Consider the following 48,304-nt stretch of genomic DNA (forward strand, 5'->3'; position numbering starts at 1 on the left):
GAAGGGACCGATGAGGGCAGCGGCGATCGCGACGAAGGAGCCGAAGTGGTCGGCTCGGCGTTCGTGGCGGCGGTGCAACGTCTGCCAGGAGGCCTCGCATATCGGCGGAAGTTGGCGCCAGGTGCATCCGGTGGTGGCCACGAACACGATCGCCGCCAGGACCAGGCGGTCATCGACCCGTCTGCGTCCACCGCCCTGCGAGGCGTCGGCGAAGGCGGCGTCACCCGCTGAAACAGCTCCCACAACTCATCAGGAACCAACCGCCGCATGAACATTTCCACGCTGCATGCAACAAGCGATCATGAAGTGAGCTGTGGTCTTACGCGTTGAGCATGCGTGCCAGCCGTGCCGCGTACGCTCTCCAGTCCAGCCCTCTACCCTGCGCCCAGGCATCGTCGTGGCAGGTCCGCAGGTGACGCTCGCCGGCGTCACCGATCACGGTGACCACCTCGCCACGGATGTCCCGGTCCCGCATGCGGACGGCGAGCTCCAGCGCGCCCCACAGGTTCGTCCCGGTAGCGGCACCGACCGCCAGTCCGGTCACCTCCCGCACCCGCCGGGCAGCGGCCACGCTGGCGGCGTCGGGCACGGGAACGACCAGATCGACGAGGGAGGCAACGAAACCCGGCTCCATGCGCGGCCGGCCGATCCCCTCGATCCGGGACGGCATGCCGGTGGCGTAGTCGTCGGCACCGGTCGCCCAGCCGGGGAAGTAGGCGGAGTTCTCCGGATCGACCACGGCCAGCCGGCCGGGCAGGCGGTGATCGCGTAGGTGGCGGCCGACGGCGGCGGAGGTGGCACCGGTGCTCGCACCGACCACGATCCACGCCGGACACCGGTCCGCCTGGCCGAAAAGCTCCTCCGCCAGGCTCCCGCCACGCCAGTCGACGGTCGCGGCCGAGGCGTAGTAGTCCAGGTAACAGCCGCCCAGCTGCTCGGCCAGCCCTGCGGCCTCGTCGTAGACGGCCAGCGGTGGGTGGACGTATCGACAGGTCCCGCCCAACTGCTCGACGCCCTCCCCCCGGGAGCCCTCCGGCATGACAGCGGTGTACGGCAGGTCGAGCAGCCGGGCGAAGTACGCCTGGGCGATCGCCATCGCGCCCCCTGCGGCATCCACCACAGGGGTGCCCTCCATGATCCGGCCGGTGGCGATCGCGGCAGTGAACAGGGCCCGTGCCAGCCGGTGCTTCAGGCCTCCTGTCGGCTGGACCGACTCGTCCTTCAGCCAGAGCCGTACTCCCCAGTCGTCGGGCAGCGGGAACGACCGCAAGGGGGTGTGCCCGACCTGCGCCATCTCCTCATCCAGACGCTCGATCGCCTCCGTCGCCCATGCGCTGATCATGAGGAGAAACCTATCTGTATGAGACTCCGAAGATCGGCGAGAGCTACCGCCAGGTACGCTCCGTGGTGGTTGACAGTAGTCACGAACGCGATCGCCGTCAGGATCAGACGGTCATCGGCGCGCCTGCGTCCGCCACCCTGCGGTCGCGTTGGCGAGAGCGGCACTACCCGCTGAAACAGCCCCCACGACTCATCAGGAAACCAGCCGCTACGCGAACGTTTCCGCGTCTCATGCAACGAGCGATCACCGATCAAGACACGGTCTAAAGCGCTCCGACGTACACCCAGTCGCCCGCGTGCCGGGCGAAGCGGCTGTGCTCCTCCATGTGGCCCTCCTTGCCGCGTTCGACGTAGTGGGCGCGGAAGCGGACGGTGCCCTCGGTGTGGAAGGAACTGCCGCCGGTCGTCTCCAGCACCTCCAGGCGCGTCCACCGGACCGAGCGGTCGAGCTCGACGACCGGTGGACGCGTCGACGGATGCCAGCTGCGCAGGAGGTACTCGCCGTCACCGACGCTGAAGGCACTGAACCGCGACCGCATCAGCGCCTCGGCCGTCGTCGCGGACGCCTCGCCCCGGTGCAGCCGCCCGCAGCAGTCCCCGTACTCCGCGGGCAGACCGCACGGACAAGAGGCGGCGGGCGCGGAACGGGCTCGGGACCGTGGATCACGTCGTGGCACGTCCCCAGTATGCCCGCGCGCTCCTCCGGTCCGAGGTCGCTGTCCCTTTTCCGTTGGAACAGCGATGAGGCAGGGCGACGCCGGGCCACGCCGCGGCCTTCACCGTCGACACCCCGTTTCTCAGGTCTCGCTCCGATGGTCGGGCCAGAGCCCCGTGGCCGCCATCGCCTCCTCCGGAGACGAGACGTGCCTGACGCCGACGACCGGACGTCCCTCGTGGTCGAGGATCCGCCAGCCGCCGAGCTGGACCACGGGGACACGGCCGTGCCGCATCGCGAACGCCAGCTCGGAGAGGGTGCCCCACGACCCGCCCACGACGATCACGGCATCACCCGAATTGACGATGACGGTGTTCCGCGCCTCCCCGACACCTGTCGGGATCACGATGGAGAGATCCGGATTGGCCTCCTCCCTGTCCGCCCGGGACAGGATGCCGACCACCGTCCCGCCCGCCGACCGGGCACCGGCCGCCGCGGCGGCCATGACCCCGCCGTAGCCACCACAGATCACCACCGCACCGCGCTCCGCCAGCAACCGGCCGACCTCGCGGGCGTTGGACTCGTCCTCACCCGTACAGTCGCGCGGGCCGCACACCGACACCTGAATCGTCACGAGGGGATCCTGCCCGCGGGCGGCAACCACCGACCGGGAATCCTCGGTACCGGAATCCAAGGTAGATGTCGGCTGCCACGTCGCGAAGCCGGCGATCTCCTCGGCCGAGCGTCGGGAAAGCTCGTCGTCCAGGGGGCGTGATCGTGGCATCCACGAATGTCCCTGTACAGATCACGACCGTCCTCGTCCGCAGCGTGTGAGGTTCTCGCGGAACAGGGACGGAATAGAGCCTCTTCCAAGATCCACCCACCACATGCGAAACCCGGCCCGCGGGCGTGATCCGGACCGGGTTTCCGCTGGTCGACGACCTACTTCAGGAGCTGCCGCGCCATCACCATGCGCTGGATCTGGTTCGTGCCCTCGTAGATCTGGGTGATCTTCGCGTCGCGCATCATGCGCTCGACCGGGTAGTCGCTGGTGTAGCCGTACCCGCCCAGGAGCTGGACGGCGTCGGTGGTGATCTCCATGGCGGCGTCGGAGGCGGCGCACTTGGCGGCGCTGGAGAGGAAGGTGAGGTCCTTCTGCGGCTCGCCGTGCATGGCCAGCTCGGACCTGGCCGCGGCGGCGTAGGTGAGCTGGCGGGCGGCCTCCAGCTTCATGGCCATGTCGGCGACCATGAACTGGACGCCCTGGAACTCGGCGACGGCCTTGCCGAACTGCTTGCGCTCCTTGACGTAGCCGATCGCGTAGTCCAGCGCGCCCTGGGCGATGCCGAGGGCCTGGGCGGCGATGGTGATGCGGGTGTGGTCCAGGGTGGCCAGGGCGGTCTTGAAACCGGTGCCGGGCTCGCCGATCATCCGGGACGCGGGGATCCGCACGTTCTCCAGGATGACCTGGCGGGTCGGGGAGCCCTTGATGCCGAGCTTGCGCTCCTTGGCCCCGAAGCTGACGCCCTCGTCGCCCTTCTCCACGACGAACGCGGAGATGCCCCTCGCCCCGGCGCCCGGCTCGGTGACGGCCATCACCGTGTAGTACTCCGACACCCCGGCGTTGGTGATCCACATCTTGGCGCCGTCGAGCACGTAGTGGTCGCCGTCGAGGACCGCGCGGGTCTTCATGGCGGCGGCGTCGCTGCCCGCCTCGGCCTCCGAGAGGGCGTACGAGAACATCGCGTCGCCCCGCGCGACCGGCGTGAGATAGCGCTGCTTGAGCTCCTCGGAGGCCGAGAGCAGCAGCGGAACGGTGCCGAGCTTGTTGACGGCGGGGATCAGCGAGGACGAGGCGCAGGCCCGCGCCACCTCCTCGATGACGATCACCGCCGCGAGGGCGTCGGCTCCGGCGCCGCCGTACTCCTCGGGGATGTGCACGGCGTGCAGGTCCGCCGCGACGAGCGCCTTGTAGCTGTCCGCCGGGAACTCCGCCTTCTCGTCGGCCTCGGCGGCGCGAGGGGCGATTTTCTCGTCGGCGAGGGCCCGGACCGTCTCGCGGAGCATCTCGTGCTCCTCGGGCAGTGCGTAGAGAGGGTAGCTCATGGGCAAATACTAGGACGTCCAACAAAACCTGGAGCGCTCCACCCCATGTGATATGTACTCCGGCGTTTGCGCAGGTGGCAAAGTGGAAGCGCCAGATGCCGGTACCCTGTCGGCAAAGAATTGGGCAGAACCGAAAGGAGCACCAGTGGCCTACCGCCTGACGATGGTGGGAACCGGATACCTCGGTGCGACGACGTCCGCATGCATGGCCGAGCTGGGCTTCGAAGTCCTCAGTCTCGACGTGGACGCGGAGAAGATCGACCGCCTGCGGGCCGGCGATCTGCCCATCTACGAGCCGGGTCTGCAGGAGATCCTGCGGCGCAACCTGGCCAACGGCCGGTTGCGCTTCACCACCTCGTACGAGGAGGCCGCGGCCTTCGGTGACGTGCACTTCCTGTGCCTGGGCACCCCCCAGAAACCGGGAGAGTACGCGGCCGACGTGTCCTACCTGGACGCCGCGATCGAGTCGCTCGCCCCCCACCTGGACCGTGAGTGCCTGATCGTCGGCAAGTCGACCGTCCCGGTCGGCACCGCGCAGCGCCTCGCCGACAAGCTGGCCCGGCTGGCACCCATCGGCGCGGGCGCCGAGCTGGCCTGGAACCCGGAGTTCCTCCGGGAGGGCTTCGCGGTGAAGGACACCCTGCACCCCGACCGGATCGTGCTCGGTGTCGCCTCCGACAGGGCCGAGAAGATCATGCGGGAGGTGTACGCCTCCATGCTGGAGATGGGCACCCCGATGGTCATCACCGACTACCCCACGGCCGAGCTGGTCAAGGTGGCCGCCAACGCCTTCCTCGCCACGAAGATCTCCTTCATCAACGCGATGGCCGAGGTCTGCGAGGCCGCGCACGCCGACGTCAAGCAGCTGTCCCTGGCGCTGTCCTTCGACGACCGCATCGGCGGCAAGTTCCTGAACCCCGGCCTCGGCTTCGGCGGCGGCTGCCTGCCCAAGGACATCCGGGCCTTCATGGCCAGGGCCGGCGAGCTCGGCGCCGACCAGGCGCTGACCTTCCTGCGGGAGGTCGACGCGATCAACATGCGCCGCCGCGCCCGCATGGTCGACCTGGCCCGCGAGCTGGCCGGGGGCTCCTTCAGGGGCTGCACGGTCGCGGTGCTCGGCGCCGCGTTCAAGCCCAACTCCGACGACATCCGCGACTCGCCCGCCCTGGACGTAGCCGTCAAGATCAGCGAGCAGGGTGGCCGGGTCACCGTCTACGACCCCGTCGCCCAGGAGAACGCCCGCAAGGCCCATCCCGGGCTCTCCTACGGCGCCTCCGCCCTCGACGCAGCCAAGGACGCCCATGTCGTGCTGCTGCTGACCGAGTGGCAGGAGTTCATCGCCATGGATCCCGAGGAGCTGGGTTCCGTGGTGGCCTCCCGCAAGATCGTCGATGGTCGCAACGCCCTCGACGCCGAGACCTGGCGGGCCTCCGGCTGGCACTACCGCGCCCTGGGCCGCCCCTGAGCCCGGCCCGCCCTCGCGCCGAGCCTTTCGCGCACCGAGCCTTTCGCGCGTCCCCGGACATGACAACGGGTTCCCGGTCTATACCGGGAACCCGTCGGGTAAGCGTCGACTTCTCAGGGACCACATAGGTCACCATGGCCTTCTCGCGTCATTCAGTGCCAGACCTCACCAGTGGTCCCAGCGATACCAGCGACGCCAGTGGCGACGACGGCGACGACGGCGACGCCAGTACGGATCGTGGGCGGGCCAGCCCCCTCCCGGGAACATCGTGATACCCATGAGGACGCCCCCCTTTCGCAGTAATCTCGCGGATATGACAATTACTACGATATGGGACATATAGCCACAAAGCGGACTAATCGCTTCTAGGTTAGCTATAGAACGTTTTTGAGGGTTATTACGGTAAGACCGCTCCCGTTGTGGCGAATGTGAGTCACCTCGCGAAACCACTTCTTCCTGTGCGTTCGACAAAAGGACCTTTACCCTGGCGAGAAACCTGCGGCGGGGAGGGTGAGCCCCGTGGACACCGCGTCTTTCGCCAGGTCGGCCTGGTGCGCGACCCGATCGCGGCCGTCGGGGAAAGTCCCCGGAGACGCCCGGCGAGAAGGCCCCCGTACCCGAGGGAGGCCTTCTGCCCGTCCCGGTCCCGCCCGGTCAGTTGTCGAACTCGCCGAGCTTCACGCCCCCGACGAAGGCGTCCCACTCCGAGCGGGTGAAGAACAGCTTCGGCCCGTCGGGGTTCCTGGAATCGCGCAATACGTAAAGAGAGCCCGAACCGGCCTTGTGACCCTCCGCGGGGGCGTCGACCACGGCCACCTCGACGCAGTTGCCGCCGTCGTCCCCCTCCGGGGTCGCCCTGCGCCAGACGGCCTTGCTGAGGTCTGCTTCCACGTCGTCTCACCTTCGCTGTGTCGGCGGTCGCCCGGTGGGCGAAGTCTTCGAGGTCTTCGAGTGGATCGCCCCATGACGCCGGCATGCCCCCGCACGGCCCGGGGGTGACCCGTGAGATGCCCCCGGCGACGGATCCGCGGACGGCATCAGGCCCCACGGATGGCACCGGGGCTCCACGAACGGCACCGGCTCCATGGAAGGCGGCGGCTCCACGAAGACAGTATCCGGACCGCCCGCGACGTCCGCAACGACAAAAGCGCAGGACGCGTGCCCGGCACTGCGACCCGTCCGGCAGACCACGCGGGGTCAGCGGCGACCGAGCCCTACGAGGCCGGAGGCTGCCAGGCACCTCGTCCGGGCGTACGAGGCCGGAGACGCGGGGGTAGCGCCGAGGTCAAAGGTCCCAGGGGCTAACGCGCCGACACGGAACTCACCGCGGAGTCGACGGGCTTGCCGCCCTCACCCGCGCCCAGACTTCCCCACACCGCCAGCACCGCCATCGTGAGTCCGAGGATGGCGCGGATAGCGTTCCTCATGATTCTCAACCTCCAAGCTATTCGAAGATTTTCCCCTTCCCCTCGCGCCCTCATCTATCCGCGATGCCGTCAAGCCATCGGCCAAAAGTGGTGATATCAGGCGCCGAGCTGGGCGGCCTCGGCCCGAAGTCTCGCGCCCTTGGCGTGGGCTTGATCCTTGAGAGCGAGCTGGAACGCCTCCATCTTCCCTCGCAGCCCCTCGTCGGCGGCGGCGAGGATCCGCACGGCCAGCAGGCCCGCGTTGCGGGCACCCCCGACGGCGACGGTCGCGACCGGGACCCCCGCGGGCATCTGGACGATCGAGAGGAGAGAGTCGAGGCCGTCGAGATACTTCAGCGGGACGGGGACACCGATCACCGGCAGCGGGGTCACCGACGCGAGCATGCCCGGCAGGTGAGCGGCTCCCCCGGCACCCGCGATGATCACCTTCAGTCCACGCCCGGCCGCCTCCGCGCCGTACGCGATCATCTCCTCGGGCATGCGGTGCGCGGAGACCACGTCGGCCTCGAACGCCACCCCGAACTCGGCCAGCGCCTCGGCGGCGAGTTTCATCACCGGCCAGTCGGAGTCGCTGCCCATGACGATGCCGACGGTGGTCATCACTTCTCCTTGCCTCGCGGCCCAGGGGCCGCGCGCGTTCGCGGTGGTGCCGTGGTCCACGCCGGTGCGGGGATTCTCGGCGGTACGGTGCCTTCGAGGCACCGGAAGGGCGGACCGGCCGGTCCGCGGGCTCAGGTGTATCTTCCCTCTGTGAGGTAGACGGCGGCGTGCCGGGCACGCGCGCGGACCTCGTCCAGGTCGGTGCCCATGGCGGTGACGTGACCGATCTTGCGCCCCGGCCGCACCTCCTTGCCGTAGAAGTGGACCTTGATTCCCGGGTCGTGGGCCATCACGTGCTCGTACCGGGAGAAGATGTCCGGGTCGTCACCGCCCAGGAGGTTGGCCATCACCACCACGGGGGCGGTCGGCGCGGGCGATCCGAGAGGGAGGTCGAGGACCGCGCGCAGGTGCTGCTCGTACTGGGAGGTGCGGGCCCCGTCGATCGTCCAGTGGCCGCTGTTGTGCGGGCGCATGGCCAGCTCGTTCACCACCAGCCCTGAGGAGGTGGCGAACATCTCCACGGCCAGCAGCCCGGTCACGCCCAGCTCCTTGGCGATGGTCAGGGCGATCCGCTGGGCCACCGCGGCCCACTCCGGGTCGAGGCCGGGAGCGGGGGCGAGCACCTCGACGCAGATGCCGTCGCGCTGGACGGTCTCCACCACCGGGTAGCTGACGCCCTGCCCGTGCGGCGACCTGGCGACCAGCACGGCGAGCTCCCGCTCGAACGGCACGAACCCCTCGGCCATCAGCGGCACGCCGGAGGCCAGGACCTCGGTCGCGTCGTCCGCGGAGCGGCAGACCCAGACGCCGCGCCCGTCGTAGCCGCCCCGGACCGCCTTGAGCACGACCGGCCAGCCGTTCTCCGCGGCGAACTCCTCGACGTCGGCGGCCGTCTCGACCCGCCGCCAGGGCGGGCAGGGTACGCCGATCGCGGTCAGCCGCTCGCGCATCACGGCCTTGTCCTGGGCGTGGACGAGCGCGCCGGCCCCGGGGTGCACGGCGAAGCCGTCCTCGGCCAGGGCCCTGACGTGCTCGGTGGGCACGTGCTCGTGGTCGAAGGTGACCGCGTCACATCCCTTGGCGAGATCACGCAGGTCGGCCAGGGACCGGTAGTCGCCCAGACGCACGTCGGCGATCACGCGGGCGGCGCTCTCGTCGGGCGAGTTCGCCAGCACCCGCAGCTCGATGCCGAGGGCGATGGCCGCCTGCTGTGTCATCCGAGCCAGCTGGCCCGCTCCGATCACGCCGACGACGGGTCCGATGGGACTGGCCAAAGAAGGGCTGCTCACAGCGGTTAAGTTTACTGTCACGCGGTACGGGACCAGGCGGCGGGAGGATGGCAGACGGTCGGCGAGCGGCCTGCCGGGGCGCGCGAAGGGAGCTGTCTGGGCCCGAGGCGACCTGCCGAGAACCGCGAAGGGACCTGCCTGGGCCCGAGGGCGACCTGCCGGGACCCGCGAAGGGACCCGGCGGCGACCGGGAACGGCCGTCCGGAGGCGCTCAGTCCGCCGTGAGGGTGGCGAGGCCGCGGCGCAGGCCGGTCGTGGCGAGCGTGGAGCCGCTGCCGCCGATCGCGGTGGCGACGAGCACGACCTCGGTCCCGGTCAGCTTCGCCGTTCTGGTCCTGCCGGTGAAACCGCGCAGGTCGGCCCTGCCGTAGAGGGGACGGACCAGCGAGGAACGGCCCTGACGGGCTCTCTGCCGGTATTCGATCTCCAGGGCGTGGATGACCAGGGCACCCCCGGTGGGCAACAGCAGCGCGCGCTGAGGGCCGACGAGCAGGCGGACGTCGGCGGCGAGGCGGTCGGGCCGCACGCTCAGCGGCCGCCTGACCAGATCGTCGAAGAGATCCCGGACCGGGTCGCCCTTGGGAAAGGTCACCCCGCTCACCCCCACCGGGTCGGTCAGGTAGGTCAGGTAGCGCTGCGGCACGAGACGGGCCTTGACCCCCGCGTCGGGGTCGTCGGCGGGTACCGCGCCCTCGGTCGGCTCGCGGATCTCGCCCAGGATCGGGATGGGACCGGCACCGAGCCGCCACTCGCCGTCCTCCTGGAGGAACAGGAAGTAGGCCGGGTCGGGCTCGCGGGCCAGGGCGACGAACCAGCGGTCCTGGCCGTCGACGCCGGGCAGGTACAACTCCACGTCGGTGTAGGACTTCCTGGCGGGGGCTGGGCGGCCGTTCCGGGTCGCCTCGCAGGCACGACCGCCCAGCGCTCTCTCCGCCCAGGTGGTGAGCTTCTCGACGGTCGCGCAGTCCCGGTCGCGCCAGGCCTTGTCGAGCCTTCCCAGCAGCGCGAAGGCCTTGGACGCCTCGGCGAGCTCCACCCCGGCGGACGCCTCGCGCGACGGGCCGGTCTCGGGGAGGGTACCCGGCGTGTCGCTCCGCGCGCCGCAGCCGGTCATCATCGACAGACCGAGGATCAAGGCGAGGAGTCGGCGGCGCAAGGGTTGATCCCCGGGGTAGTGGCCATCGCGTACGGCAGTCCGTCTGGACCGATCACGGGAGGTGAAAGTTTCAGGGACTTCCCGTGGATCAGAGGGATCAGCGTAACGCCAATAACCCCTATTTATCCGGTGTTATGCGACATTTGCTGAAAAGGCACCAGCTGGTGTCTATGGACATCAACGGGTCAACCTCGCGCGGATCACGCCTCCTCACCGGTAGCCTGGCCCGAAGAGTGTTCGAGGTCATCCGACGCGGCGGATCAGCAGCCGACCCCCGAAAGGACCGTGCAGGAAACGTGGAGTTTCTCCGACACGCCTACCGGCGGCTCGCCGAGCTGGCGCGAGAGCTGGCGAAGTTCGGGACGATCGGCGCGGTCGCCTTCGTGATCGACACCGGCGGCACCAACCTGCTGAGGTTCGGCGTCGGCTTGGGACCGCTCAGCTCCAAGGTCTTCGCCACGATCGTCGCGGCCACCTTCGCCTACCTCGGCAACCGCTACTGGACGTTCAGGCACCGGGAGCAGAGCGGCCTGGCCCGCGAGTACTTCCTGTTCTTCGTCCTCAACGGCATCGGCCTGCTGATCTCGCTGCTGGTGATCGGTTTCGTGACCTACACCCTGGGTCTGCAGGACGCGCTGAGTTACAACATCGCCCTGCTCACCGGCACCGCCCTCGGGACCCTGTTCAGGTTCTGGTCGTACAAGAAGTGGGTCTTCCTGCCCGGCACGCCGCCGGACGAAGCCGCCGAAGCCGTCCCCGGCGCGCCACCGAGCCGACCGGCGACGCCGAACAGCAAGGTCAACGGCCACATGTATCTCCTGAGCAAGACCTCGGAGGAGAACGCGCCGCCCCCCGGCCCGCGTTAGCACGTACGCCCCCGGCCGGCGTCGGCACACCGCCCTCGGCCCCGGTCGGCGCGCCCCGCACGCGGCCGGAGGCCATCGTGCCCGGAGCCCCGGCGGGAACGCTCAGGCGGGCCCGCGTACGACGCGGTTCCTGCCCGGCTCGCCCACCTGGCGCAGGAAGAACGCGAACGTCGCCGGGCGCGCCCGTACGAGCTCCAGGCGTCCCCCGTCGGCGGCGGCCAGCGCCCTGGCGAGGGGCAGGCCGAGACCCGTGCTGCCGCGCCCGCTCACGTTCCGTTCGAAGACCCTGGGAGCCAGGTCGTCGGGAATGCCGCTCCCCTGGTCGGCGACCTCGATCACGATGGACCTGTCCCTGGCGCTGGTGGTCACCGTCACCGTGCCGCCGCCGTGCTCCAGCGAGTTCTCCAGCAGGGTGGAGATCACCTGGCCGATGCCGCCGCCGGTGCCCAGCGCCTGGAGGCCGCGCGTGCCGACCAGGCTCAGCCGCCGCCCGGCTCTGCGGAACGCCGGGCCCCACTCGATGAACTGCTGATCGAGCAGCACGTCGAGCTCGACGATCTCGGACTGCGCCTGACGCTGCCGTCTGGCGGTGGCCAGCAGCTCGTCGATCACAGCGGTGAGCCGCTCGGCCTGCACGATGGCGGCCTCGCCCTCCTCCTTGACGATCCCCGGCTCGTCGGCGGCGGCGACGATCTCCTCAAGTCTCATGGTCAGGCCGGTGAGCGGGGTACGGAGCTGATGGGAGGCGTCGGTCGCGAACTCCCGCTCCCTGGCCAGGAGGTCGGAGATGCGGGTCGCGCTGCGGTCGAGCACCTCGGCCACCCGATCGAGTTCCTGGATGCCGTAACGGTGCTTGCTCGGTCTGGCGTCACCGGAACCGAGCCGCTCAGCGATCATCGCAAGGTCGCTGAGCGGTAACGTCAGGCGGCGCGACTGCACGATGGCGAGCCCGACCGCGACCGCGAGGGCAGCGGCGGCGAGTCCCAGGATGAGGAACAACCACGCGCGGACCTCACGCTCCACTCCCGTCTTGTCCCGGCTGACCGCGACGTACACGCCGTTCTCCGACTGTGCGTCCTCGGTCATCTTCTGGCTCTCGGGGGGCTCGGTGCCCACCGTTATCACCTGGGGAGGAGTCCCCTTCGCGTAGATCTGAATGTAGAGATCGGAATACTTGCGTTCCAGCTGTTGCTCGTCGACGGGCTGGTCCTGGATCCGGGCGTACTCGACCTCCCCGAGCAGGCTTTTGGCATGGGAGGAGAGTTCCTGGGTCGCCTCCTCCTCGATGAGCCGGTTGACCGCCACACCGAGGGGAATGCCGAGCAGCAATACCCCGATGACCGCGACGAGGAGAGTTGAGGAGAGCAGACGGCGGCGCATCTCCTACTCGCGCTCGAACCTGAAGCCGACTCCTCGAACGGTGGTGATGTATCGGGGCTTGGCGGCGTCGTCACCGAGTTTCCGGCGTAGCCACGAGATGTGCATGTCCAGGGTCTTGGTCGACCCCCACCAGTTGGTGTCCCACACCTCGCGCATGATCTGCTCTCGGGTAACCACCTTTCCGGCGTCGCGGACCAGGACCCTCAGCAGGTCGAACTCCTTTGTGGTCAGATGCAGCTCCTTGTCCCCCATCCACGCGCGACGGGAGTCGGCGTCGATGCGCACGCCCTGGACAACGGGCGTCTCGGATGTGCCACGCCGCAGCAGCGCGCGGACGCGCGCCAGCAGCTCGGCGAGGCGGAACGGTTTGGTGACGTAGTCGTCGGCCCCGGCGTCGAGGCCCACCACCGTGTCGACCTCGTCGACACGGGCGGTGAGGATCAGCACGGGAGTTCCGTGGCCCTCGGCGCGGATGCGCCGGGCCACCTCCAGGCCGTCCATCTCGGGCAGGCCCAGGTCGAGAACGATCAGGTCGATGCCACCTGACAGCGCCCGCTCCAGAGCCTGCGGGCCATCAGGGCTCACCTCTACTTGATAACCCTCGCGGCGCAGAGCTCGCGCCAGTGGCTCGGAAATCGAGGTGTCATCCTCGGCGAGTAGTACACAGGTCATGTTGCGATCGTAGGACCTTAGGGGATCGTTTCCCGGGTACAGCGCGCGGTTTGACTCGTCGTTGACCTATCCATTGACCTGGGCAAACACTGATAAATCCCGGATAGTCATCCCGCAACGGCCGAGGGCCACGGAGTAGGTCTCCCGCATTGGAAGTCCCTGGAAAGCACAGGCCCACCAAAGGATCGACCGACAAAACACAACACGCCCTACCAGAAGGGATCTGGCGGGCGTGTTCTGATTGATTCACCTCAGGAGGCCGACGGCGGCTCGGCGTAGCGAGCGAGGTAGAGCTGCTCTCCAAGGCTCCCGATGAGACCGAGCTCGGTCTCCAGGTAGTCGATGTGGCGCTCCTCGTCCTCGAGGATCTCCTCGAACAGGCGGGCCGAGGTGGCATCGCCCTTCTCCCGCATCAGGATGATGGCCGGCTTCAGCCGGGTGACCACCTCGAGTTCGACGTCCATGTCGGCGCGAAGCTGCTCGGCGACGGTCTGGCCGATGTGCAGGGTGCCCAGCTTCTGGTAGTTGGGCAGTCCTTCGAGGAAGAGGATGCGATCGGTCAGCTTCTCCGCGTGGCGCATCTCGTCGATGGACTCTTCGCGGGTGTATTTGGCCAGCCTGGTGTATCCCCAGTTCTCCTGCATCTTGGCGTGCAGGAAGTACTGGTTGATCGCGGTCAGCTCCGCGGTCAGCTGCTCGTTGAGCAGTTCGATGATTTTCTTGTCGCCCTGCATGGCGGGCTCCTCGTGCTATGCGGTCGGCATTAAATCTTCGGACCGCTTTAGGATCGCACAGATTTTGCGCACGCAAGAAGCACAGTCGCCACCGGCGCCCGTGGCATCGCGGATCTGGCGCGCGCTTCTGGCCCCTGCCGAGATGCAGTCGTGCACCTCGTTCTCGGTGACCGCGCGGCAGACGCATACGTACACGGGGGTGTGACCTTTCTGAAGGCTACCATAGGTTAGGCACACCTAAGCTAACTCATTTGGTTAGGCTTGCCTATGTGAACTAGGACACAAAGCCTTAATGCCTCCGTCACAAGCACGAATTTCCTGTCTGGAAAACCCCATCCCGGCGTGCGGAAACACCCCCGGCGGCCCAGGCCGCGCCCCGCCGACGCCTCGCGGATACGGACCCGTGCGAGTACGGGACACGCCCGCCGAAACACGCGAACGCGCCCCGGCGAAGGCCGGGGCGCGTGATCGGGCCGAGTGCGGTGAACCGCGGGTCAGCGGGTCAGCGGGTCAGTGGCCTCTGGCCAGCCACTCCTCCAGGTGCCCCGCCTCCGCGCCGATGGTGGTGGAGGCGCCGTGACCGGTGTGCACGGCCGTCCCCGGCGGCAGGGCGAGCAGCCGCCCCTTGATCGACTCGATGATCGTGTCGAAGGAGGAGAAGGACCTCCCCGTCGCGCCGGGACCGCCGTTGAACAGGGTGTCGCCGGTGAAGACCGCGCCGATGTCCGCCCCGTACAGGCAGACCGCACCCGGGGCGTGGCCCGGCGTGTGCAGCACGGTCAGCTCGATCCCTCCGGCCGAGAGCACCTGCCCGTCCTCGAGCGGGATGTACGGCAGGTCGGTGTAGACCATCTCCCACAGCACCTGGTCGGCCGGGTGGAGCAGGATCGGCGCGCCCGTCCGCTCGGCGAGATCGGCCGCCGCGTCGATGTGGTCGTTGTGCGCGTGGGTGCAGACGATGGCCTTGACCTCGCGGTCACCGACCCGCTCGGTGATCGCGGCGGCGTCGTGCGCGGCGTCGACGACGAGGACCTCGCTGGCCGAGCCGACGATCCAGACGTTGTTGTCGACGTCCCACGTCCCGCCGTCCAGCGAGAACGTGCCGGAGGTGACGACCCTGTCGATCACAGGATCACCACCGAGCGCAGGACCTCGCCGCGGTGCATCTTGGCGAAGGCCTCCTCGACGTCGCCGAGGCCGATCGTCTCGGAGACGAAGCGGTCGAGGTCGAGCCGCCCCTGGAGGTAGAGGTCGATGAGCATGGGGAAGTCGCGGCTGGGCAGGCAGTCGCCGTACCAGGAGGACTTCAGCGCGCCGCCCCGGCCGAAGACGTCGAGCAGCGGCAGCTCCAGCGTCATGTCCGGGGTGGGCACCCCGACCAGGACCACGGTCCCGGCCAGGTCGCGGGCGTAGAAGGCCTGCTTGTACGTCTCCGGGCGGCCGACCGCTTCGATGACCACGTCGGCGCCGTTGCCGCCGGTGAGCTCCTTGACCGTCTCGACCACGTCGGAGGTGCGGGAGTTGACCGTGTGAGTGGCGCCGAAGTCCTTGGCCCAGCCGAGCTTGCGGTCGTCCACGTCCACCGCGATGATCTTCGAGGCGCCCGCCAGCCGGGCCCCCAGGATGGCCGCGTCACCGACGCCGCCGCACCCGATGACCGCCACGCTGTCACCGCGGGTCACCCCGCCGGTGTTGATGGCGGCGCCGAGGCCCGCCATCACGCCGCAGCCCAGCAGCCCGGCCACCTGCGCCGGCGCCGCCGGGTCGACCTTGGTGCACTGCCCGGCCGCGACCAGCGTCTTCTCGATGAAGGCGCCGATGCCCAGGGCCGGGCTGAGCGGCGTGCCGTCGGCCAGGGTCATCTTCTGGGTGGCGTTGTGGGTGTTGAAGCAGTACCAGGGACGGCCCCGCAGGCACGCCCGGCAGCTGCCGCACACGGCCCGCCAGTTCAGGATCACGAAGTCACCGGGTGCCACCTCGGTGACGCCCTCGCCGACCGCCTCGACCACCCCGGCCGCCTCGTGGCCGAGCAGGAAGGGGAACTCGTCGTTGATGCCGCCCTCGCGGTAGTGCAGGTCCGTATGGCAGACGCCACAGGCCTGGACCGTCACCACGGCCTCGCCGGGTCCCGGATCGGGCACGATAACGGTCTCCAGCGAGACGGGCTCGCCCTTGCCACGCGCGACCACGCCTTGCACGGTGTACGGCATGTCCTGCACCTCATCTGTCATGGTTTCAGCCCTCGCGGGCCTGCTTACCGGTCGGACGGCCCTGGGGCGCCGGCCTCAATGATTACCAGCCCTGCGTAACACGTACGGCTGCACGACCCCAAGGCCGCGGGCCGGGCGCCGGCGGATCCGGCCGACCTCGACGCCGGGCACGTCCTTCAGCGCCTCGGCCAGCCTGTCGTCGGCGACGACGGTGCCGGGGCGGGCGATGGCGGTGAGCCTGGCCGCCAGGTTCACCGTCGTGCCGAAGACGTCGCCCATGATCGGCAGCACCGGGCCGTACGCCAGCCCGATCCGCACGTCGGGCCCGTACTCGCGGATCGCGCCGACCAGGTCCAGGGCGATCACCGCGGCCGTCCGCGGGTCGGCCGCGGTGAAGAACACCTCGTCACCGAGTGTCTTGACCATCCGCCCCCCGTGCTCGGCGACGACGTCGGAGGCCCGCGACTCGAAGCCCTCGACCAGCTCGGCCAGGCCCCGCTCGTCCAGCTCGCGGGAGACCCGGGTGAAGGAGACCAGGTCGGCGAAGCCCACCGCGAGGGCGAGCCGGGCCGGCACGATCTCGTCGGTGATGTCGGCGAGCGCCAGCAGGCGGGTCCCGGCGGCGGCGAGCTGGGCGCGCCAGACGTGCACCAGCATCTGCTCGAAGTCCGGGAGCAGCCGGCGCGAGGTCTCCATGACCGCCGTCAGGTCCTCGTCGGTGGGCCGGCGGCCGGGGTCGATCATGGCGCCGATCATGATCTCGGCCTGCCACTGGGCGAGCCGCGCCGTCGTCTGGCCCAGTGCCCTCGCCATCCGGATGACGGTCTGGTCGTCCAGCAGGCCGCCCTCCATCATCGCCCGGACCCGTTCCAGCACGGCCACGTCCGCGTCGGTGAAGGCCACGGTGTCATCGGGGAGCGTGGCGAACCCCAGCGCGCGCCAGATCCGCTCGGTGAGCTCCTGCGGCAACCGGGCCAGGCTCGCCACCTGGATCCGGGTGTGGCGGGGAGAGGCACCGACGAAGAGGCGCTTGATCTGCTCGGCCGTCGGGCGTCCGGCGGGAACCTCCGTCTCGTCCCCGCCCTCACCCAGGCCCAGGAGGTCAGGCCCCATGGGTCACCGCCCGCCGGGTTCCGAGGGCTCCCCGTCCGCCGCGTCGTCGATCGCGCGGAACAGCTCGGCCCGCACCTCCTGGATCCGGGGAATGTCCCGCAGCGTGATCCGGCCGTGGTCGCCCGCCGACTCGACGACCAGTGTGCCGCAGCCGAAGAGCCTCTCCAGGAGGGTCTGGTCGGCGCTGACCGTGTTCACCTTGGTCATCGGGATGTCGTCGACGGACGTGTTCAGCACCCCCGTGCCGATGGTGAACCGGTGCGAGGTAAGGACGTACGAGGTGTTCTTCCAGCGCAGGTATGGGATGAACGACCACACGGTCAGCAGGCCGACGGCGACCACGGCCACCGCGACGAGCGCCTGGAACCGGTACTCGAACTCGGGCATGAAGAAAAGAGCGGCGCCGGACCCCACGATGATCAGGATCAACGCGAGGAACGGGCCGATAAGTCGCTTCCAGTGAGGGTGGAACGACCTGATCCGTCGCTCCCCCTCCGTCATGTGGTGATCGGGTAGACCCATGGGGCAAATCGTGGCACGCCTTCATGCCCCACGTCATGAGCTGTGAGGTCGAACATGCACGACGTCACCCGCGCTGAGCGCGTGCTCCTCCCCCTTGGCGTCGACGAGCAGGCGTCCGGCGCGGTCGACACCGGTGGCGGTGCCGGTGAGCACCCGCTCGCCGGGCAGCTCCACCCGGACCTCCCGCCCGACCGTGGCACTGATCGCGAGGTAGGCGGCCCGCAGGCCGCAGGCCTCGACGTCGCCGTTCGCCTCCGACCACTCGCGGTAGTGGGTCTCGATCTCCCGCAGCATCGCGCGCAGGATCGGATCGCGGTCGACGCAGGCGGCCTCCTCGATGGCCAGGGAGGTGGCGGTCTCCACCGGCAGCTCCTCGGGGCGCACGCTCACGTTGAGCCCGACGCCCACGATCACCGCGCTGTCGATCCGCTCGGCGAGCACCCCGGCGAGCTTGCGCTCGCCGATCAGCAGGTCGTTGGGCCACTTGAGCCGTACGTCGACCTCGGCGACCTTCCGCACCGCCGACGCGACCGCCAGGCCGACGAGCAGGGGCAGCCACCCCTGCTCGGACATGGGCGGGTCGGGACGCAGGAGGATCGAGAACGTCAGGCCGGAACGCGGCGGGGCGCTCCAGACGCGGCCGAGCCTGCCGCGGCCGGCGAACTGGGACTCGGCGACGACGACGGCGCCCTGCCGCGCGCCGTCGCGGACGGCGTGCGCGAGGTCGGCATTGGTCGATCCGGTCCTTTCGACCACGGAGATGCCGGACCAGAGTCCACCGGGACGGACCAGCGCGCGGGTGAGCGCCGCCTGGGAGAGCGGCGGGCGGTCGAGATCAGTGAAGGGCGAGTCGAGCACTTAGCCATCTTGCCTCCACTAACGACCCCCTGTTACCGAATTAATCCAATGACCAGGGAATACTGTTGTCGAAGTCTGGGGCGGCGGGCAAGGTCTGGCTTTCGGCCGGGGTGAGACCTGTTCAGGCGGCGGCGAAAAGAGGCGAAAAGAGATGATGAACGCATGAGCAGACATCTCCCCGCACGCAACGGCGCCGACGTGGAAAACGCTCCGAGCTCGGAGGCGGGTCCGGGCTTCGAGGCGGTGGAGGTCGTGCGGAGGCCGGGGCCCACCACCCGGGCGCGGGTCGGGCAGATGCGGGCGGGGACGATCCACGAGCGCCGGGACGACCTGGCCACCGAGGAGCCGCTGGAGATCCGCATCCAGGCGGGCGAGGAACGCCGCACGGTCGCGATCACCATGCGCACCCCCGGCCACGACTTCGAGCTGGCCGCCGGATTCCTGTACGGCGAGGGCGTCGCGGCACCGGCGGACATCGCCTCCATCGCCTACTGCACCGACGAGGACGTGCCGCCGGAGGCGCGCTACAACACGGTGACCGTGCGGCTGCGCGGCGGGCTGCCCGACCTGCCCTCGCTCGACCGGCACTTCATGACGTCGAGCGCGTGCGGCGTCTGCGGTACCGCCAGCCTCGACGCCCTGCGCGGCCGCTGCTCTCCGCTGCCCGGCCAGGAGGACGTGCCCGTCTCCCCCGAGGTCCTGTACGGCCTTCCCGGCAGGCTGAGAAGCGCCCAGGGGATCTTCGGCAAGACCGGCGGGCTGCACGCGGCCGGCCTGTTCACCGCCGGGGGTGAGCCTCTCGCGGTCCGCGAGGACGTGGGGCGGCACAACGCGCTGGACAAGCTGGTCGGCTGGGCCATGATGACCGGGAGGCTGCCGCTGGGCGGGCACGTGCTCATGGTCAGCGGGCGGACCAGCTACGAGATCATGCAGAAGGCCCTCACCGCGGGCCTGCCGGTCGTCTGCGCGGTCTCCGCGCCGTCGTCCCTCGCCGTCGACCTCGCCAGGGAGTTCGGGATGACACTGGTCGGGTTCCTGCGCGAGGAGCGCTTCAACGTCTACGCGGGGGCGCACCGCATCGGCCGCTGAGCCACCCGCACCGCTTCTCGAACAACCCCATCCCGGCCGCCCCGGTTCTCGAACGCCCCTGTCCCTGCCGCCCCGCTTCTCGAACGATCCCGTCCCGGACGCCCCGCCCGAGACACCCCGTAGCGGCCCCTGAGCCGCCCGCTCCGGCCCCCGAACGTCCGCCTCGGCATCCTTTAGTCCGCTTCCATTAAGAATCACCCATATTGGATCCTGGGGAGCCGTCTCCGTCAGCCGGGGAGCCGTTTGGCCATGAAGACGACATCGCGCGGGCCGGACTCGCGGCGCTCGGTGATCTCGTACCCGAGGTGCCGGTAGAGGGCGATGTTCGGCTCCATGCGGGCGTGGGTGTACAGGCGCAGGGCGTCGAGGCCCGCGGCGCGGGCCCGTTCCTCGGCGAAGGACAGCAGGCGCCTGCCGAACCCCCGGCCGTGCAGGCCGGGAGCCACCGCCACGTTGTCCACCAGCAGCACGCCCTCTTCGGGAACCAGCACGATCAGCCCGGCGATCCCCGCGTGCCCGTCCTCTCCGGGAAGGCCGCCCGGAAGGTCCAGCACGTGCAGACGGCCGGCCGCCACATGGGCGGCGTAGTCGTCGTCCATCGGCTTGGGGCGGACCCCGATGAGGTCCGCCCACGGCCGGTAGGCCGCCTCGACCAGGCTCTCCACGGCCGGGAGGTCCCCGGCCCTCGCCTCGCGGATCATCCGGTGTTCTGCAGGCCCGCGGCGACGCCGTTGACCGACAGGAGCAGCAGCGTGGACAGCCGCTCGCGCTCGTCCTCCGACAGTCCCTCGTCCGCGCGGAGCCTGGACAGGGCGCGCAGCTGCAGGTGCGAGAGCGCGTCCACGTACGGGTCGCGGAGCTGCACCGCGCGGGACAGGACCCTGCGGTCCTCCAGCAGGCGGGTGTGGCCGGTGATCTCCAGGACCAGCCGGCGCGTGAGGTCGTACTCGGCCAGGACCTGCTCGACGAAGTCGTCCCTGGCGCCGAGCGCGAGGTAGCGGGCGGCGATGTCGCGGTCGGTCTTGGCCAGCGACATCTCCACGTTGTCCAGCAGCGAGGCGAACAGCGGCCACTCGCGGTAGGCGGCGCGCAGCTCGTCCAGGCCCGCCTCGGAGATCACCGCCTCCAGGCCGCTGCCCAGGCCGTACCAGCCCGGCAGGTTGACCCGGGTCTGGGCCCAGGCGAACACCCACGGGATGGCCCGCAGGTCGTCCAGGGACCGGGGCGCGCCGAGGCCGCGCCGGGCGGGGCGGGAGCCCAGGCGGAGCGAGCCGATCTCCTCCAGCGGGCTGACCAGGGAGAACCACTCGGGGAAGCCCGGCGCCTCGGTCAGCCGCCGGTAGGCCTTCTCCGAGGCGGAGGCGACCCGCCCGGCCACGCCGCGGAAGCGCCCCGCCGCCTCGGCCGTACGGGCCTCGATGGACGGGGTGGAGGCGAGCAGCACCGCCGAGGTGACCTGCTCCATGTGGCGGCGGGCGATGGCGTCGTGGCCATAGCGGGCGAAGATGACCTCGCCCTGCTCGGTGACCTTGAACCTGCCGCCGACCGAGCCGGGGGCCTGCGCGAGCACGGCCCGGTTGGCCGGGCCGCCGCCCCGGCCCAGGGCGCCGCCCCGGCCGTGGAACAGCGTCAGCGGCACGCCGTGCTCGGCCGACCAGGCGGCCAGCGCCTCCTGGGCCTCGTACAGCTTCAGGGTCGCGGCGGCCGGGCCGAGCTCCTTGGCGGAGTCGGAGTAGCCGAGCATGACCTCCAGGCGCCGGTCGTCGGCGAGCCTCGCCCGCACGGCCGGGATCTCCAGCATCCCCGACAGGACCGTGGGGGCGGCGGCCAGGTCGGCGCCCGACTCGAACAGCGGGACCACGTCGAGCAGCGGCGCCCGGTCGCCCATCGCGTGAGCGGCCAGCGCGTGGACGGCGGCGATGTCGTCGGCCGAGCGGGTGAAGGAGACGACGTAGCGGGAGCAGGCGGTCACCCCGAACCGCTCCTGGATCCAGGCGATCGTGCGGATCGTGGCCAGGACCTCCTCGGTCCGCTCGGAGGTGCGCCCGGCGGCGATCTCCTCCAGCGCGGCGGCGTGGACCTGCGAGTGCTGGCGGACCTCCAGCTCGGCCAGGTGGAAGCCGAACGTCTCCACCTGCCAGATGAGGTGCTGCAGCTCCCCGTACGCCTGCCGGTTCGCGCCGGCCTCGACCAGCGAGTCCTGGGCGATGCGCAGGTCGGCCAGGAGCTGTTCCGGCGAGCGGTAGGCCAGGTCGAGGCCGCGCTGGCGGGTGGCCGCGATGCGGGCGGCGACGAACATCAGCCACTGCCGGTGCGGCTCCCTCGGGGAGCGGGTGGCCATCTCCGAGACCACGTCGGGGTGGTCGTTCACCGCGCTCGACAGCGCGGCCCGCAGCCCGGCGGAGGCGGGGGTGTAGTCGGCGGTGAGGGTGAGGGAGCGGCCGATCCTGAGCGTGGCGTTCTCCAGGGCGATCAGCACGTGCTCGGCCTGGATGAGCACGGCGTCCCTGGTCACCTTGGAGGTGACGTTCGGGTTGCCGTCGCGGTCGCCGCCGATCCAGCTGCCGTACCTGATGAAGGCGCGGGCCCGGGGCTTGCCGGTGCCGGCCCCTCCGCCGAGCGCGGCGTCCAGGGCGCGGTAGACCTGCGGGACCACCCGGAAGAGGGTCTCGTCGAAGGCCGCCATCGCGGTGCGCACCTCGTCCAGCGGGTCGAGCTTGGTGGACCGCAGCTGGGCGGTCCGCCACAGCAGGTCGATCTCCTCCAGCAGCCGCCGCCGGGTCTCCGCCCGCTCGGCCGCGCCCCTGTCGGAGCTGTTGTACGCGGCGAGCTGGCCGCTGATGCGCTGGATCGCGGTGACCACGGCACGCCTGCGGGCCTCGGTGGGGTGCGCGGTCAGCACCGGGTGCAGGCGCAGTCCCTCGACCAGGTCGGCGACCTTCCCGTCGCCGAGTTCCTGGACGGCCTGGGCCAGGGACTCGGGCAGCGGCTCCTCGCCGGTGTCGCGGACCCGGAGGATGCGGATCCTGAAGTGTTCCTCGGCCAGGTTCGCCAGGTGGAAGTAGCAGGTGAACGCGCGGGCGATCTGCACCGCGCGCTCGATCGGCCACTCGGCCACCATCGCGGTGATCTCGTCGACCGACACCTGCTTTCTGCGGGCCCCGATGACGGCCTTGCGCAGCCTTTCGACATCGGCGAGCAGGTCATCGCCGCCATGCTCGGCGATGACCTGCCCCAGGAGCTCACCGAGCAGTCGCACGTCCGCGCGCAGCTCGTCGGGCATCTCGGTGACAGCGGAGGAACGCTCTGCCTGATGGGACACGGTGGCGGGCATGCCCGCCAGCGTACCCAGTCCGTTTTGTCGAACGGAGACCGGTCTCACCCATTGGACTAGACCATTCGGGAGACCGTTCACGGGCCGTTCCCGCCGCCTCCGGCGGGCCGTTCCGACGGTCCGCCGGATGATCGTCAGGTGGCCATGGAACTCGCCTCCAGGAGCGCCGGATACCTGGCGAAGGCGATCTTTCCCGCGAGCCTCCGGCCGCCCCAGGAGACCAGCAGCCCGTACGGCACCGCCAGCACGCTGACCCACGTGAGGCCCAGCAGGATCGGCAGGACGATCGGCAGCGCGAGCAGGCCGGTGCCGATCAGCGCGCCGAACGACGCCACGAAGGCGATACCGCCCTGCCCCGGCGCCGCGCCGGTGAAGGCGTTCAGGCGTTCGGGCACGGTGTACGGCATCAGCACGCTGGTCAGCGCGCCCACGCCGAGCCCGGCCCCGAGGACGCCCCAGGCGGTGAGCGCGGCCGGAACCGCCCAGAGGACGTCCCCGGCCAGCAGTGCCGCGACCGTGGCGAGCAGGAGCAGCAGCGGGACCGCGATCGTCGCCACGGCCAGGTGCCGCCCGGCGATGTCGGTGCGCCAGTCGCGGTCGGTGCCGTAGGCGACGGCGTTCATCCACAGGGAGCGGCCGTCGATGCCGAAGGCGTTGCACCACTGGATGCTGATCATCACCGCGCCGATGCAGCCGGGGGTGATCGCCAGGACGCCCCCGGCCGCGCCGGCGCCGTCCCCGTACAGCGAGAAGGCCATCACACCGGTGACCGCGACGGCGGCGAACCAGCCGACCCTGCCGCGCGGGTCGCGCCGGGCGTACTTGAGCTCCTTTCCCGCGACCGCGGCGAGCGGGCCGTCGGGCAGGATCCTGGTCAGCAGGCCCCGGGAGTTGCGCACCGACGCGCCCTGGGTGGAGGCGTCGGGGGAGACCAGGGAGCGGCGCAGCGCCGCGATCCACAACCACCCGACCCCGGCGATCAGGACCGCGAGCAGGGCCGACCCCGCGACCGCCGGAAGGCCGCCGTCGGCGATGGAGCGGGCCGCGACGCCGGAGGGGGTCCAGCTCAGCACCGAGGCGACGTCGTGCAGCACGACCCTGGGGTCGGCCGACAGACCGCCGTTGAGCAGCAGGTTGGGCAGCTGGGCCGCCAGGACGAAGAAGACCACCGAGACGGCCAGCACGTCGCGACCCCTGCGGGTGCGCAGGATCCCCGACAGCGACGTGGTGACCAGCCGGGAGAGCGTGACGCAGAGCGCGAAGTGGAGCAGCACCGCGACCGCGCCCAGGATCACCCCGCCGATCCCGGTGGCCAGACCGGCCACGGCCCCGGCCATCACAGCCAGCGAGGCGAGCGGCCACACGCCGGTGACCGAGGCCGCGAACATGCCGGTGGCCAGCTGCCCGGTCCGCAGCGGGAACAGGGCCAGGCGCGACGGGTCGAGCGTGTCGTCCAGCCCGAACGCCAGCAGCGGCACGACCGCCCAGCCCACCAGGAAGACGGTGAACAGCACGGTCACGGTCTCCAGGGCGACGTCGGCGGGCGCGACGCGCAGCGTGGCCATCGACAGGAAACCGAGGGTGCCGAAGAGGAACGCGGCGATCGCCGTGAAGACGAACCCCAGCAGTCGCTGGGTGCTGCCGCTCAGGTTCCCGGCGACGAGCCGCAGCTTGAGCCGCACGAACACCATGGGCCCCACCCGCACGATACCCGCGCCTCCCGCGCCGGTGTCCTCTCGCACGCCCGCGCTCACCCCGTCACCCCTCCCGTACCGCTGCCCCCCGGCCCCGTCCGGCGCGCTCACGAGGGGGTCGCGCCCAGCCACGACAGGCCCTCCCGTCCCCCCGGGCCGTCGTCGCCGCCCCGGGCGCCGACCAGGCCGAGGAAGGCCTCGTTGAGGCCGCGGCCCGCCCTGACCTCGTCCAGCGGCCCCTGGGCGACGATCCGCCCGCGGTCCATCACCGAGACCCAGTCGCACAGCCGCTCGACGAGCTCCATGACGTGACTGGAGAAGATCACCGTCGACCCGGAGGCGGTGTAGCGCCTGAGCACCTCGACGAGCGTGTTGGCGCTGACCGGGTCGACGCCCTCGAACGGCTCGTCGAGGAAGAGCACCCCGGGGTTGTGCAGCAGCGCCGCGGCCAGGCCGATCTTCTTGCGCATGCCGGTGGAGTAGTCGACGACGAGCTTGTCGGCCGACTCGGTCAGGTCCATGACCTTCAGCAGCTCCTCCGCCCGCCGCCCCACCTCGGCCCTGGGGATGCCGCGGAGCTGGCCGTTGTAGGAGAGCAACTCCCTGCCCGACAGCCGCTCGAACAGGCGCAGCCCCTCGGGGAGCACGCCGATGCGGCCCTTGACCGCGACCTGGTCGCGCCAGACGTCGGCGCCGCCGATGTGGACCGAACCGCCGTCGGGGCGCAGGAGGCCGGTGACCATGCTGAGCGTGGTGGTCTTCCCGGCGCCGTTGGGGCCGACCAGCCCGGCGAAGCTGCCCTGCGGCACCACCAGGTCGACACCTCCCACGGCCACCTGCTGCCCGAACCTCTTGAGCAGCCCCCGCGTCCTTACCGCCTCCGTGATCTCCGGCATGGCGCCTCCCTTCCGCGGCCCGCGCGATCGGCCGCCTCGCACGGGAAACGAACGATCGCCCCCGATAGTTCGCGATGTGAGACGACGGTTACCCTGCTGGGATGAGCGAGTCCCTGAGCGCCGAACCACTGGATCCCGGACCCGACATCCACACCACGGCCGGGAAGCTGGCCGACCTGGAGCGCCGCTTGGGCGAGGCGGCCCATGCGGGTTCGGCGCGCGCCGTCGAGAAGCAGCACGCCGCGGGGAAGATGACCGCCAGGGAGCGGGTGCTCGCCCTCCTCGACGAGGACAGCTTCGTGGAGTTCGACAAGCTCGCCAGGCACCGGTCCACGAGCTTCGGCCTGGAGCGCGAGCGGCCGTACGGCGACGGGGTCGTGACCGGGTACGGCACGGTCGACGGCCGCCCGGTGGCGGTGTTCGCCCAGGACTTCACCGTCTTCGGCGGCTCCCTGGGCGAGGTCTTCGGTGAGAAGATCGTCAAGGTCATGGACCACGCGCTGAAGACCGGCTGCCCGGTGATCGGGATCAACGACTCCGGAGGGGCCCGCATCCAGGAGGGCGTCGTCTCGCTGGGCCTGTACGCCGAGATCTTCAAGCGGAACGTCCACGCCTCCGGGGTGATCCCGCAGATCTCGCTGGTCATGGGCCCCTGCGCGGGCGGCGCCGTCTACTCGCCCGCGCTCACCGACTTCGTGCTTATGGTGTCGGAGAAGTCGCACATGTTCATCACCGGCCCCGACGTGATCAGGACGGTCACCGGCGAGGAGGTGACGTTCGAGGAGCTCGGCGGGGCGCACACGCACAGCTCCCGCTCGGGCGTGGCCCACTACGAGGCGTCCGACGAGGCCGACTGCCTGGAGTTCGCCAGGGCGCTGCTGTCCTACCTGCCGTCCAACAACATGGACGAGGCCCCGGCGTTCGACGCCGATCCGCCGCTGGAGACCACCGACTCCGACCGCGAGCTCGACACGCTGATCCCCGACTCGGCGAACCAGCCCTACGACATGCACACGGTTCTCGAACACGTCCTGGACGACGGCGAATTTCTGGAGGTGCACGCGCAATTCGCGCCCAACATCCTCGTGGGTTTCGGCCGGGTCGAGGGGCGCTCCGTGGGGATCGTCGCCAACCAGCCGATGAGTTTCGCCGGCACGCTGGACATCGCGGCCTCCGAGAAAGCCGCGAGATTCGTCCGTACGTGCGACGCCTTTAACATTCCCGTCCTGACATTCGTCGACGTCCCCGGATTCCTGCCGGGCACCGACCAGGAATGGAACGGGATCATCCGGCGCGGCGCCAAGCTGCTCTACGCCTACGCGGAGGCGACCGTGCCCCTGGTCACGGTCATCACCCGCAAGGCGTACGGCGGGGCGTACGACGTCATGGGGTCCAAGCACCTGGGCGCCGACGTCAACCTGGCCTGGCCGACCGCGCAGATCGCGGTGATGGGCGCGCAGGGCGCGGTCAACATCCTCTACCGGCGCGAGCTCGCCGCGGCCGAGGATCCGGACGCCCAGCGGGCCAGGTTCGTCACCGAGTACGAGGACACGCTCGCCAACCCGTATCTCGCGGCCGAACGTGGGTATGTGGACGCCGTGATCCGCCCTTCCGACACCCGGGTCCAGATCGTCAAGGCGCTGCGGACCCTGCGCAACAAGCGCGCGACCCTGCCCCCGAAGAAGCACGGGAACATTCCGCTATGAGACATTTGAAGATCATTAAAGGAGATGCGACACCCGAGGAGATCGCCGCGGTGGTGATCGCCCTCTCAACGCGTGCCGCACCGGCGAGTCCGGCGTCGAAAGCCTCACAGACATCGAAATCCTGGAGCAATCACTCACATCGCATGCGAAAAGCACTTCCTGTCGGGCAAGGCGCATGGCGATCGAGCGCACTGCCGAGATAGATCCCGGGAACAGGGTGTCAAGTTGCGCGAGAGTTGGGACCATCTAAGAAATGGGCGCATATAGTCAGCCGATCAGCTAGTTCCGAGGCCTGGAGGACGACATGACCATCCTGGACCTCACGTCACGTCCCATCGCCGCGAAGTACGCCGTCCTGGTCGACGTCGGTTATCTGTACGCGGCGGCAGGGGAGGTGCTCCTGAGTGCCAAGGAGCGCAAGGAATACCGGGTGGCGGCCGACGAGCTGATCCAGGCGTTGCAGAAGCACGCGGAGGAGCGCATCCACGGCGAGCTGCTCCGGATCTACTGGTACGACGCCGCCCGCGACCGGGTGCCGACCGTGGACCAGCGGGTCATCGCCCAGCTTCCCTGGGTCAAGGTGCGCCTGGGCAACCTGAACGCGCGGGGCCAGCAGAAGGGCGTGGACGCGCAGATCAGGAGCGATCTGGAGGCGCTGGCCAGGCACCACGCGGTGAGCGACACAATACTGCTGGCCGGGGACGAGGACATGGTCCCCGCCGTCGAGGCCGCCCAGGCCTACGGGGTGCGGATCCACCTGTGGGGTGTGGAGCCCCCCTACGGCACCAACCAGGCCGAGCGCCTGGTCTGGGAGTCCGACACCGTCGAGATCATCAGCGCCGACTTCCTGCGGTCCTTCTTCAGCCGCGCCCCCGCGCCGGTGCCGGTGCCGGTCCCCCCGATCGCCCCCTCCCCCGCCCAGGTCTTCGCCGGGCGCACCGCCGCCGCCAAGCCCAAGGCCCCGGTGGGCCAGGTCACCAAGCTGGGCCCGAGCCGCCCGCGCGTCGAGGAGGTCGGCGAGCACGTGGCCCAGAAGTGGATCCTCACCCGCGGCCGCGACAACATCCGCGACCTGCTGCCAGGGCCGATCCTGCCCACGGTGATCGACACCGAGCTGCTCATCGAGGCGGAGAAGGAGCTGGGCCACTCCCTGCGCCCCTACCCCGAGGCACGCGTCTGGCTCCGCGACGGATTCTGGGCCCGCGTCTACCGGGAGTTCGAGATCGGGGTCGGCGTCTCCTCCAAGTGACGGTCGTGACGGCCGCCACGGCCACATCCGTCCCCGGCCTCCCCACCCCGTGACGGACCGCCACGGGCACGTGCCCGTTCCCGGCCTTTCCTCCCGTGACGGGGCAGCCACGGCCACGCCCGATTCCCGGCCCCCTCCCCGTGACGGGCCGCCACGGCCACGCCCGATTCCCGGCCTCCTCCCCGTGACGGGCCGCCACGGCCACGTCCGATTCCCGCCAGCCGTACCCCGTGCGCCGCGGGTAACGTCGTCGGCGTGTCCGTGAAAGAGCTCGACTTCGACTCCTGTTACCGCGCGGTGGCCGCGAGGGACGCCCGGTTCGACGGGCGGTTCTACACGGCGGTCACCTCCACCCGCATCTACTGCAGGCCCATCTGCCCGGCACGCACCCCGTCCACCCGCAACGTGCGGTTCTACCGTCACGCGGCCTCCGCCGAGGCGGCCGGGTTCCGGCCGTGCAAGCGCTGCCGGCCGGAGCTGAGCCCCGGCGATCCCGGCTGGGACCACCGGGGCGACCTGGTCGGCCGGGCACTGCGGCTGATCGACGAGGGCGTGGCGGACGACGGCGGGATGACCCGGCTGGCCGGGCGGCTGCACATCACCGGACGGCACCTGCACAGGCTGTTCACCGCGGAGATCGGCGTGGGTCCGCTGGCCGTGGCCAGGACCAAGCGCCTGCTGCTGGCCAAGCAGCTGCTCACCGAGACCGGGCTGCCGATCGTCGACGTGGCGTTCGCGTCGGGCTTCGGCAGCGTCCGGCAGTTCAACGCGACCATGAAGGACACCTACGGCTTCACCCCCGGCGAGCTGCGGGCGACGACGGGAGGCAAGCCCGGGATGTGCGGCGACGCCCTGACCCTGCGGCTGCACCGCAGGGAGCCCTACGACGCCGCGACCCTGATGCGGTTCCTCGGGGCGAGGGCGATCCCCGGCCTGGAACGCGCGGACGACACGTCCTACAGCCGGGCCGTCCCCGGCGGCACGATCACCCTCACCCCCGGGCCCGGCCACGTACGGCTGGACGTGAGCGTCGACGACACCCGCCGCCTGGCCAGGATCGTGGCCCGCTGCCGCCGCCTCCTCGACCTCGACGCGGACCCCGAGGCCATCTCCTCCGCCCTCGGCGAAACCTCGCTGGGACCGCTCGTCGCCGCCCGCCCCGGACTGCGCGTGCCCGGCGCCTGGGACGGGTTCGAGGTGGCCGTCCGCGCCGTGATCGGCCAGCAGATCTCCGTCGCGGGCGCCCGTACCATCCTCGGCCGCGTCGCGGCCCGGGCCGGGCGCCCCACCGGCGGGCAGGGGCTGACCCACCTGTTCCCGTCCGCGGAGGAGCTCGCCGAGGCCGACCTCGGCGGGCTGGGCCTGACCGGGCGGCGGGTGGCGACGCTGAAGGCGCTCGCCACGAGGGTGGCGGGCGGCGAGATCGACCTGGACGGCGCGCAGGAGCCCGCGGAGGCGGTCGCCGGGCTGCTGGAGGTTCCCGGGATCGGGCCGTGGACCTCCGGCTACATCGCGCTGCGGGCGCTGCGCGACCCGGACGCCTGGCCGGGCGGAGACCTCGGCCTGCGGCGGGCCATGGCCTGCCTGGGCATCCCCGAAGATCACATCGAGCGGTGGCGCCCCTGGCGGGCGTACGCCGCGCTGCACCTTTGGAGCTCGGAATGATAGAGGCACAGGTTCTCGACACCCCGGTCGGCCCGCTGGCCATGCTCGCCCGCGAGGGCGTGCTGCTGGCGGCGGGCTTCACCACCACGGGGCCGGACGAGATGTTCGCCCGGCTCTCCCCGGAGCTGCGCGCCGAGGGGCTGACCCTCACCGACGATCTGGGCCTGCCCGCGCGGGCGGTACGCGACTACCTGGACGGCGACCTGACCGCCCTCGACGCGGTGCCGGTGGAACAGCCGGGCACGCCCGTCCGGCAGCGGCTGCTCACCGCCCTGCGCCAGGTGCCCGCGGGCGTCACGATCAGCTACGCCGAGCTCGCCGAGCGGGCGGGGCTGCCCAGGACCGCGGCCAGGGCCGCCGGGAGCGCGTGCGCGCGGAACCTGATCGCGCCGTTCGTCCCCTGCCACCGCATCCTGCCGTCCACCGGCGGGTACGGCGGCTACTACTACGGCACCCCGGTCAAGCAGTGGCTGCTCACCCACGAGGGGGCACCGGCCGCCGAACGGCTCCGGCCCCGGCAGGAGGGCCGCTGACCGGCCTTCCCCGCCGTGCTCCGCACCCCGCCGTGGCCGGTCACGGGCACGTGACCGGCCCGGACGGCTAGCCGGTCTTCCTGACCGTGCTCTGCACCTCGCCCACCGGGATGTCTCGGGTGGCCCCGACCTCGACCGGGTCGTAGGCGAAGGGCGCCACGTCACCCCCGACACCTTCGACCCCGATGTCCCAGACCGAGGTGACCTCCAGCACGTAGACACCGCGCGGCTGGTCGATCGAGGCCCGCCGGTAGTTCACACCACAGGTGAATTCCTCGCCCTTCGCGTACGGCTTGCCGCTCACACCACATCCCGTCTCCACGACATCCGCCCGCTCGCCGGTGGTGCCCGAGTCGATCTCGATGTTCCCGAGGGTGGCGGTCACGGTGGCGCTCATGATCCCGGGCAGCGTCGCGGTCACGGACCTGGTGGTCTCGCCGACGTCGCCCAGCCAGACCCAGGTCGGCAGGTTGACGTAGCTCTTGGCGTCCGGATTGATCTCGACCTTCGGCTCGGGCACGGTCAGCGCGGCGCGGGCGATGTCGACCAGCTCGGCCATGGTGATCCCGGCGGGCGGGGTCGTGCCGGGCGGCACGAACACGTAGGTGTCCAGCCCCATCTGACAGCTCACCCCATTGGGATCGGACGCGTCGTGGGCGACCGTCCACCAGCGCCCCTCCTCGCCGAGCTTCTCCACGAACGGCTCGAGGGCCTCCTGCCGGGTCTGTGGCGCGCCGGGGTCCACCCGGGTCGACCGCTGCTGGAAGTCCAGCATGTCCGAGGCGTTCTGAGCGGGTTCGTACCAGCAGGGACGCTTGAGCCGATAGCCGTCGCTCCTCCCCCCGCGGCCGTTCCCGCTGATGATGATCTGGGAGTTCTTGAGGCTGATCCGCGCCGTGTTCCCCTCCTGGCCGCCTCGGACCTGGACGTCGGAGCCACCACCGCCGCCACCGGGATTCGGAGCGAGCAGGAGCAGCCCCGCGACCACCATATTCATGATCATCGATGACATCCCTTCGAGGCTTCACTGAAAGGTTTGGCGTGCTGGAGCAGCTTGATCCGCCAGATCCCGTCGTCGCCCCGCCGGAGACCGGCGACCTGGAGGAAGGGACGCCTGGCCCAGTCGGGCTGCCTGCGGACCGCCTTCCCGGTCTCCGCGTCCAGCAGCCGCATCCCGGTCTCGTCCACGCACGCGTTCAGCTCGGCCCCCCTGCCGGTGACCGAGACGACGTTCAGCGAGTACAGCCGGGAGATCCCGCGCACCGAGCGTCGCTGGTCCAGGAACGCCTTCACCCACGCGTACGCGTCCAGGCTCGCCCCTTCCTGGACCGTCTCGCGGTACGCGACGTCCCGACCCCTGGTGACGACCGCCCGGAAGGACCCGGCACGGTAGTCGCGGAAAGAATTGATCATCGCGATGGCATCCCGGTCGGTTATGGCCGGCCACTCCACCACCACCTGGACGTCGGGAGAGACCTCGACCGTCTCCACCTTCGGCGCCGTCGGCGCGGGGCTTGGCGAGGAGGTCTCGGGGGGAAGATCAGCGGGAGTGAACCGCTCGGCCTCCGACGGGGCACAGGCCGCCGACAGGAGCACGACCAGCGCGATCGCGACACGCACACCGATCACGTTAGGAGCGCCCAACCGCCGAAACCACCGATATGCGCGATTCGGCATGGCTCTCTCCTCGTTGTCCGCCTCCGTACGGCGACCCGCCACACCACCGCCCTCACCACGACCTCCCGCGTCTCCCGCTCGACGGTCGTCCGGCACGGCACCCGCCCGCCACCGCGTGACGTCCGCCGCGCGGGCCGGGTCCGCCCGGCCCGTCATGCCGTCGGGGCCGAGCGCATCCGCCACGAGGGCAGCAGCTCGTCGATGAGGGCCTCGGTCTCGGGGGCCATCCCGCCGCCGTAGGGATGGGAGGCGGCCCGCCGGTGCAGGGCGTCGACCACGGCGCGCAGGCGGACGGGGTCGGCGGTGAGGTGGGTGGCCCGCAGCAGGTCGCGCCAGAGCCCCTCGTCGTCGGCGGCCAGCAGCAGCCCGGCGCGCACCGCCGCCACGGCCTGGTCGGTCTCGCCGCGGGCCAGCCGCACCTCGCAGAGCCGGTGCGCGGCGTCCGCGACGCCCGCGGTCACGTTGTACTCCAGGTCGTCGGCTGCCAGCCAGGCGTAGCGGCCACGCGGGCGACCGTTCAGCAGCGGGCCCCGTACCAGGCTCAGTGCCCTCTCGAGGAGCGCGGGGCGCCCGGCGGGGTTGGCGTGCGACTGACGGACGAGGTCGCGGAAGAGCATCCAGTCGGTGCGCACCTCGGGGCCGAACCGCAGCCGCCCGGACTCGTCGGCGTAGAGGTTGGGCCGCCCCTGGCTGTCGGTGCCCAGCCAGGCGACGACCCTGGCGATCGTGGCGTCCCTGACCACCGGCTGCACGCCCCTCGGCCAGAGGATGCCGCCGAGCACCACGGGGTGGACGCCGCCGGGATGCGTCGCCAGGTAGACGGCCATCTCGACGGCGATCACGGCCCGCCCCTCCTCCATGGGCGGGGGGCCGACGACCTCCGCGGGGCCGAGGACGCGCACCTCGACCGAGGGCGTGTGCGTGACCGGCTCCGGCTCGTCGGGAAGCGGCTCTCCCTCCAGCCGCTCGGTCGCCAGGAACAGGTCGACCAGCGCCCGGTACTGGCGGCGGGGCAGCAGCTGCGCGGCCACGTCGAAGCCGAGCGCGTCGATCTCGGCGCGGCCCTCCTCGGTGATCGTCCAGTTCCAGGTGGCGTGCGGCACGTCGCCCGCGATGACGTACCCGGCGGCCGTCCTGACGCCCTTCCTGGCGAGCAGCGCCAGCCGGCGGCCCTCCTCGGGGGTGGGGGCGATCGCGGACAGCAGGTAGTGCGGGGTGCAGACCGGGTCGGCGGCGCGCCCGTGGATCCGGCCGGTGAGCACCTCACCGCCATGAGCGCGCCCCCCGGCCCCGGCCTCCAGCTCGGGCAGGATCTCCGCCAGGCCGCCCACGTACCTGATCCGGTCGGAGGCGATCACGGTCAGCTCCTCGCCGAAGCCGACCAGGGTGACGCGCATCCGGTCCGACCAGCGGTTGGTGGCCAGCTCCACCGCGAGCGCGGCCAGGGCGGCGGTGGCCTGCGGGCCGTTGATGCTGATCGGCCCGTGGGCGGCCTCCAGGTCGACGAGCACCCGGCCCTCGCCGTTAGAGCCGAGCGAGACCAGCCCCGGGTACGGGGCGGGCGCGTCGGCGAGCGCCCGCTCGTCGAGCATCCGGCCCTCGTGCGCGGGAAGCCGCCAGACCTGGCCGCCGTCGTGGGCGGTCCAGGGGGCGGGGGCGTCGGGGTCGGGCGGGTGGATCCACAGGTCGAGGGTCTGCGGCGACAGGTGGGCGGCGTAGATCGTGGGCGGGACGCGGTTCTGGGCGGCGAGGGACCTGCCGAGGAGCCGGAGCCCGACGTCGAGCATCCGGCTGCCGGGGGCGTCGGCACCGAGCCTGAGCGCGAGCTCGGCCTGGGCGGCATCGTCCCTGGGCCGGGTGATCCGGTGCCCGAACGCCCGGTGCCAGAGCTGCTGCCTGCGCCTGCGTCCGAGCGCCGCCAGCAGCCCGGCCGCCGCGAGCGAGGCCCCCGCCAGGTAGTCGAGCATCCCCAGCCCGGCCTCCTGCCCCGCGTCCTGCCCGCTACCGGGGGGTTCCGCCACCGCCGCCGGGTCTCGCCGTTCCACCTGTCCGGGGTCCTGCCGCCCGCTGTCGGGCACGGTGTGCGACGGGCGCTCGGTCGCGTCGTGGCGCGCCTGTCCAGTACCGGTCTCCCGCGTCCCGTCGGCACCGATCCTCTCGCCGGCCCTTTCCCCGCTCCTGTCACCGGACCTGTCACCGGCCCTGTCGCGGGGGTCGGCGACCTCGGGCGCGGGCTCCGCCGGAAGGTCGGCGCGGCCGGGGGTGAAGGTCTGGGTACGGCCGTCCAGCTCCACCGGCTTGTCCCGGTGGTCCTTGAGGGTGTCGTCGCGCGGCTGGGAGGCCGGGACGAGGTGGATGTTGCGCGCGTCGTCCGGCATGTCCAGGACCCAGCCGGGCCTGATCAGGTCGGCCATGTGGAGGCGGCTGCCGTCGGGCTGTTCCTTGTGCTGGTTGAGCCGGTAGATCTCCGGGTAGCGGCGCCCGTCGCCGAGGCACTTCTCGGCGATCTCCCACAGGCTCTCGTGGTGGCGCCCGTGCGGCGGTTGCACCACGTAGACCTTCTTGGCCTTCTGCACCGGCTCCAGCTCGGCCCGCTCGTCGGAGGCCGGGCCGGACGTCGTGGAGAGCCCGGTGGAGACGATGCCGGGAGCGGCGGGCGGCAGGCTGGTCAGCTTCGCGATCGGCAGGGCCACCGCCGAGACGGTGAACAGCAGCATGGCCGCCGAGACCAGCCGGTTGGCGAACATCTGCGTGCCGCCGGAGAGCGGAACCCGGGCCGGCATGCCGACCCGGCGCAGCCCGGCGTAGATCTCGACCAGCACGCAGACGACCAGCTGCAGCCACGCGAGCCAGACCAGCAGCACGAGGATCGCGATGATCGTGCTCGTGCCCACCTGGCTGGTCAGCAGGTCGAGGTTGAGCAGCTCGGGCGGGAGCGGCGGCCCGGCCAGCCGGAACAGCGCGTAGGGGACCCCCGCGATGAGCGCGACCAGGACGGCCAGCGCGCCGAGACCCGCCAGCAGGTCTCCCGGTGTGCGCCTGGCCTTGATGCGCGCGGGCTGTCGCGTGGGCATTCGTCTCCCTCCCCGTCCAGATTCGTCGTCGGTCAACCGGTGGGCCAGTGATTCACGGCAATTGGTCTTCCCCGATGTCCGGCCCGGCCGTGGCCTCGGCCTCCATGTCCGAGCCGGGGAAGCCGAAGGCGGCCAGGAAGAACGCCTTCCAGGTGACGGAGACGTTCACGGTGACCTCGGCCTGGTCGCCGCCGAGCGTGCACTCCGTGAGCCGTACGTCGCCGCCACCGTGAGCGGAGACGATCTCCTCGGCCTTCCCGCAGGTCTCCCCCTCCCCCAGCAGCCGGGCCTCGCCGGTGGCGCGCAGGTGCTCGACGTCGATCTGGTCGGCGGCGGCCCTGGCGGCCTGCTCGGCGACGTCGGCCGCGCGCAGCCGGGCGTTGATCGCGGCCCCTCCGTCGACGAGCAGCCCGGCCAGCAGGAACACCACCACCGAGAAGATCACCGTGAAGATCGACATCGACCCCCGCTCGCCGAGCCCACCCGGCCGCGCGCGGCGCCCCTTCCCACCGGCCGAACACACCGGATGCCCGGCCGTCCGGCACGCCACCGGCGAGCGCGGGAGCCTCCGTCGCGCCGCCGGGCCCGGGAGTCCTCGCCACGCCGCCGGGCGCGGGAGCCTCCGGCACGCCGGCGGGCGCACGGGTCCGCTCCGCGCGGCGGCCGGGCGGGCGGGGCTCCGGCGCGCTCTGACGGCCGGGGGCGGCGGGTCCACGGGGATCACTCCTCGACCCTCCGGAACTGCTCCAGCGGGACCACCGAGTCGCCTTTCATCTCCTTGGCCGCTCCGAAGCCCAGGAACTCCAGGTCCAGGGAGCAGGTCACCTCGGCGTGGACCTGGCCGCCCTCCTCCCAGTCCCCGGACAGGCTGACCTCCGGCTCGCACTCGCCCGACAGGGCGCCGCGGGCCGCCTCGTCCGCGGCGGCCTCGGCGTCGGACAGGGTGCGCTCGACGGAGGCGGCCCTGGCGGCGTCCCTGGCGGCGCCGTTGACCTCGCCCTGGGCCTCCACCACCCTTCCCGCGCCCACCAGGAACAGCAGGAACAGCAGGAAGACCGGGGCGAGCAGCACCGTCTCGGTGCTGAGCGACCCGCGGTCGCCGCCGGTCCTGGAGATCAAGGAGATCACTCGCACCCTTCGCTCCCGTCGTCCGGCCGGAAGCACTCGATGGGACCGCCGAAGCGCGCGGTGACGGTGAACGTGGTGGACGGCAGCAGCGGGACGACCTGGACCGCCGAGGCGGTCACCTCGACACCCCGCCGGTCGCCCTCCTCCCAGGCCGTGACCGTGGCGTCCTCGAGGAGTTTCGGGCCGACGGCCCGGATCAGCTCCTGGGCGCGGGACTCGGCGTCCTGCTGCCAGGAATCGGTGTCGACCCGGGCGAGCCGCGCCCCCTCCCTGGCCGCGGCGTCGGCGATCTGGCGTCCGTGGAACCACAGGGCGGTCTGCACGATGAGCAGGATGACGACCAGCAGCACCGGCATGATGATCGCCAGCTCGACGACCGTGGCGCCGCGCTCGCCGCCACTGTCTCCGGCGCCGGAGCGCCCACCGCGCCCACCGCGCTGCGGTCTTCCCGCCCGGTCGCGCTCGCCGTCCCTCTCCCGGTTCTTCCGGTTCTCCCGGTCGCGGTACCGCGAGCGATCACGGGTCGCCAAGTTCGCCGCCCCCGCCCCCGCCGCCTCCGCCGCCCCCGCCGAACTGGTTGGAGATCTCGGCCTGCTTCCCCTCGACGAGGGTCTTGATGAGGGTGGCGAGTCCGAGCGCCACCCCGGCGATGATGGCCGTGATGATGACCCATTCGACGGCGGAGGCCCCCCGGGTGGGGGCGCTGCGCGCCTTCTCGATCCGGACGCTCAGAACGGCGACCGCGTAGACGACCCACGGATGGCTCAGCATGGTCAGGACCCCAACATCTTCATAGCGGCCGGAAAACTCAGAAAGATCACAAAGCCCGCGCAGAGCAGGAGCTGGGCGACGAGCATCGACTGGGAGCGTTCGCCCGCCTGTCCCTCGATCTCGGCGAGCTCCCGGCGCCGCATGGTCGCGGCGCGGGCGGTGAGGGAGGAGCGGACCTTGGCGCCGTCGTCGGCGACCAGGCCGAGCGCGGCGGACAGGTCGCGCAGCTCGTCGACGTTGATCTCGTCACCGAGCTGGCCGAGGGCCTGCCAGGGGGTGATGCCGACGATCCTGGCGTTGCCGAGCGCCTCACGGATGCGGGACATCGCCCAGTTGGCCCCCTCGTCGTCGGGACCCGGGCTGCCCACGGAGACCGCCATCATCAGCGCCTCCGGCACCCCACGCCCGCCCGCCAGGTTCATCGCGACGAGATCGAGGAAGGAGCCGACGACGTGCCGGAAGTCGCGGCGCATCCGCGAGGCGTCCCGCTTGACCTGCAGGTCCGGCAGGACGAAGAAGACCCCGGCGACCGCGAGCGCCGCCCACAGCGGGACGGTGAGGGAGACGCCCCACTCCATCAGCACCAGCCAGCCGACCAGCAGCGGGAACGCCAGCAGCCCGGAGACCGCCAGCAGCACCTTGGTGGCCAGGAAACCCTCGAACGACCTGCCGAGCAGTGCGAGGTCGGCCCTGGCCGAGCGCGCCTCCCAGCCCCTGGCGGCGTAGAAGCGGGCCATCCGCTCGCCCAGGCCGCGCCGGAACGCGCTGACCTCCTCGTCGGGCAGGATGAGCCGGGCTCGGGGCGCGTCGGTGCCCTCCCTGGCCGCGTCGAGGGCCAGCAGTCGTGTCACCAGCCCGGGACGGGCCGGGAACAACGCCCGCAGCAGCAGGAACAGGCCTATCCCGAGCACCGAGCCGGCGAGCAGCGCCTCAGTCATCGCGCACCTCACCTCCGGAGGGCAGGCCGAGCAGGCGGGCGGGCTTGTCGAAGCGGGCCAGGCGGCGCATCCAGGCGAACCCGGCGCCGAAGAGCCCGGCGACCACCACGAGCACGGCCTGGCCGAGCGTGTTGTCGTACTCCTCGACGTAGGAGGGGTTGAACACGACGAGCATCACGGCGAAGGCGACGGCCGTACCGACCACGATCTGCACGCTGCGGCGGGTGGAGCGGCGCTCGGCCTCGACCCGGCGGCGCATGTCGAGCTCCTCGCGCGCCGACACCGCCAGCGCGCCGAGGACGTCGCGCAGGCCGGGGCCGCGCAGCTTGGAGTTGAGGATGAGGGCGGCCACGACCAGGTCGGCGGAGGGGTCGTCGAGCTCGTCGGCGAACAGCCTGAGCGCGTCGGGCAGCGCCATCCTGGTGTGCAGACGGTCGACCATGGACCGCAGGTGCGGGCGGAGCGTGGGGGCCGCCGCCCGGATCGAGGACGGGATCGCCTGCTCCAGCCCGGCCGCCCCGGCGATGGTGTCGCGGAGCGACTCGGTCCAGGCGGCCAGGGCCTCCAGCCGCCGCATCGCGGTCCGCTCCTCCGCGGCGCCGCCGGACAGGCCCCGCCAGGCCATCGCGAGGAGCACGGCTCCCACCGCCATGACCGGCCACCCTGTCACCACGAGCACGACCACCCCGGCGATCGCCCCCACCGCGGTCCGGGTGGACAGGGCGCGCAGGAACTCGCGCCTGCCCGCCGTCCTGCCGGGGGTGGCCGGCTTGGCGGGCACCCCGTACAGGGAGAGGAAGAGCAGGAACAGCCCGGCGCCGAGCGCGAGGCCGGAAAGCAGCACCAGCGGGTCGAACAGGCCCGGCGGAAGGGAGGTCATGCCCAGCCTCCCGGGTCGTAGCCGAAGTGGGCCAGCTCCTCCAGGCACGACAGCGGCGCGTGCGGCACCACCCGGCCGTCGGGCGCCGTCGCGAACACCTCGGAGGAGAGCACCCGGCCGTCGACTCCGGCCACCTCGCGCACGCTCGACACGAAGCGGCGCAGCCTGCCGCCCACCGCGTAGTCGTTGCGCTTCTCGATGAACACCACGAAGTCGATCGCGCCCGCGATGAGCATGTGGGTGGCCTCGATCGGCAGCCGCTCGGTGGCCTGGAGCGCGTAGGTGGCGATGCGGTTGAAGACCTCCATCGAGGAGTTGGCGTGGATGGTCGACAGTGAGCCGTCGTTGCCCTGGGTCATCGCGTTGAGCATGGTGACGATCTCGTCGCCGAGGACCTCGCCGACGATCACCCGGGACGGGTTCATGCGCAGGGAGCGGCGGACCAGCTCCGCCATGGTGATCTCGCCCTGTCCCTCGGAGTTGGGGAGCCTTTGTTCGAAGGCGACCACATTGGGATGGAGTTCGGGAAACTGGTCGAGGCCGAGTTCGAGGGCGCGCTCGACGGTGATGAGCCGCTCGGACGGTGGAATCTCATTGGCGAGGGCGCGCAACAGCGTCGTTTTCCCGGCGTTGGTCGAACCGGAAATCATGATGTTCTTCCTCGCCGCCACCGCGGCCGAGAGAAAACGCCCCAATTCCGGGGTCAGGCTGCCGTTTCCCACGAGATCGGTGAGAAACACCTTGCCCAGCCGGGAACGGCGGATGGAGATGGACGGGCGCACCGTCACGTCCATCACGGCCGAGAGACGGGAGCCGTCGGGAAGGCGCAGGTCGAGCTGGGGGTTGGCGGTGTCGAACGGCCTGCTGGACAGGCCGCTGTAGGCGGCGAGGATCTGGATCAGCTCGACCAGCTCCTCGTCGGACTCGGCCACCGGGTCGCGCATGAGCTCCTGGCCGTCGGCGTAGCCGACGAACACCCGGTCGCAGCCGTTGATGTCGATGTTCTCGACCTCGGGGTCGTCGAGCAGCGGCTGGAGGCGGCCGACGCCGAACAGGGCGGCGTGGATCCCCGCGGCCAGCGCCTCCTCCTCCTCGGCGGTCGGCGGCGTCCTGCCGACGCCGATCTCGCCGCGGGCGAATTCCTCCAGGATCTGGGCGATCAGGGCACGGGCGAACTGGCGCTCGTCCTCGCCGGTCATCGGCGGCAGGCCGCTGGCCTGGTCGAGGCGGCGCTGGTGGGCCAGCCTGTCGCCGACGTCCTGCCGGAAGCGCTTCACCAGCGTGTGGTCGATGGTCACGGCCTCGCCCCGCCCGACGGCTCGACGGGCGAGCGGGACGGCTCGGTGGGCAGGCGGGCGGCCTGCTCCCGGGCGCGGAAGGCCGACTCCGCCGATTCCTGGGCGCGGAGCTGGGCGTCGAGGCGACCGCCCAGCTCCCTGGCGGTGCGGATCAGCAGGGAGCGGTCCAGCCGCCCGCCCCACTGGCCGCGCAGCAGCTCCGCGCCCTTGGGGTCGTGCGCGAGCCCGCTCACGAAGGCGACGTGCCTGCCGGTGCCCGTGACGATCCGGCGCACCTCGTCGATGGTCGTGCGGTACTGGCGGGGATCGGCGATCACGACCACCCCCACCTGGGGCTCGCGCGGCATGATCTGCAGGCGTTCGCGCAGGTGGGCGACGTGGTCGAGGCTGGCCCTGGTGAACAGCACGACCAGCGAGGCCTCGGTGGTCAGCTCGGCGAGCTGGGGGTGCCCGCCGATGCGCCCGCAGTCGGCCAGCACGTCGGCGTCGGGCATCGTGGCCAGCGCCCGGCCGAGCGGGCCCCAGAGCCAGGTCAGCCCGGCCGCCTGCTCGCCGTGGGTCAGCCCGGCCAGCACGTCCAGGCCGCCGATGATCTTCTGGGTGTGCTCGTGGATCTGGTCGGGGTGCAGGCCCCGGCGGGCCGTGGCCCCCAGGGTGAGCAGGCCCCTGGCGGGGTTGAGCACGCCGCCGTCGGCGGCGGGCAGGCGGTAGGCGAGGTCGCCGCCCGCCGGGTCGCACTCGGCGAGCAGCACCGGGCGCGGCCAGATCGCGCCGAGTGCGGTCGCCGCCGTGGTCACGCCGGGTGCGCCCTTGTCGGCGGCCAGCACGATGAGCGCCACGTCAGCGCGCTCCCGGCAGCTCGGCGAGGGCGATCTCGCCGGTGGAGGCGTACGCGACGATCTCCGGCGAGATGGTGCTGTCCACGATGATGGTGACCAGGCCGTTCGCCCCGGTCCTGCCCGGCGTGCCGATCTGGTGGACCAGGGCGCTCTGCGCCAGCACCCGGCTCTCCCGGTCGCCCCCGGCGCCCCTGCTCGGGACGTGGACGACCTGGACCCGGTCTCCGCGCTCCAGGGTGCCCGGTGTCTGGCCGGGTTTGAGCGACAGGCCGACCTGCGCCTTGCCGGGGCCGAGCTCCCTGCTTGCGGAGACCACCATGTCGCGGGTGAGGAGCGTGCCGGGGATGAGGGTGACGCGGGCGAAGTTCTCGGTGACGCGGGCGCGCTGGGACCAGGCCACGTAGCCGATGCCGGTGTCGGCGATCTGGACCTCCCTCAGCATCGCCTCGGTGAAGGGCTGTCCGGCGCCGACCTGCTGTGAGATGGCGATCGCCGAGACGCGGTCGCCGCTGCGCAGGACGAGCAGCGTGGTGGCGAGGGCGCCGCCCAGGATGAGGAGGACGGCGAGGGCGGCGAGGGCTGGTTTGCGCTCGCGTGGGGGCACGGGAAGCTTGCGCGACGCCGGGCCCGACAGGGTGCCCGCCGAGGTCTGACGCTCGGCGTTGACCGGGACGCGGCCCGTTGGCTTCTCACTGGTCCTCATGGGTAGGGGGACTCCCAGAGTGATCATAAATATGGGGAACTACTGGTCGAATTTACGCCATTATGCGCACCATGCCGACGGGCTGTCGGACAAAAGCCAGGACCCATGCTCGTTTGATAGGAACACGTCTGTCAACGCCGCTTCAGAAGAAAATGGCTGTTTGGCTAGATGACGGGAGACTTATCTGGGTGATAAGGACGGTAATTAACTCTCGTACCAATCACCTCACCTTTTTCACACCTCATTCGCGTGTCCGGATCCGGCCGTCCTCACCCGTTCCCTTCGCCCGCCCCCGCCTCCGGCGCGCTCCTGGCGCCGGCCGGAACCCGCCGTTCCCCCCGGTTCTCCGAACAGGTTTTCCACAGCCGGGCGTCGCGGGCAGGCCACCGCCCGCACGCCCTCGCACCGCCAAATGCCCACCTCGGGCGGCATAACCGGTCAACACCCCCGGACAGTTATCCACAGGTTTTGCCGTTTTCCACATACCGGTCGCGAGTCAGGACATTGCCGCGAACACTCTCTCGGGGACGGTTTTCACTCTGTACGGTGGATCCGGGGCCTGACCCGAGGAGAGCGGCGATGCGGATCATGCTCACCGTGCTCGACGAGCACGCCGACCGCGATGTCGTGGTCGAGGGCGACGAAACGACCACGGTGGCACGGCTCGCGGAGTCCCTGGCGGGCCAGGGAGGCGAGCGGCCGAGCAACGTGGTGCGGCTGACGCGCAGCAAGGCCCCGTACGGGCTGGATCGCGACTCCGCCGGGGCCGAGCCTCCGACGCTCTGGATGGACGGCCGCCCCCTCGACCCGGCCGCCCCCGCGCTCGGCCTGCTCCGCGACGGCGACCTCGTCACCCTCGACCGCTCCCTCGCGGTGGCCACGCTGGCCGAGGAGCCCGGCGGGATCGTGGAGATCCGGGTGGTCGGCGGGCCCGCCGCCGGCTCTGTGCACCGCCTCAGCCTGGGTGTGCACACCATCGGTTCCGACCCCGCCTGCTCGGTGGCCGTGACCGACCCCCGGCTGCCCGCGCGGGCCGCGGTGGTGCGGCTCACCCCGGACGCCATCACCGTGGAGCCCGGGGAGGGCACGACCCCCCTGCTGGACCGCGACCCCCTGGAGGGTCCGCTGCCCTGGCCCGAGCATGCCCTGCTGAGCTGCGGCGGGACCGTGCTCACCCTCAAGGCGGTGGAGCCACCCGACGCCCACCTGGACGCGCAGCCCGACGGCGGGCTGGCCTACAACCGGCCGCCCAGGTTCCGGCCGCCGGGCGGCGCGCGGCGCTTCGAGGTCCCGGCCGAGCCCAAGCGGGCCGAGACCATGCGGCTGCAGCTGCTCACCGCATTCCTGCCCGCCGCGCTGGGGGTGGGCCTGGCCATCGCCCTCAAATCGCCGTACTTCCTGCTGTTCGCGTTCATGACGCCACTGATCATGATCGGCCAGTGGTGGAGCGACAGGCGGCACGGCCGCAAGCAGTACCGCCAGCAGCTCAAGGAGTACAAAGCGCGGCTGAAGGTCTTCGAGGCGGCCGTGGAGCGCGCCCGCGCCGACGACGAGACCGCCCGCCGCGCCGCCGCGCCCGACCCGGCCGAGGTGCTGCTCACCGTGACCGGCCCCCGGCGGCGGCTCTGGGAGCGGCGCGACCACGACCCCGACGCGCTGCGGCTGCGGGTCGGCCTCGCCGACCTCCCCGCCGACCTGGAGTTCGCCCCCGAGCGCTCCGCACCGGTCGACGCCCCGCTGCCCGTCCCGCCCACCTGCCAGGCCGTGCCGGTGGCGCTGGCCATGCGCCGCCTGGGCGTCGCCGGCCTGACCGGGCCCAGGAACACGGCGGCCGGGGTGGCGCGCTGGCTGGTCGGCCAGGCCGCCGCCCTGCACAGCCCGCGCGACCTGGCAATCGTCGTCCTGTCCGCGCACGGCGACGGCGAGGAACGCTGGAACTGGGTCCGCTGGCTGCCGCACTGCGCCCCGCGCGGCGGCGAGGACTGCGTGGCCCTGGTCGGCGCCGACCCGGACACCGCGGCCCGCCGGGTGAGCGAGCTCGCCGCGCTGATCGACGAGCGCCTCGGCGACGACGCCGCCGCGGGCCCCGCGGCCAAGCTGGGCCGCATCCCGGCCGGCTGGGGCGACCTGGGCGGAGCCACGGGCACGGGTGCCGAGCAGCCGTACGCCGCCCCCGTCTACGACGAGCGCCCCTACGACGTGCTGGTCGTGCTCGACGGCGCGCAGGTGCTGCGCGCCCTGCCGGGCATGCCCCAGGTGCTGCGCCAGGGCCCCAGGGCGGGCGTCTACACCCTGGCGATCGACGGCGACCAGCGGCTGCTGCCCGAGGAGTGCGCCACCGTCGCCGCAGTGGAGGCCGACGGCACGGTGCGGCTGCGCGGCGGCGGCCTGGACGACCTCGGGGAGATCCTGGCCGACCAGGTGACGGCCGCCTGGTGCGACAGGCTGGCCCGCTCGCTGGCGCCGATCCGCGACGTCAGCCGCGACGATGCCGGAGTCGCCCTGCCGGACTCCGCGCGGCTGCTGGACCTGCTGGAGCTGCCGTCGGTCTCCGGCGCCGCCCTGGCCAAGCGCTGGGGCCGGGCCACCGAGGCCGTGGTGGGAGCGGGCCCCGAGGGGCCGTTCTCCATCGACCTGCGCAGGGACGGGCCGCACGCGCTCATCGCGGGCACCACGGGCGCGGGCAAGTCAGAGCTGCTGCAGACCCTGATCTGCTCGCTGGCGGTGGCCAACCGGCCGGACGAGATGACGTTCGTGCTGATCGACTACAAGGGCGGCGCCGCGTTCAAGGAGTGCGTGCGGCTGCCGCACACGGTGGGCATGGTCAGCGACCTCGACGGCCACCTGACCCAGCGGGCGCTGGCCTCGCTGGCCGCGGAGATCCGCCGCCGCGAGCGCCTGCTGCTGGCCGCGGGGGCGAAGGACATCGAGGACTACCACGAGCTGCGCGACGCCCGTACGGCCCGCGCCTCCCGCGACCTGCTCGTCGCCGGGGGCGGCCCGCAGGTCAGGCCGCTGCGCGGGCGCGCTGCGTCTTCGGCGTCTTCGGCGTCCTCGGCGTCCCTGGAGCCCCCGGCCCCGCTGCCCCGGCTGGTGCTGGTCATCGACGAGTTCGCGGCCATGGTCAGCGAGCTGCCCGACTTCATGACCGGGCTGGTCGACATCGCCAGGCGGGGACGCTCGCTCGGCATCCACCTCATCCTCGCCACCCAGCGGCCCGGCGGCGTGGTGACCGCCGACATCCAGGCCAACACCTCCCTGCGGATCGCCCTGCGGGTCACCGAGGCGTCGGAGTCGGCCGACGTCATCGGCCGCCCCGACGCCTCGTACATCCCCAAGTCCGCTCCCGGCCGGTGCTACGTGAAGTCGGGCGCGGGGGCGGCGACGGCCGTGCAGACCGCGCGGATCGGCGGCCGGAGCCCCGGCGCCTCGGGCGGCGAGATGAGGGTACGGGTGACGGAGGTCGGCTGGCAGGCCCTGGGGCACCCCAGGACGGTCCACGCCGGAGCCGAGAGCGGCCACGTCACCGACCTGTCCCTGCTCGCCGACGCCATGGTCGAGGCGGCCCGCCTCGCCGGGGTCGCGAAGCAGCCGAGTCCCTGGCTCGATCCGCTTCCCGACCTCGTGACCGTCCCCGTCCTCCCGGCGCCGCCCGTCCTGCCCGGTGACGCGCCCGGCGGGCTGCCGTACCGGGCGGGGGTCGAGGAGGTGCCGCCACTGGCCTTCGGGATCACCGACCTGCCCTGGGCGCAGGACCGGCGGGCGCTGGCACTCGACCTCGCCCACGGGGGGCACCTGCTCGTCGCGGGCGCCTCGCGCAGCGGGCGGTCCACCGCGCTGCGCACGCTGGCGGGGGCGATCGCCGCCGGGGCCTCCCCCGACGACGTGCACGTGCACGCGATCGACTGCGGCTCGGGATCGCTGCTGCCGCTGATGGCGATGCCGCACTGCGGGGCGGTGGTGACCCGCGACCAGCTCGACCGGGTGGAGCGGCTGCTGACCCGGCTGCGCGAGGAGGTGGGGCGGCGCCAGCAGCTCCTCGCCGAGGCCGGGTACGCCTCGCTGGCCGAGCTGCGCGCCGCCACGGACGGGCCACGGCTGCCGTGGCTGGTCCTGATGCTCGACCGGTGGGAGGGGTTCGTCGCCGCGTTCGAGGCGTACGACTACGGGCGGCTGATCGAGTCGCTGATGCAGCTGCTGCGCGAGGGGCCCGCGGTCGGGCTGCGGGCCGTGCTGACCGGCGACAGGTCCGCGCTGATCGGGCAGATCTCCACGGTCTTCGACGACCGGCTGATCCTGCGGCTGGCCGACCCCTCCGACTACGGCCTGGCCGGACTGCCCGTCAAGGACCTGCCGGCGACCCTCGCGCCGGGCCGCGCGCTGTCGACCGGCGAGCACGGCACGACCGAGAGCCAGATCGCGCTGCTGTGCGACGACCCCTCGGGGCCCGCGCAGGTCGCCGCCCTCCAGGCGCTGGCCCGCTCGGCGCCGGAGATCGCCGCCGACCCGCCGCTGCGGGTGGACGCGCTGCCGATGCGCGTCACCGCGGCACAGGTCCTGGATCTGGTGCCCTCCTTCCGGCCCCCGTCCCCGCTGTGGGCGCTGCTCGGCGCCGGAGGCGACTCGCTGGCACCGCTCGGCGTCGACCTGCTCGCCCACGGTCCCGCCGCGGTCGTCGCGGGCCCGCCCAGGTCGGGCAGGTCCACGGCACTGCTGACCGCCACCCACTCGCTGCTCTCCCACGGCACCCCCACGGTCCTGGTGACCCCCCGGCGCAGCCCGCTGTGCACGCTGGTGGACACCCCGGGCGTGCTGGCCGTGCTGGACGCGGGCGGCGACCTGCACGAGGCCGTCGCGGGACAGGACCGCTACGTCGTGATCGTCGACGACGCGGAGCTGATCTCCGCGGACTCCCCCCTGGGCACCGCCCTGGAGCAGGTGCTGCGCAGCGGCAGGGACGGCGAGCACGGCATGATCATCGGTGGCACCACCGGGGACCTGACCACCGCCTACCGCGGTTTCGCGGCCGAGGCGCGCAAGGGCCGCACGGGTCTGCTGCTGTCGGTCCAGAGCCCCGCCGACGGCGACCTGTTCACCGTCCGCCTGCCGCGGGGCGCGGTCGGCGGGCCCCCCGGCCGCGGCCTGCTGGTGACCCTGGGCTCGGTGGTCCCCGTCCAGGCCGCCGTCACCTGAGGGCCGTGGTCGCGCAAGGGCCGCCCGCCACATGAGGACCACCGCCGCACGCCGTCCTGTACGCCCTGCGTGTCTTGTGCGTCCGCGTCTTGTGCGCTTCGCGCGCCCCACACCGACCGCGCCGACCGTGCCGCCCCGTGCCGATCTGTGCTCTCAATGAGAAATGCCCCGGCCCTCGCGGGCCGGGGCATTTCGGCGGACCGTTTCCTATCGTGTGGCGGACTCGATATTGCCGCGATAGGTGTTGATGACCCGGGAGGCCTCGGCGAGTTCCTCGGACATGCGCTGGAAAGCGGCCCGGTAGTTCTGCCAGGCCTCGCTGAAACGCTGGGCACCGGGCCCCGTCCAGGCGGTGCCGACTTTCGCGGCCTCCCGGTCGAGGGCGGCCACGGTGGCCCTGACCTGGTCGGCCTGCTGGGTGAACTGGGTGGCCATCTGCTGCATTTCCGCGGGATTGCCGCCGAGCAAGTTCTGGCTCATGCCAGTCTCCTTTGGATCGGTGTCGGTGGGAGTCGCCAAACGAAATCACGATAGGCGTAAGGATCACAGAGGTATCCGGGTTATGCCGAGCGGCTATGGACGTTCCCTCGGCCGCCGAGAGGCTAAACGTTCTCCATTGTCTTGATTTTTGATAATTCAGGGAGAGGTAAGCGGTACGTGAGACCGCGACCCGCTCCCGGGCGGACAGGACCCAGCACTCCCTCACGATCAAAGGGCGCCTACACTCCGTTGAAGGCCCGCCAGTCCTCCGTCCGCACGTACTGAAGGGAACGACGTCGGTGCACAAGGTCCTGATCGCCAATCGTGGTGAGATCGCGGTGCGGATCGCCCGCGCCTGCAAGGACGCGGGGCTGGCCGGCGTCGCCGTCTACGCCGACCAGGACCTGGACGCGCTCCATGTCCGGGCCGCGGACGAGGCCCGCGCGCTCGGTGGCCGGACTCCCGCGGAGACCTACCTCGACGTCGACAAGCTGCTCGCCGTCGCCGCCGAGGCCGGGGCCGACGCCGTGCACCCCGGCTACGGCTTCCTGGCCGAGAACGCCGGTTTCGCCCAGGCCGTGATCGACGCCGGCCTGACCTGGATCGGCCCGCCGCCGGCCGCGATCACCGCGCTCGGCGACAAGGTGCAGGCCCGCCACATCGCCCAGAAGGTGGGCGCGCCGCTCGTGGCGGGCACCAGGGATCCGGTCTCCGGGAGCGAGGAGGTCGTCGCCTTCGCGCGCGAGCACGGCCTGCCGATCGC

General features: G+C 71.6%; 46 protein-coding genes and 1 pseudogene (1 of these 47 running past the window's edge). 11 read left to right on the forward strand and 36 right to left on the reverse strand.

The annotated features are described in order from the left end of the window. A protein-coding gene (locus ACTOQ2_RS07890) for a hypothetical protein (RefSeq protein ID WP_440099039.1) crosses the window boundary here: on the forward strand, positions 1-14 show its 3' portion. The gene continues 3,328 nt to the left of window position 1, outside the view; 14 of the gene's 3,342 nt are visible here — the last part of the coding sequence; its start codon lies beyond the left edge, outside the window; its stop codon occupies positions 12-14. 52 nt (positions 15-66) lie between these two features. Here the strand turns inward: ACTOQ2_RS07890 and ACTOQ2_RS07895 are convergent. From ACTOQ2_RS07895 to ACTOQ2_RS07915, 5 genes and pseudogenes are all read right to left on the reverse strand, one after another. After that, a pseudogene (locus tag ACTOQ2_RS07895) lies at positions 67-275 on the reverse strand (transposase); the annotation flags it as partial. Positions 276-319: 44 nt separating this feature from the next. Next, complete coding sequence (locus tag ACTOQ2_RS07900; protein WP_440099040.1) at positions 320-1,342, reverse strand: PLP-dependent cysteine synthase family protein; 1,023 nt, start codon at positions 1,340-1,342, stop codon at positions 320-322. Positions 1,343-1,604: 262 nt separating this feature from the next. Beyond that, entirely contained in the window at positions 1,605-2,018 is a 414-nt protein-coding gene (locus ACTOQ2_RS07905; RefSeq protein ID WP_440099041.1) for a YchJ family protein, read from the reverse strand. 120 nt (positions 2,019-2,138) lie between these two features. After that, entirely contained in the window at positions 2,139-2,630 is a 492-nt protein-coding gene (locus ACTOQ2_RS07910) for a TIGR00725 family protein (RefSeq protein WP_440099042.1), read from the reverse strand. A gap of 308 nt (positions 2,631-2,938) precedes the next feature. Beyond that, positions 2,939-4,102: an acyl-CoA dehydrogenase family protein gene (locus ACTOQ2_RS07915; protein WP_440067539.1), complete on the reverse strand. Its 1,164-nt coding sequence runs from the start codon at positions 4,100-4,102 to the stop codon at positions 2,939-2,941. Between the two features lie 163 nt (positions 4,103-4,265). On the opposite strand from ACTOQ2_RS07915, the gene ACTOQ2_RS07920 reads away from it, so the two are divergent. After that, the gene (locus ACTOQ2_RS07920) at positions 4,266-5,567 is read left to right on the forward strand and encodes a UDP-glucose dehydrogenase family protein (RefSeq protein WP_440067626.1); all 1,302 of its coding nucleotides are present in this window, start codon (positions 4,266-4,268) and stop codon (positions 5,565-5,567) included. Between the two features lie 654 nt (positions 5,568-6,221). Here the strand turns inward: ACTOQ2_RS07920 and ACTOQ2_RS07925 are convergent. The 5 genes from ACTOQ2_RS07925 to ACTOQ2_RS07945 all read right to left on the reverse strand — a co-directional run bounded on the left by ACTOQ2_RS07925 (position 6,222) and on the right by ACTOQ2_RS07945 (position 10,039). After that, positions 6,222-6,458 (reverse strand): DUF397 domain-containing protein, encoded by a 237-nt coding sequence (locus ACTOQ2_RS07925; protein WP_440067540.1) that lies wholly within the window; start codon positions 6,456-6,458, stop codon positions 6,222-6,224. 410 nt (positions 6,459-6,868) lie between these two features. Beyond that, on the reverse strand, positions 6,869-6,994 hold the full coding sequence (locus ACTOQ2_RS07930; protein WP_440067544.1) for a hypothetical protein: 126 nt from the start codon (positions 6,992-6,994) through the stop codon (positions 6,869-6,871). A gap of 96 nt (positions 6,995-7,090) precedes the next feature. Continuing rightward, positions 7,091-7,594: a 5-(carboxyamino)imidazole ribonucleotide mutase gene (gene purE / locus ACTOQ2_RS07935; RefSeq protein WP_440099043.1), complete on the reverse strand. Its 504-nt coding sequence runs from the start codon at positions 7,592-7,594 to the stop codon at positions 7,091-7,093. Positions 7,595-7,725: 131 nt separating this feature from the next. Then, entirely contained in the window at positions 7,726-8,811 is a 1,086-nt protein-coding gene (locus tag ACTOQ2_RS07940; protein ID WP_440067628.1) for a 5-(carboxyamino)imidazole ribonucleotide synthase, read from the reverse strand. 283 nt (positions 8,812-9,094) lie between these two features. Continuing rightward, on the reverse strand, positions 9,095-10,039 hold the full coding sequence (locus tag ACTOQ2_RS07945) for a hypothetical protein (RefSeq protein WP_440099044.1): 945 nt from the start codon (positions 10,037-10,039) through the stop codon (positions 9,095-9,097). Between the two features lie 296 nt (positions 10,040-10,335). Between ACTOQ2_RS07945 and ACTOQ2_RS07950 the strand changes: the two genes are divergently transcribed. Continuing rightward, the gene (locus ACTOQ2_RS07950; protein ID WP_440099045.1) at positions 10,336-10,905 is read left to right on the forward strand and encodes a GtrA family protein; all 570 of its coding nucleotides are present in this window, start codon (positions 10,336-10,338) and stop codon (positions 10,903-10,905) included. Positions 10,906-11,007: 102 nt separating this feature from the next. Here the strand turns inward: ACTOQ2_RS07950 and ACTOQ2_RS07955 are convergent, their stop codons facing one another. The 9 genes from ACTOQ2_RS07955 to ACTOQ2_RS07995 all read right to left on the reverse strand — a co-directional run bounded on the left by ACTOQ2_RS07955 (position 11,008) and on the right by ACTOQ2_RS07995 (position 18,394). Further along, on the reverse strand, positions 11,008-12,285 hold the full coding sequence (locus ACTOQ2_RS07955; protein ID WP_440099046.1) for an ATP-binding protein: 1,278 nt from the start codon (positions 12,283-12,285) through the stop codon (positions 11,008-11,010). 3 nt (positions 12,286-12,288) lie between these two features. After that, on the reverse strand, positions 12,289-12,957 hold the full coding sequence (locus ACTOQ2_RS07960; protein WP_012888073.1) for a response regulator transcription factor: 669 nt from the start codon (positions 12,955-12,957) through the stop codon (positions 12,289-12,291). A gap of 251 nt (positions 12,958-13,208) precedes the next feature. Continuing rightward, positions 13,209-13,691 (reverse strand): bacterioferritin, encoded by a 483-nt coding sequence (gene bfr / locus ACTOQ2_RS07965; RefSeq protein WP_362679010.1) that lies wholly within the window; start codon positions 13,689-13,691, stop codon positions 13,209-13,211. Positions 13,692-13,706: 15 nt separating this feature from the next. Next, entirely contained in the window at positions 13,707-13,928 is a 222-nt protein-coding gene (locus ACTOQ2_RS07970; protein WP_440099047.1) for a (2Fe-2S)-binding protein, read from the reverse strand. Positions 13,929-14,201: 273 nt separating this feature from the next. Further along, a complete protein-coding gene (locus ACTOQ2_RS07975) occupies positions 14,202-14,819 on the reverse strand; it encodes an MBL fold metallo-hydrolase (protein ID WP_440099048.1) in 618 nt (205 codons plus the stop codon). Next, positions 14,816-15,901, reverse strand: a complete 1,086-nt coding sequence (locus tag ACTOQ2_RS07980; protein WP_440099086.1) for an S-(hydroxymethyl)mycothiol dehydrogenase — start codon at positions 15,899-15,901, stop codon at positions 14,816-14,818. Before ACTOQ2_RS07980 ends, ACTOQ2_RS07975 begins: the two co-directional genes overlap by 4 nt. A gap of 75 nt (positions 15,902-15,976) precedes the next feature. Beyond that, positions 15,977-17,014 (reverse strand): adenylate/guanylate cyclase domain-containing protein, encoded by a 1,038-nt coding sequence (locus tag ACTOQ2_RS07985; RefSeq protein WP_440099049.1) that lies wholly within the window; start codon positions 17,012-17,014, stop codon positions 15,977-15,979. A gap of 3 nt (positions 17,015-17,017) precedes the next feature. Further along, positions 17,018-17,536: a PH domain-containing protein gene (locus ACTOQ2_RS07990; protein WP_440099050.1), complete on the reverse strand. Its 519-nt coding sequence runs from the start codon at positions 17,534-17,536 to the stop codon at positions 17,018-17,020. 33 nt (positions 17,537-17,569) lie between these two features. Further along, the gene (locus tag ACTOQ2_RS07995) at positions 17,570-18,394 is read right to left on the reverse strand and encodes a biotin--[acetyl-CoA-carboxylase] ligase (protein ID WP_440067562.1); all 825 of its coding nucleotides are present in this window, start codon (positions 18,392-18,394) and stop codon (positions 17,570-17,572) included. 162 nt (positions 18,395-18,556) lie between these two features. Between ACTOQ2_RS07995 and fdhD the strand changes: the two genes are divergently transcribed. Beyond that, positions 18,557-19,483, forward strand: coding sequence for a formate dehydrogenase accessory sulfurtransferase FdhD (gene fdhD / locus ACTOQ2_RS08000; protein ID WP_440099051.1), 927 nt, complete (start codon positions 18,557-18,559; stop codon positions 19,481-19,483). Between the two features lie 227 nt (positions 19,484-19,710). Here the strand turns inward: fdhD and ACTOQ2_RS08005 are convergent, their stop codons facing one another. The 4 genes from ACTOQ2_RS08005 to ACTOQ2_RS08020 all read right to left on the reverse strand — a co-directional run bounded on the left by ACTOQ2_RS08005 (position 19,711) and on the right by ACTOQ2_RS08020 (position 25,407). Next, positions 19,711-20,184, reverse strand: coding sequence for a GNAT family N-acetyltransferase (locus ACTOQ2_RS08005; RefSeq protein ID WP_440099052.1), 474 nt, complete (start codon positions 20,182-20,184; stop codon positions 19,711-19,713). After that, complete coding sequence (locus tag ACTOQ2_RS08010) at positions 20,181-22,817, reverse strand: phosphoenolpyruvate carboxylase (protein WP_440099053.1); 2,637 nt, start codon at positions 22,815-22,817, stop codon at positions 20,181-20,183. Before ACTOQ2_RS08010 ends, ACTOQ2_RS08005 begins: the two co-directional genes overlap by 4 nt. Positions 22,818-22,951: 134 nt before the next feature. Continuing rightward, positions 22,952-24,559 carry a hypothetical protein gene (locus ACTOQ2_RS08015; protein ID WP_440099054.1) on the reverse strand — a complete coding sequence of 536 codons (1,608 nt, stop codon included), beginning with the start codon at positions 24,557-24,559 and terminating at the stop codon, positions 22,952-22,954. A gap of 59 nt (positions 24,560-24,618) precedes the next feature. Then, positions 24,619-25,407 (reverse strand): ABC transporter ATP-binding protein, encoded by a 789-nt coding sequence (locus tag ACTOQ2_RS08020; RefSeq protein WP_440099055.1) that lies wholly within the window; start codon positions 25,405-25,407, stop codon positions 24,619-24,621. A 101-nt stretch (positions 25,408-25,508) separates the two neighbouring features. On the opposite strand from ACTOQ2_RS08020, the gene ACTOQ2_RS08025 reads away from it, so the two are divergent. From ACTOQ2_RS08025 to ACTOQ2_RS08045, 5 genes are all read left to right on the forward strand, one after another. Next, positions 25,509-27,113: an acyl-CoA carboxylase subunit beta gene (locus tag ACTOQ2_RS08025; RefSeq protein ID WP_440099056.1), complete on the forward strand. Its 1,605-nt coding sequence runs from the start codon at positions 25,509-25,511 to the stop codon at positions 27,111-27,113. Further along, a complete protein-coding gene (locus tag ACTOQ2_RS08030) occupies positions 27,110-27,316 on the forward strand; it encodes an acyl-CoA carboxylase subunit epsilon (RefSeq protein ID WP_440099057.1) in 207 nt (68 codons plus the stop codon). Before ACTOQ2_RS08025 ends, ACTOQ2_RS08030 begins: the two co-directional genes overlap by 4 nt. Before the next feature lie 101 nt (positions 27,317-27,417). Beyond that, positions 27,418-28,362 carry an NYN domain-containing protein gene (locus ACTOQ2_RS08035; protein ID WP_440067574.1) on the forward strand — a complete coding sequence of 315 codons (945 nt, stop codon included), beginning with the start codon at positions 27,418-27,420 and terminating at the stop codon, positions 28,360-28,362. Positions 28,363-28,617: 255 nt separating this feature from the next. Then, positions 28,618-30,027, forward strand: coding sequence for an AlkA N-terminal domain-containing protein (locus ACTOQ2_RS08040; RefSeq protein ID WP_440099058.1), 1,410 nt, complete (start codon positions 28,618-28,620; stop codon positions 30,025-30,027). Beyond that, positions 30,024-30,560 carry a methylated-DNA--[protein]-cysteine S-methyltransferase gene (locus ACTOQ2_RS08045; protein WP_440099059.1) on the forward strand — a complete coding sequence of 179 codons (537 nt, stop codon included), beginning with the start codon at positions 30,024-30,026 and terminating at the stop codon, positions 30,558-30,560. The genes ACTOQ2_RS08040 and ACTOQ2_RS08045 overlap by 4 nt, the downstream gene beginning before the upstream one ends. Before the next feature lie 67 nt (positions 30,561-30,627). Here the strand turns inward: ACTOQ2_RS08045 and ACTOQ2_RS08050 are convergent, their stop codons facing one another. The 12 genes from ACTOQ2_RS08050 to ACTOQ2_RS08105 all read right to left on the reverse strand — a co-directional run bounded on the left by ACTOQ2_RS08050 (position 30,628) and on the right by ACTOQ2_RS08105 (position 41,868). Next, positions 30,628-31,563 carry a hypothetical protein gene (locus ACTOQ2_RS08050; protein WP_440099060.1) on the reverse strand — a complete coding sequence of 312 codons (936 nt, stop codon included), beginning with the start codon at positions 31,561-31,563 and terminating at the stop codon, positions 30,628-30,630. Further along, entirely contained in the window at positions 31,560-32,180 is a 621-nt protein-coding gene (locus tag ACTOQ2_RS08055; RefSeq protein WP_440099061.1) for a hypothetical protein, read from the reverse strand. The genes ACTOQ2_RS08050 and ACTOQ2_RS08055 overlap by 4 nt, the downstream gene beginning before the upstream one ends. 209 nt (positions 32,181-32,389) lie before the next feature. Continuing rightward, positions 32,390-35,311, reverse strand: a complete 2,922-nt coding sequence (locus ACTOQ2_RS08060; RefSeq protein WP_440099062.1) for a BTAD domain-containing putative transcriptional regulator — start codon at positions 35,309-35,311, stop codon at positions 32,390-32,392. A 52-nt stretch (positions 35,312-35,363) separates the two neighbouring features. Next, complete coding sequence (locus ACTOQ2_RS08065; protein WP_440099063.1) at positions 35,364-35,771, reverse strand: pilus assembly protein TadG-related protein; 408 nt, start codon at positions 35,769-35,771, stop codon at positions 35,364-35,366. A 260-nt stretch (positions 35,772-36,031) separates the two neighbouring features. After that, on the reverse strand, positions 36,032-36,445 hold the full coding sequence (locus ACTOQ2_RS08070; protein WP_440099064.1) for a TadE/TadG family type IV pilus assembly protein: 414 nt from the start codon (positions 36,443-36,445) through the stop codon (positions 36,032-36,034). After that, entirely contained in the window at positions 36,436-36,969 is a 534-nt protein-coding gene (locus ACTOQ2_RS08075) for a TadE/TadG family type IV pilus assembly protein (RefSeq protein WP_440099065.1), read from the reverse strand. Before ACTOQ2_RS08075 ends, ACTOQ2_RS08070 begins: the two co-directional genes overlap by 10 nt. Continuing rightward, a complete protein-coding gene (locus ACTOQ2_RS08080; protein ID WP_440099066.1) occupies positions 36,956-37,210 on the reverse strand; it encodes a Flp family type IVb pilin in 255 nt (84 codons plus the stop codon). Before ACTOQ2_RS08080 ends, ACTOQ2_RS08075 begins: the two co-directional genes overlap by 14 nt. 2 nt (positions 37,211-37,212) lie before the next feature. After that, positions 37,213-38,148: a type II secretion system F family protein gene (locus ACTOQ2_RS08085; RefSeq protein ID WP_440099067.1), complete on the reverse strand. Its 936-nt coding sequence runs from the start codon at positions 38,146-38,148 to the stop codon at positions 37,213-37,215. Beyond that, positions 38,141-39,028, reverse strand: a complete 888-nt coding sequence (locus ACTOQ2_RS08090) for a type II secretion system F family protein (protein WP_440099068.1) — start codon at positions 39,026-39,028, stop codon at positions 38,141-38,143. The genes ACTOQ2_RS08085 and ACTOQ2_RS08090 overlap by 8 nt, the downstream gene beginning before the upstream one ends. Continuing rightward, the gene (locus tag ACTOQ2_RS08095; protein WP_440084200.1) at positions 39,025-40,326 is read right to left on the reverse strand and encodes a CpaF family protein; all 1,302 of its coding nucleotides are present in this window, start codon (positions 40,324-40,326) and stop codon (positions 39,025-39,027) included. The genes ACTOQ2_RS08090 and ACTOQ2_RS08095 overlap by 4 nt, the downstream gene beginning before the upstream one ends. Next, entirely contained in the window at positions 40,323-41,165 is an 843-nt protein-coding gene (locus ACTOQ2_RS08100) for a hypothetical protein (RefSeq protein ID WP_440067594.1), read from the reverse strand. Before ACTOQ2_RS08100 ends, ACTOQ2_RS08095 begins: the two co-directional genes overlap by 4 nt. Position 41,166: 1 nt before the next feature. Beyond that, positions 41,167-41,868, reverse strand: coding sequence for a hypothetical protein (locus ACTOQ2_RS08105; RefSeq protein WP_362839076.1), 702 nt, complete (start codon positions 41,866-41,868; stop codon positions 41,167-41,169). Positions 41,869-42,447: 579 nt separating this feature from the next. Between ACTOQ2_RS08105 and ACTOQ2_RS08110 the strand changes: the two genes are divergently transcribed. Then, a complete protein-coding gene (locus ACTOQ2_RS08110) occupies positions 42,448-47,061 on the forward strand; it encodes an FtsK/SpoIIIE domain-containing protein (protein ID WP_440099069.1) in 4,614 nt (1,537 codons plus the stop codon). A 207-nt stretch (positions 47,062-47,268) separates the two neighbouring features. On the opposite strand, the gene ACTOQ2_RS08115 is transcribed toward ACTOQ2_RS08110, so the two are convergent. Next, entirely contained in the window at positions 47,269-47,541 is a 273-nt protein-coding gene (locus ACTOQ2_RS08115; RefSeq protein ID WP_329090315.1) for a WXG100 family type VII secretion target, read from the reverse strand. Positions 47,542-47,840: 299 nt separating this feature from the next. On the opposite strand from ACTOQ2_RS08115, the gene ACTOQ2_RS08120 reads away from it, so the two are divergent. After that, positions 47,841-48,304 (forward strand): biotin carboxylase N-terminal domain-containing protein (locus ACTOQ2_RS08120; RefSeq protein ID WP_440099070.1); only part of this gene is annotated, 464 nt, incomplete at its 3' end.

The sequence above is a fragment of the Streptosporangium sp. H16 genome (genome assembly GCF_051918855.1).
Classification (GTDB): domain Bacteria; phylum Actinomycetota; class Actinomycetes; order Streptosporangiales; family Streptosporangiaceae; genus Streptosporangium.

What these genes read in the sequence shown, in the direction of transcription:
- ACTOQ2_RS07990 (WP_440099050.1), bottom strand. Translation starts at nt 17,536, where the DNA reads ATGGGTCTACCCGATCACCACATGACGGAGGGGGAGCGACGGATCAGG.
- ACTOQ2_RS08060 (WP_440099062.1), bottom strand. Translation starts at nt 35,311, where the DNA reads ATGCCCACGCGACAGCCCGCGCGCATCAAGGCCAGGCGCACACCGGGA.
- ACTOQ2_RS07930 (WP_440067544.1), bottom strand. Translation starts at nt 6,994, where the DNA reads ATGAGGAACGCTATCCGCGCCATCCTCGGACTCACGATGGCGGTGCTG.
- ACTOQ2_RS07915 (WP_440067539.1), bottom strand. Translation starts at nt 4,102, where the DNA reads ATGAGCTACCCTCTCTACGCACTGCCCGAGGAGCACGAGATGCTCCGC.
- ACTOQ2_RS07920 (WP_440067626.1), top strand. Translation starts at nt 4,266, where the DNA reads ATGGTGGGAACCGGATACCTCGGTGCGACGACGTCCGCATGCATGGCC.
- bfr (WP_362679010.1), bottom strand. Translation starts at nt 13,691, where the DNA reads ATGCAGGGCGACAAGAAAATCATCGAACTGCTCAACGAGCAGCTGACC.
- ACTOQ2_RS07955 (WP_440099046.1), bottom strand. Translation starts at nt 12,285, where the DNA reads ATGCGCCGCCGTCTGCTCTCCTCAACTCTCCTCGTCGCGGTCATCGGG.
- ACTOQ2_RS08080 (WP_440099066.1), bottom strand. Translation starts at nt 37,210, where the DNA reads ATGCTGAGCCATCCGTGGGTCGTCTACGCGGTCGCCGTTCTGAGCGTC.
- ACTOQ2_RS07940 (WP_440067628.1), bottom strand. Translation starts at nt 8,811, where the DNA reads ATGACACAGCAGGCGGCCATCGCCCTCGGCATCGAGCTGCGGGTGCTG.
- ACTOQ2_RS08110 (WP_440099069.1), top strand. Translation starts at nt 42,448, where the DNA reads ATGCGGATCATGCTCACCGTGCTCGACGAGCACGCCGACCGCGATGTC.
- ACTOQ2_RS08115 (WP_329090315.1), bottom strand. Translation starts at nt 47,541, where the DNA reads ATGAGCCAGAACTTGCTCGGCGGCAATCCCGCGGAAATGCAGCAGATG.
- ACTOQ2_RS08065 (WP_440099063.1), bottom strand. Translation starts at nt 35,771, where the DNA reads ATGTCGATCTTCACGGTGATCTTCTCGGTGGTGGTGTTCCTGCTGGCC.
- ACTOQ2_RS07900 (WP_440099040.1), bottom strand. Translation starts at nt 1,342, where the DNA reads ATGATCAGCGCATGGGCGACGGAGGCGATCGAGCGTCTGGATGAGGAG.
- ACTOQ2_RS08085 (WP_440099067.1), bottom strand. Translation starts at nt 38,148, where the DNA reads ATGACTGAGGCGCTGCTCGCCGGCTCGGTGCTCGGGATAGGCCTGTTC.
- ACTOQ2_RS08010 (WP_440099053.1), bottom strand. Translation starts at nt 22,817, where the DNA reads ATGCCCGCCACCGTGTCCCATCAGGCAGAGCGTTCCTCCGCTGTCACC.
- ACTOQ2_RS08035 (WP_440067574.1), top strand. Translation starts at nt 27,418, where the DNA reads ATGACCATCCTGGACCTCACGTCACGTCCCATCGCCGCGAAGTACGCC.
- purE (WP_440099043.1), bottom strand. Translation starts at nt 7,594, where the DNA reads ATGACCACCGTCGGCATCGTCATGGGCAGCGACTCCGACTGGCCGGTG.
- ACTOQ2_RS08050 (WP_440099060.1), bottom strand. Translation starts at nt 31,563, where the DNA reads ATGATCATGAATATGGTGGTCGCGGGGCTGCTCCTGCTCGCTCCGAAT.
- ACTOQ2_RS08020 (WP_440099055.1), bottom strand. Translation starts at nt 25,407, where the DNA reads ATGCCGGAGATCACGGAGGCGGTAAGGACGCGGGGGCTGCTCAAGAGG.
- ACTOQ2_RS08025 (WP_440099056.1), top strand. Translation starts at nt 25,509, where the DNA reads ATGAGCGAGTCCCTGAGCGCCGAACCACTGGATCCCGGACCCGACATC.
- ACTOQ2_RS07985 (WP_440099049.1), bottom strand. Translation starts at nt 17,014, where the DNA reads ATGGGGCCTGACCTCCTGGGCCTGGGTGAGGGCGGGGACGAGACGGAG.
- ACTOQ2_RS08105 (WP_362839076.1), bottom strand. Translation starts at nt 41,868, where the DNA reads ATGAGGACCAGTGAGAAGCCAACGGGCCGCGTCCCGGTCAACGCCGAG.
- ACTOQ2_RS07960 (WP_012888073.1), bottom strand. Translation starts at nt 12,957, where the DNA reads ATGACCTGTGTACTACTCGCCGAGGATGACACCTCGATTTCCGAGCCA.
- fdhD (WP_440099051.1), top strand. Translation starts at nt 18,557, where the DNA reads ATGAGCAGACATCTCCCCGCACGCAACGGCGCCGACGTGGAAAACGCT.
- ACTOQ2_RS07980 (WP_440099086.1), bottom strand. Translation starts at nt 15,901, where the DNA reads ATGCCGTACACCGTGCAAGGCGTGGTCGCGCGTGGCAAGGGCGAGCCC.
- ACTOQ2_RS08090 (WP_440099068.1), bottom strand. Translation starts at nt 39,028, where the DNA reads ATGACCTCCCTTCCGCCGGGCCTGTTCGACCCGCTGGTGCTGCTTTCC.
- ACTOQ2_RS08045 (WP_440099059.1), top strand. Translation starts at nt 30,024, where the DNA reads ATGATAGAGGCACAGGTTCTCGACACCCCGGTCGGCCCGCTGGCCATG.
- ACTOQ2_RS08030 (WP_440099057.1), top strand. Translation starts at nt 27,110, where the DNA reads ATGAGACATTTGAAGATCATTAAAGGAGATGCGACACCCGAGGAGATC.
- ACTOQ2_RS08005 (WP_440099052.1), bottom strand. Translation starts at nt 20,184, where the DNA reads ATGATCCGCGAGGCGAGGGCCGGGGACCTCCCGGCCGTGGAGAGCCTG.